Below are 50,684 nucleotides of genomic sequence, written 5' to 3'. Positions count from 1 at the left end.
AGCATGGCGCTTCAACCGGCGGTTTGATCTGAAAGCACTTGTGCCGTGCTTGCTGCAAGCCGTTGTTCAAACTAAACCGTGCTCGGAGGCAGCTTTGCGTGATGCGCCAATATTCGTTGCTGAGGGTTCGTGCTAATCAGGCCGGGCGAAATAAAAGTGCAAGCGCAGAGGAAGTCGTTTGTGGGGGCGGAGTGGTGGCGGTATCCGTTGCCGGTATTTCCGCAATCAGTCTGTAAAGAATGTCTGTTGCTAGCGGCCCAGCGCGCAGCGCCATTCACTCCGAAGGGGTGACGTTAATGCAGCCTCTTCCCGTACGGCATTGGTTGGAGCCAGCAGAAGAAAATAGGCGGTTTCTTCTGTTAGATGGTGCACAGTGTGAGTCGCTAGATGAATTGCTCAAGCAACTTCATGGGATAGCTGATAGCGAAATTCAACTTTTCGATGGCTTATTGGCAGATGGATCTGGGAATGCATCGGTTTGGCTGCATCAATTGCAGGCTGGCGTTGATGTTGCGAATCTACTGGTCTGGCTTGGCGGTAAGGTAAAGAGTTTTGGTGCGTTAACGTTTATTGATACGGCACTGTCTGAGGGGGAGTTATCTCAGCGCTTGATGCGGCGTTTAGATGCGCGGTTTCCGAACGGTAAAGAGTTCCTTGCGCGGTTTTATGATGGCCGTGTATTGCCGTGGCTGGTTAATGTTATGACGCAAGAGCAGCGGAATGCCTTTCTTGGAATTGGTTGCGAATGGTGGTTTGTAACGCATGCGCACGTGTGGGATGTGTTGATACTTACTGCCCCGCAAGAGGATTTATACGACCCGCCGCTGCAACTCGACGACACGCAGCGAAGGCAGCTATTGGCTGATACTTATCCATATACATTGATTGATCACTTTCGACTGGTGGACGAAGACCTGCTTGATCGCGTGCCGCGTAATGATCAATACCGTTTCATACGGGGATGTATGCGGGTGGGTGAAAACTATGGGATTCATGATGGAAAGCGTGTGGTCATGATTTGCACGTGGGCACTACTGCTTGGAGAAGGGTTTCATCAGACGCCAGATTGGGTGTTGCGTTTGGAAGATTTTTTGGAAGGAAGACGAACTGCGCGCGATATTGGGAATGAAGTTTGGCCTGTCGTAGAAAGCTGGGATTGAATGCGAATTTGAGCGTTTTTTCGTGAGGTGTGTATGGATAAGAATACGAGTATGTGGCTAATTGCGGTGGCGCTGTTGGTGGGCGCTGGTTTGTTTGGCTGTACCAGCAATTCCGCCAAGGCAAAGAAGAAAGTGAATTATCTTTCATTGTTTGCGTTTAATTACACAGATCGTTCAATTTTGGACATTACAGTTGATGGGATGTGGCTTGGGGGGGCAAGTGCTTATACCAATGGGGGGAGTGCAATGGGACCGAAGCCGCCGCGAAACATGAATAAGCAACATACAATAAAGGTGCATTGGCGGCCTTCATCTCGCTATGATCTTAAAACAAATCGATATGTGAGGGGGGAAGTGCAGCCATCGCATGATGCGGTTGTTCCGATCAAGTTTCCGTACCCTGATAATCCAAGCGAATTGGTATTGCACTTTTACCCGGATGGGCATGTAGAGGCAGAAATGGTTGATTTGAGCGCTAATGTGTTTGATTTTAGGCGCTTCCCCGTTCCTGCTGAGCACAATTACAATAAATGAAATGGGGGCGGGTGAAATGGATTCCACTGAAATCCAAGGGCAGGTTGATCTGTTGCCGGGCGCGCAAGACCCTATTGCGGGTGCAGACTCGGCTGCAAGAACCGCGCGCTTAGCACGCGGTAGGCGTGCGCTAAGTGATGCAGAGCGACAGCAGCGACAAGAAGCGCAGGCGTGTAGCGTGGTAAATCAAGATGAAGCCGGTGCGGGGTGTACGCAGGTGCTGCACTTTGCTGTGTTTTTTGATGGGACGGGTAATAGCCGCGACGCAGAGATGAAAAAATCCCCCGATCAGCGGGCTTTGTCAAATATTGCGAGATTGCAGTTTTCGCATGCCGATGAAAAAAGCAATATAAGGAAAGCCTACATTCCAGGCGTTGGCACGTCTTTCCCTGATGTAGGGGATAACGGCGGTATGTTGGGGCTTGCAATTGGGAAAGGGGGGCGCGACCGTATTAAATATACCTTAGATGAGCTTGATAAGCTGATTGATAAGCAATCTGTCAAAAAAATACTTTTAATCAATGTGTCTATATTCGGGTTTTCGCGCGGTGCAGCGCAGGCGCGTGCGTTTGCACGTGATTTGGCGGCGCGCTGTAAGGCGGCTTCGGATGGCACTTGGCACTATCGTGACATCCCGCTACGCATCATTTTTTCAGGCATTTTCGATACTGTATGTTCGGTGTGGAGCAATTTGGCGGCAGCTACATTCAATGCCCATGACGGCCATAGCGATTGGGCGCACGATATGCGGCTTCCGCCGATGGTAGAGCAGAGCGTGCATATGACGGCGGCGCATGAATTGCGTAAACAATTTCCGCTTGACTCCACGCGCGATGGCGGGCGATACCCTGCAAATACCGTGGAAATCTGGTACCCAGGTGTGCACTCGGATGTAGGCGGCGGCTATGACCCCAACCACCAAGGGCGCAAAAACAGCATCGCGCGCTTCGCGCTAAACGAAATGTATGATATGGCTGCCGCTGCTGGAGTCTTGTTGCAGCCTATTGATGCACTTGATCCTGAAGTTAAAGATGAGTTTGATAAAACCGACGATAATCTTCAGGCTGCGTACAATGGATATTTGCAAAGCGTGCGCCGCAAGCAGGGACGACTTGAGTTAGTACAAGCCGCCCATATGGAGCTTTTGCATCGTTGGCTGAAAGTGCGTGTTGAAAAAGGTGACGATCTGCAGTCTATTCAAAACCTTCGTAGCCGAGAGGCTGCATTAGAGGCGGAGCTGAAGACACTTTACAGTAAACGGCGCGGTCTGAAAGACCCTTATCAAAGCCACACTTATGGATCTGCAACAACAGAGGAAGTTGAAGAGTGGAATGCCGTTGATGGCGCAATTCGCAGCCGAAGGAATGCGTTGTCTGAAGTTTCTACGCAGCGCAAGGGCTTGCAGCGTGAGACTAGTGCACTTAAACGAAAAATGGCTGCTTTGCGGCAGAAGCAAGTGCGAGGCGGGCGGTTGGCAATGTATGAGCAAGTGATGTTGGATGCTTGGAATAACCCTGAGCCGCTGCCGGAGACGGTTGCTCAATTTTTTGATGGCTATGGGCATGATTCGATATCGCATTGGTTCAGCGGAAACTTGGCGAAGTGGCGAACGATTTATTTTGGAGATATCAAGTACAAACCGGATGGTGGCGATGACATGCTGGAAGAGGATGTAAATCAGCAAGTTGCTGCAATCGCTGTCTAGGAGCGTCATCAACCCTGAATGAACGCATCACTCCCTCACGATGCTTACAATGGAGCCTGCCTTTCGATTGTGAGTGTTGCCATGAAATCTCGTGCCGCCGTTGCGTTTGCTGCAGGCCAACCGCTTCAGATCGTTGAAATCGACGTGGCGCCGCCGAAGGCGGGCGAAGTGTTGATCAAGGTCAGCCATACCGGCGTGTGCCATACCGATGCGTTTACGCTGAGTGGTGATGACCCGGAAGGCTTGTTCCCCGTTGTGCTTGGGCATGAAGGTGCGGGCGTGGTGGTTGAGGTAGGGGAAGGGGTTACCAGTGTGAAGCCGGGTGATCACGTGATCCCGCTGTACACCGCCGAGTGCGGTGAGTGCTTGTTCTGCAAGTCGGGCAAAACCAATCTGTGTACGTCGGTGCGCGCTACCCAAGGCAAAGGTGTGATGCCCGATGGCACCACGCGCTTTAGCTACAACGGCCAGCCGCTGTATCACTACATGGGCTGTTCGACCTTTTCCGAATACACCGTGGTTGCAGAAGTGTCATTGGCGAAAATTAACCCCGAAGCCAACCATGAGCAGGTGTGTTTGCTGGGCTGCGGTGTAACCACGGGCTTGGGTGCGGTGAAAAATACGGCCAAAGTGCAGGAAGGCGATACGGTGGCCGTGTTTGGTCTTGGCGGTATTGGGCTGGCAGTGATTCAGGGGGCGCGTAAAGCCAAGGCTGGGCGCATTATTGCGATCGACCGCAATGTGTCGAAGTTTGAAAAAGCTAAAGCAATGGGGGCCACCGATTGCGTGAACCCGAATGATTATGAGCAACCCATCCAGCAGGTCATCATCGAAATGACCGGCTGGGGTGTGGACCATAGTTTCGAGTGCATTGGTAACGTCAACGTGATGCGCGCGGCGCTGGAATGTGCGCACCGTGGCTGGGGGCAAAGCGTGATTATTGGCGTGGCCGGTGCGGGGCAGGAAATTTCCACGCGTCCGTTCCAGCTCGTTACTGGGCGTAAGTGGATGGGTACGGCGTTTGGTGGCGTCAAAGGGCGCAGCCAGCTGCCGGGGATGGTGGAAGAGGCGATGCGCGGCGAGATCGAGCTTGCGCCGTTTGTGACGCATACGCTGCCGTTAGAGCAGATCAACGATGCGTTTGAACTGATGCACGATGGGCACTCCATCCGCACTGTGGTGCATTACTAATGCAGCGGCTTGAACACCGCGCCTGCTTTGGTGGTTGGCAGGATGTGTATCAGCACACCTCGCAAACACTTGGCTGTGAGATGCGTTTTGCTGTTTACCTTCCGCCGCAGGCACTGCAAGGGCCGGTGCCGGTGCTGTATTGGCTCTCCGGGTTGACGTGCACAGAACAAAACTTCATCACTAAGGCCGGGGCGCAACGCTATGCAGCCGAGCACGGGGTTGCGATTGTTGTCCCTGACACTAGCCCGCGCGGCGAGGCGGTGCCCGATGCTGAGGGTTATGACTTAGGCCAAGGCGCTGGGTTTTATTTGAACGCGACGCGCTTGCCGTGGGCGCGCCATTACCGCATGTTTGATTACATTGCGCATGAGCTTCCGGCGCTGATAGAAGCGCACTTTTCGGTGACGCAATCGCGTGCGATCAGCGGGCATTCGATGGGTGGGCACGGCGCGCTGGTATTGGCACTGCGCAACCCCGGGCGCTATCGCAGCGTGTCAGCGTTTTCGCCCATCGTGGCACCTAGTCAGGTGCCGTGGGGTGAAAAGGCGTTTGCCGCTTATTTGGGTGAAGATCGCGAGGTGTGGAAGTTGTATGACGCTTGCGAACTGGTGGGGCAGGCCAAAGAGCGATTACCAATACTGATCGACCAAGGCATGGATGATGAGTTTTTGACCGCACAGCTGCGGCCTGAACTTTTTCAAGCAGCGTGTGATGCGGCAAGGCAGCCGCTATACCTGCGTATGCAGCCTGGCTACGACCACAGCTATTACTTCATCGCCAGCTTCATTGGCGAGCATATTGCGCATCATGCGCAGGCATTGCTAGCTGGCGTTGGGGATAGGTAGAAATCGGTATAAGCAAAGCGGTTGTCGCGGAGAATCTGCTCGCCTTGTGTGAGTGAAAGCGCGTGATTAAACATCGGGCCATTGGTAATACAGGTGTGGAATTCGCCGTTTTCACCGCAAGGATCCACGCTTGCGGGAAGTGCGTCCAAAAGAGCGGTATCAAATTGGCGGCCAGAAAAGCTTGGGGTCAGCTGCGTGCTATCCACGCAGCAAAGCCGCGTCTCAACGCCGCTGCTCACCATTTCACGCGCTAGCTGCGTGGTGTCTTGCCCGAAAATGGGGAATACAGCCTGCCAACCCAAGCGTTCGCACAGCGCTTCGCGCCAGCGTTTGACGTCTTCCAGCAAAAGATCGCCATAGGCAATATGGGAAAGATTGGGCCAGCGTGCTTTAGCGCGCTGCAGGGCCTCTGCAAATGCAGCTTCATAACCCGCGTTATCAGTTTTTTGCGGGATATAGGATTCAATAACCGGCAGCCCCACTGCTTCGGCTTGCGCGTGCAAAACGTCGCGGCGAATGCCTTGCATCGAGATGCGGTCAAAGCCTTCTGTGAGTGTAGTGAATAAGCCTACGACTACAAAAACACCCTGCTGGCGAAGGGTGTGTAGCGTCCACGCGGCGTCTTTTCCGCCGCTCCAAGACAGTAGTATCGGTTGCATCAAAATACTTATGCGGCGCTGACGTCGCGCAGCTGCCAGTGGTTGCCTGCAAGCAGGGCAAGACGGTGGCGCAGCACAGCGGATGACAGGCGGGTAATAACGGTGAGGTCGATATGCAGGTCTTCCTGCATGCCGCTGACGCTGGCGGAAGTGTCGCTGGCGCTAAGCGCTGGGTCCACCGTGCCGGGTTCTTCCTGCTTTTCTAACCAACGCGCAAACAGGGCGTCACTGCGCAGTGCGTGCTGTAATTCTTCGGCGATGCCCTCGGCACCCTGCGAACGAAAGCTCAGGCTGGCGTCTTCGCCGCGTGCATTACTTGGGTTAGGAAGGCGGATCAGGTAGCGAGTAGCCATGCAAACTCCATATGAGGCCTGCTCTTAGGCTACCCGGTTACGGGCGTTTCGTCATGCCCTAGCTGAAATTATGCGGGCTTGCGGCAAACGAAAGTACGAGTGCGCCTTTGCCCACGTTGACCATGCCCGAAAGACCCATAAAGCCTTCATAGACTTCGATGTGGCGATCTGCGCAAACACTGCGGAGCTGGGTGTATCCGGGAAGGTCTTGTAGCTCGCTCAGCGGGCCGCCGTAGGCGATATTGAGCGCAGGGGTCAGCAGGCCAGCAGCGATACGTTTTTCGGTGAATTCAAACAGTTTTTGGCAGGCGGGCAAAAATCCACGCGCTTTGCCAACGGGGCCGGTTTCACCACGATTGCAGTGCAAGATTGGCTTGATATCTAAGGCGCTACCCAGCGCGGCGCTCAAGAAACTGACACTTTTATCGCCGCGTTTTTTAATGCGGTTGCGTAGGTAATGCAGGTCGGGCGGCACCATGTAACTGTGCGTGTTGCTGACCAAGCTATCGAGGTGGGCGCGAATCTTGGGTGGCGTTTCATCGGCGGCGCGCAGGCGCACGGCTTCGATAACGGGAATACCTACCCCGGTAAATACGTTTTGGCTGTCGATCACACGCAGCATAAACGGCGTGTTGTTGCCGGATTCGGCGCGCACGGTCTTATATTCATTGAGGATGGTGTAGCTGGCCTGCACCGCGTTGTCGTGAATACCGCTACGCGAGCTGGCGGTGGTAATACAGAAGACGTAATCGTAGTCGTGCACCAGCTTGCTTAAAAATAAATCATGCACCTGTTGCACGGTATAGGGCGTGGTCTCGGCTTCAAACGCACGTGCGCCAGTTTCCCCAGTGAGGAAGTTCATGGTGGCGTCTTCATTGCGCACGTCAGCGAGCACGGCCTGGCCGATCTGTACCGTAACCGGCAAGATGGTGATGTTTTCCTTCTCGATAAAGGAATTGGGCAGATCACAGGCTGAATCTGTGATGATTCCAATGCGCATCGTTCAACCTCCAATTACAGGCTAATGCACTGTAGCGCAGATTGTATGCGGGTACGTATGTAATCCTTTGCTTACGCAGAGTAGGTCACAAAATCGGGTTTTATTTCCCTGCCGTGGGGTAAGCGCGCGGTAACCCACCGTCGGTGGCCGATAGTTCGGGGGCAAGGTAGCGGTCACGCAGTTCGGTTTGGCGGCTTTGCATTGGAATGGCGCGGCCCCCCATCCATACCTTGCGTGCGGTATAGGCTACGTCGAGCGGGTCGCCATTCCACAGCACAAGGTCGGCGCGTTGGCCCACGGCAATTTGGTTGCCGATGGTGTCCTTCACTTCAAACGTGGTGGCAGGAACGGTGGTGAGCCCTGCGAGCGCGGCCTCCCAGGGTAGGCCGTTGGCAACGGCGTTGCCTGCCAATTGGCGAATTTTACGTGCGTTGTGCGAGGCGTCACCACTTTGGAAGAATGAGACTTTGACCCCGGCGGCGTTAAGGCGGGCGGCGTTTTCCATGGTGGCGGCCAAACTGTCGAAGTCGGCAGGTAGGTTGGCCAGCACGTCCACAAACACCGGTACGTTGGCGGCGGCAATCTGTGGTGCAACTTTCCACGCTTCGGCGCCTCCAATAATTGCGATGCGCACATCGCGCGCTTTCGCCCATTGCAGCAAGCGTTGGATATCGGATGCGCGTTGAATGCGTGCCATCACCCGGCCACCGCCACCGAAGTAGCGCGCAAGCGTGCTGCGTCCAGCGGGGGTGAGTAGTGCGAACTGCGAATCGGCAGCGATACGGCCACGGGTTTCGTCAATCAGCTGATCCAGCAGCATCCACTGCGCCGCACGTGAGCTGCCGCTTAGGTTGGCACCTTGCCCTCCCAGCGTAATGAAGAGCGCGCGTGGGCCCACGGCATCGAGGCTGCCGTCGAACCGAACGGCGCCGCCTTGGCCCGCAATGAACGAACCACCGGGGCGGCTGTCGGCGGAGAGGGCTGTCCAGCCGATGCCTTCTGTACGCGCCACCGGCACCAGAATGGAGCTGGGGTTATAGGCTTGGGTGACATCGAATTCGGGGCGCACGCGCATATCGGCGGCGTTGGCGCCTAGCGCCAGTGCGCTATCGACGGTGGACTCTTCGCCCGACACTTCTTCAACGCCAATGTCGGTGATGCCGCCGAAGAGGATCGGTGTTAGGGGCTGTTCGTTCGCATCGACAACGCTGGCCGCATCAGCGGAAAGACCGTGGCCAATCGCGGCGATGCGCCCGTTTTTGATCAAGACATCGGTGTTGCGCAGGGTGCCTTGGGTGCTCGCGGTATGCACGGTAGCGTTGCGAATCAATACGTCCTGCGCCGAGACAATACCGGTAGCAGCAAGGAGTGCAATGACAAGAGCAAGGCGCTTCATTTCACACCTCCTTGCAGCGTCTGGCCCAGCATAAAATCAGACCTCGGCTGGCGCGCTGGGTCACGGCGGTCGTAGAGGCGCGCGCCGTCGATGTACACCTGCTCGGCCTGCGCGTAGCTGCTGAACGGGTTGCCGTTCCACACCACGACATCGGCCATTTTTCCGGGTTGTAGCGTGCCGGTTTGATCACCAATGCCCATGGCCTTGGCCGGGTTGGCGGTGAGCCATTGAATGGCGTGTTCGGGCGCGATGCGCCAGCCCGCGCGTTCGGCGGCGGCCATGGCCTTGGCGGCCTCCTGATTCAAACGCTGGATGCCTTCTTCGGAATCGGAGTGGACGATGGCGCAGCTTCCCGGTGCACGATCCACCAGCGCGATATTCTCTTGAATGCCGTCAAAACTTTCCATTTTGAACCCCCACCAGTCGGCCCAAAGTGCCGCACAAACACCGTCTTTGGCCAAGCGGTTACTGAGCTTGTAGGCTTCAACGCCGTGATGGAAGGCGGCAATTTTGAAGCCGTATTCTTTGGCTAGATCAAGCATGGTGGCCATTTCATCGGCGCGGTAGCAGTGGATATGCACGCGGATATCGCCGTTGATCGCCGCCGCCAAGGTGTCGAGTTTGAGATCGCGCTTGGCCTCTGCATCCTTGCCGCCTGCTTTGCGCTTTTTCATGTAGTCGGCGGCATCGGCAAAGGCGGCGCGGTAACCAGCGACATTGCCCATGCGCGTGGATGGCCCGCCTTTTTGACCATAGACCCGTTTGGGGTTTTCCCCGCAGGCCATTTTCAGCCCCCAAGGCGCGCCGGGGAACTTCATGGCTTGATACGTGGTGGCGGGAATGTTTTTCAGGGTGACGCCGCGGCCGCCGATGAGGTTGGCGCTGCCCGGTAAGATTTGCAGTGAAGTCACGCCGCCCGCGAGCGCAGCCTGAAAACCGGGGTCTTGTGGCCATACCGAATGTTCGGCCCAGACGTTGGCCGTCACCGGCGCGGTAGCCTCGTTGCCGTCGCTATGCGCGCGCACGCTGGGGCTGGGGTAAACGCCCAAGTGTGAGTGAATGTCGATGATGCCGGGGGTGATCCACTTGCCCGTGGCATCCACACGCACAGCATCTGCAGTGGTTTCTAGCCCAGTACCCACCGCAACGATACGGCCATCGCGCAACAGCACGTCGGCGTTGTCTAGACGCGTACCGGTGCCTGTCAGTACCGTGGCATTGGTAAGCAAAACGGCTGGCGCGGCGACCCGTTGGTACGTGCTGGGGTAAGGGTCTGCTGCAAAGTTATAGGCTGTTGCAGGCGCAGCCGCCTTTTGTGGCGCACTGGCGCAGCCGACAAGCAGGGCGGCCGCAGCCGCCAATAATGTTGGTTTGAACATAAAACCCCAAGGTCCCCGCGAAGCGATATGCGCACCCTAACGAGATTGGCGCAGAACTTCTACATGCCCTTGGTCATGGGGGCTTTGGGGTTGTGTGGGGCGGCTTAGTAGCGCGCCACCGATGAATCAATATCGGCCCAAGCGTTGGTGCCACCGGCGATATTGAACACCTTGCTGAAACCGAGTGCGCGGAAGTGCTCGGCGGCTTGCTGACTGCGCCCACCGGCTTGGCAGAGGAAGGCCAGCGCGGTGTCTTTCGGCAGCGCTTCAAGTTCTTCCACGCCGTCATCGAAGTTGCGGCTGGGCACGGGGATCTGTGCCAGTGCACGCTCTTCAGCCGGGCGCACATCAACAATCGTGAGCTTGCCTTCGTTGACCTGCGTCTGCGCCTGCGCCGGGGTCAGCGTGCCGACTTTCGGCGGTGCATTGGGGTTATCAATGATCAAACCTTTACCGCGTGCGTCGTCGGCCCAGTCGATGGTCATGCCGCGGCCACGCTGGGCGCTGACCAGATCGAACTGGGCGCGGATGCCCGCAGATTCGCTGATGATGGCGTTGTCATCTTTCGGGGCCAACTGCAGGCGGGCATTGAAACCGCGATCAATTTCAATTTGCAGCGCGTAGTCGTCGCCGGCGTTGGCAAGCGCGGATTTCAGCATGTCCGCGGCGGCCGGGGTGATGGTGATACTCGGCGGGGTGCGGTCGGGTGCAGGCAATCCCAATGCGGTGTGCAGCTCGCCGCTGCCGGCCATTTGCGAAATGATATCGGCACCACCCACCAGCTCGCCACCGATATACAACTGCGGAATGGTCGGCCAGTCGCCATAAATTTTGATGCCTTCACGAATTTCCGGGTCGGCCAGCACGTTGACGTGCCCATAGGTGGCACCCGTGGTGTCTAGAGCGGCCACAGCCTTACCCGAGAAGCCGCACTGCGGTGCGTCCGGCGTACCTTTCAGGAATAGCACGACGTGGTTGGCGGAGAGGACGGATTCAATGCGAGCGCGCAGGGCGGGGTCAAGCGACATGGCGGAGCTTCCAAAAACAAATGAAGAGAACCGCCATTCTACGCTGTTGACTCTGGCAGGAGGCTGACCGGAGTCAAGCCACTGCGCTACGTGGCTTGGCTTCGGCACGGCGGGCGAGAACCCGGTCGATACGGACGAAGACTTCCCGTAGCATTTCGGCTTCGGGCAGCAGCGTAACCCGAAAGTGGTCGCGGTAGGGCACGTTGAAGCTGGTGCCGGGGACGATCAACACGTCTTCCTGCTCCAGCATTTCCAGCGCGAATGCGTGGTCGTCGAAGTCTCGCGCAGCCGCACCGACCACGCGCGGGAAGCCGTACAGCGCACCGACGGGCGGTGCCAAGGATAAGTGTTCGCTGCTGGCACAGCTTTCGATCAGGGCGCGACGGGTTTCATACAAGCGCCCGCCGGGGGCAGTGAGTGTGCTAATGGTGTCGGTGCCGTGCAGTGCTTGTTCAATGGCAAATTGCCCGGGCACATTGGCGCACAGGCGGAGCGCGCCGAGTAGATCAAGCGCGTGGTGGTAGTCGCCGCAGGCTAGTGGGTCACCACTCAATACCGCCCAGCCCACGCGCCAGCCGCAGGCGCGGTGTACTTTCGAAAGCCCGCCGAAGCTCATGCAAGGCAGATCGCCTGCCAAGGGAGCCACCGGCTGGAACTTAGCGTCGTCATACAAAATGCCATCGTAAATTTCATCCACCAATAGCAGTAGGCGATAACGCTGCGCAATTTCGACAATGCGCTCTAGCAGTGCGCGCGGGTAGTTGGCGCCAGTGGGGTTGTTTGGGTTGATCAGCACGATCGCACGGGTACGCGAGGACACCAGCGATTCGATCTGCTCGGGATCAGGCAGGAAGCCGTTGTCACGGTCGCATTTGTAATACACCGGGCGGCCGTCGTTCAAAATAGTGGCCGCCGACCACAGTGGATAGTCTGGAGACGGTACCAGCACTTCCTCACCGGGGTTTAGCAGGGCGCGCAGGGAAATATCAATCAGTTCACTGACCCCGTTGCCCACAAATACACGCTCTGGTGCCGCGTTGGGCGTGCCGCGTTGCTTGTGAAATGCCGCAATTGCCTCGCGTGCTTCGGGCAAACCCTGCTGATGAGTGTATGGGTCGGTGTTGGCAATGCGCCCAGCGATGGCGTCTTGCAGGTGCTCGGGTGCACGAAACCCGAACGCACCGGGGTTGCCGATATTCAGCTTAATGAGCTTGCGCCCTTGCCCCTCCAACTCACGCGCTCGCCGTGCCAACTCCCCGCGAATTTCATAGCGAACCTCGGTGAGGCGGGAGCGGGTGGCGATTTTATTGCGGGGGTTGTAGGAAGGCATTGGAGCAGAATGATTGATAGCAGGGTGTTTAAGACTAGCGGAAAAACACTGGGTTACGCAGCTAATTCTTCTGAATTTTGATCCGCCGTATTCTGCCGAACATCCTGCACGATCTTCCCACCTTGCATCACCAGCACGCGGTCGGCACTGGCAATGGTCTCGGGCCGGTGCGCCACGATCACCTTGGTCACCTCTAACTGCTTCACCGCCGCATTAACAAGGTGCTCATTAGCAACATCCAAGTGGCTGGTGGCTTCGTCAAGGAATAACAGCTTGGGGTTTCTGTACAGCGCCCGCGCCAAGATCACCCGCTGCTTTTGCCCGCCGGACAGGCTGCTGCCCATATCGCCAATCAGGCTGTGGTAGCCCATTGGCATTGTTGTAATTTCGTCGTGAATGGCCGCCATGCGCGCCGCCTGTTCCACCCGCGCTTGGTCTACTTGGGGATCGAAGAAGCTGATGTTGTCGGCAAGGCTGCCACCGAATAGCTGGTCATCTTGCATCACCGCCCCTACGATTTTGCGCAGATTGGCTGGGCCTGTTTTATGCAAATCGTGTCCGCCGATGCGGATGCTGCCTTCATTGGGTTTGAGCAGCCCCAGCAAGAGTTTGACCAAGGTGGTCTTGCCGCACCCCGACGCCCCCACAATAGCCACGGCGTCGCCTGCTTCAATCTGAAAACTCAGCCCCTTGAGCACCCAAGGCTCACCGTCGGCATAGCGAAAACCGAGGCTCTCCACTTCGATAGACGCCTCCTCCGGCGCGGGCAGCTCCGGCCGTAGCTCTGCGTCCTCTGGCGGCGTTAGCACAATGTCGGCCAAGCGTTCTCCGTGCAGGCGCAGCATGCGGAACTCGATGCCTTTGTCGATCAATGCCCCCATACGCTGGGCAAACTGGTCTTTGTAGGCCAAAAAAGCAATCAGCATGCCCACCGAAAACACGTTTTGCAGCGCCAGCAGCGCGCCGATCCAGATCACGGCGATGCGCTCAACCCCAAACACCAGTTGGCTGGCGCTATTAAAACCCAACCCCATCTGGGCGATGCGCACGTCTTGGTTGACGGTGTCCACCATCAGATTGTCGTAGGTGGAACGGCGCAACCCTTCTGCACCGGCCACCTTGACGCTCTGCATGCCGCGCAGCGATTCCAATAAGTGGGTTTGTTGTTTGGCCGCAGCAACCAATTGCTTTTCGGTGCCATCGCGTAAGGGCCGGTACGCCACAAGACGGATACCGGCGTACAGAGCCACCGCCAGTAGCGTGACCAGCGCCAGCTTCCAGCTATAGACCAGCATCAGGCCAAACGTCACCACCGCCATCAAGCCATCAATCAGAGCTTCGACAAAGCTCGTGGTCAAGGTGCGCTGAATCGCCTGCACCGAGGCCATGCGTGAGGTGATATCGCCCAAATGGCGTTTCTCGAAAAACTCCAGCGGTAGCCGCAGCGCATGGGCAAACACATTGCCCATCCATTGCAGACCCAACCGGGACGACAGATACACCACCGACCAGCCGCGCAGCAGGCCGATACCGATCTGCAACAGCAGCGCCAACCCGAAGCCCAGCCCCAGCACTGTCAATAAGTTCTTGTCGGCGGAGATCAAGACCTGATCCACCACCCATTGCATGAAGAATGGGGCCAACACCACGAACACTTGCAAGGCCAGTGACAGCAGCAGAAGCTGTGCCAGCGTCCGCCACAGACCGGTGATGCGCCCGGTCAATTGGCGCACTGAAATGGTAGGTGCGGCTTTACGCGGCTTGAATGCGTGACTGGGCGTTAGCTCTAACGCCACACCGGTGAAGTGGTCAGAAACTTCAGACAACGAGAGCCTGCGCTCACCGATCGCAGGGTCAAGAAGCGTGACTTTGGATTTACCGACCTTGGTCAGCACCACGAAGTGGTTGAAGTCCCAATGCAGGATGCAAGGCAATTGGAGTTTGCCCAAATCCTCCATATCCAACCGCAGCGGGCGGGTCTGGAAGCCCAGCGATTGGGCAATATGGATGAGTTGGTTGAGCTTGGCCCCTTTAAGTGACAGCGGAAAACGCTGACGCAGTTCGGCCAGCGACAACCGCAGACCGTGCGCGCCTGCCACCATCGCGAGTGAGGCGAGACCGCATTCGGCGGATTCGGATTGGGTCAGCACGCTCATAAAGCAAGACCTAAATTGTTTCTCGAGTAATCAATATTATGGGTCAATAGAAATCGTATCGCTTTGTATCCCATTGATTAATCTGTTGAAATACTTTATGCCAAACACTCCCTTTGGTAAAAACAGGTGGCAGGTGTCTTGACTTCTTTCTATTACACAGCCGTCTGCAGGAATGCCAGACACCTCTTCCTGTGGAAATGCTTGAATCAAACAGGGCCATATATTCATGCAACCACCCGCAGAGACAAGCGAATCTTGTCGTGCACCATCTAGCTCAAGCCACGAAGTGCCAGGCTCGCCTCTTTCAGGGGTATCCGGAAAAAGCAGCATCAAATCGTAGTCGACCGAACCGAAAAATCTCCCTTTAGAGTCGCTCAACGCATAACCTTGCGAAGGATATTTTTCTACATCTTGACCATCGAAATGAAAACCGTAAGTGCGCGCTCGCAGCAGCTTTGTAGTATCTACGGTAAGCGGATCGATTCCAGTCATAGCCTTAAAGCGTGCAGCCATCATTCCCCCATGCACGGCACCGACTGGATTTTTAGCGATATGCCCAAATCCAGCGATCACCATGATTTTAGCCTCTTTGTCCGCCTTGAAAATACAAGCAATATTTTCAGCCTGTCTTTGCTCGCGCGCCTCTAGGCCATCATCAGAATCCGATGCATCCTCATAAGCTACCAGCTTAAATTTAAGGCGCAATGCCTCTCGAATTATTTCCCCAAAAATGGGTTCATTTAAATAAAAACCTGTCCCGCCAGTAGCATAGCCACGAGTGGGTAAGCGAGGGTCGTTAAGTAAGGAATTTGCACAGTTTTTTTCTTTATCCACGGGATATGTAGTGAGCCCCTCAAGCGCCAGGTAGCTATACCCTTCCTCGCGCAAAGGACGGAGTAGCGTATAAATAGCGGCGCGAGTCCGTGCAACTGCGTGAGCTTCATTTATGAAAACGGCACGTCTATCTTTTGCCAGCATGCGCACTACTTTGGCAGCCGGCACTGCATGTGAGTACCCATGCCCCAATGGATCTTTATTCAATTCAGGTAACGGATAAAAGCGATTAGCCGCTCCATAATCACCAGCAAAGCTTGCTACGGTGGCAAAATTTTCTCGAAAAGAACGGCTCGCTTCCTCTGGCCTGAAGCCATGACTGAAAGAATCTTTGACCTGCAAATAGGATTGCATATTAATTGGAAATACCTGGAGTTTTGGCATTAGGCACGATTCAGTTACGCATTCCTCCTCCATATCTTTCATGCCACCGAAACTAGCACAAGGAATCAAACAAATTCCCGCGACAAGCCAGAGTAGTAAGCTCCTGCAGTAGTTAATAGCCATCTGCACTCTCCTGTCTCTGCTTTTCTGGCACGAAAAGCGGGTAGAGCGTGCAAAACCCCTTATATGCTTGCAAGACTCGACACTCATCCATTTTATTTTGCTCTTGGATGGGCATTAATTTTTCGTTCCCATAGTCTTCAATTAGCGCCACCCCTTTTAGTTCAATCCTCATTTTTCACCCGCAAGAAGGTTTACTATTTTTTCCGTAATTGAGAAGCCGGTTTGCATTTCAATAAAGCTCCATTGCCCTGAAGGGTTTGCTTCGAGAAAGTAGAGTAGGCCATCCCTGCCTCTTACAAGATCCATCGAAGAATATCTCAAGCCAAGCTCTGAATTTATTTTAACGAGACGGCTTGATTCCGAATCATTTAACTTTACTCTATAATAACTAAGGCCAGCCTCTCTCCAGAGTCTACTATCAAGTGCAGTAGCCTCGTGTTTAGGGGAATCAATTGCCGCAGCAAAAACATTATCTCCAACTACCACCGCTCGAAGTTCATGATCTTTTTCCAAATAACCTTGTAGCATTACTGGAGCAGAAAGGCGTTCATTAGAATATTTGCGAGCACTCTCCTCTCTGAAATACTCGGTCTTAAGAGCATGTGGCCCCACCTCATGCGGACTGCCTTGCGATATGCACTTAATTATATGCCTCCCCCCAGAACGCGAAAACTCTGCAATATCTATGCCTTTTGTAGAGACAATTTGTTTTGGGACATACATTCCGCAGCTTGCTGCCACCTTACACTGAATAAGTCTATTTCGAGAAGCTCGACAATCGAGTAATGGATTAACCCACTCACTATGGCGCAGCAACCACCAGATATATTCATAGGCATATACGGACTCGTGATAAACAAGGTTCTCAGAGGTTCTAGAGTTGGTGCGTTCTCCTCCTGAATATGCAGCCCCCCGATTCCATACTGCTCGTACACCAGCCAAATTATATCGACTCATACGTAAATCTAAAATCTCTTCGCGAACGCGCACTCCGTCACACTCTGTGATTAGATTAAAATCATAGTTTCTATTTTTGACAGTTGGGTCAATATGTAAAAATGGAATTCTTCGGTGCTGCAAAACATGCCGAATTAAGTGAAAATTCAAGTCGGAATTTTCAGATAAAAGAACAATAATCGGCTTTTTCACCAAGTGCCTCGCTCAATGTCGTAATCACAATTTGAGGGCTGACTTGCTAGCCCTGTACCCATCCTTCTCGATAACGGATTAGGGCAAGCGTACCTAAATTCACAATCTTGACACTTCCCCCTTTTGTCCTTACTAAACCTCCAGTACTCAATTAATCTTTTATCTACTACTACTTCCTCAATTGTTAAAAACTCATCAAATCCACCTATGCAATATCCGAGATCAGAAACATCAGGAAAAATATTCCACTCGGAATCAAAGTGAATACACCCGTAGGATTCGCTATAATTTTTCAACAGATGATAATAATCTGGCCTGCAAATAAACATAGATGGATCAATTTTTGAACTGCAAGGCCAAACTAGCCTGTCACTATCTTCCGTAATTCCAGCTGAAGCATATTTCGAATTTTTAATGTCGGCAATCAGTACTCTGTCCCTATACTTTTTCTTTACCTTGCTGCATCTGGTCGATCTCGTCGCTTTGTTGCCATCACACCAGAATTCACATAAAGAGAACTGAAACTCATTAAGTATACGCTCAGCTATTCCCTCGATTTCAGCAACCATATTAGATTCATCGCAAATCAAAAATGCAAAACTTCCTAAGCTAAGTTTTGAAATTGCATCGTGAATTATGTGCTCCGCCTTATTCAAATCATCGAAGGTTGTTTTGGGTCCAATATGGAATGAAATTGTTCTTAGTGGCGGAAATCTTGGGTGAACATGATCGAAAGAGTAATTTTCATATGCATTACCTATGCATTCTTCTAGAAATTTTCGCTCAGTAAGTGCTCTACTTAGCTGCATTACCAAAATATTTTTTTTACTTAAACTTCTGTTTAGGCCAAGGCAATCATCAGCCAATAGGTTCCCCATCCCTGCGGAAATTCTTTGAATTCTCCCACCCGCAAAATCATATAACGCCGCTGCGTACTTTCCACTCACCAAGATCACTTGATTTCCCAATCGATATTTAGGAGTGAGCATATTTTTACCTTCCTGAAACCGCACCAACGTAATTAGATATTAAAAAAAGGGGGGGGTGTTATCCCTCCCCCTGTTTCTTCAATTATTTTTCCGCATCACACTTAGATGGGTCTCGATGCGATGAGCCACTGCAAGGGCCATCGCTAGTAACAACCATTGTTTCATGAACAGCAGCCATGCCACCGGCTACCACAATAACTTCATCAATTGAAAGCTCTTCCATTGCGTTTCTCCTAGTTACTGATAGACACGAAACCCCGCGCCGTAGGGCCGAGACACACCCGGCAATTCTTTGCCCCAGTGAAGATCAACCACCACCCACCTTCCCCTTGAGCGAATACAACGGTTCAAACACCCATTCGATTAACTTGCGCTTCTCGCCCAGCACATCGGCTTCTAGCAGCATTCCCGGTTTCAGTTGTTCGGGCTTGCCGTAGGCGGTAATGGCTTGTTGGGCGAGACGCACCGTCACTCGGTACAGCGGTTCGCTTTGCGCGGCGCTGCCTAGCAGGGTTTGCAGTTCGCCTTGGTTCAAGGTGCTGCGGCTGATGCGCGCTACCGTGCCTTGGTGATGGCCGAATTTTTGGTATGGGTAGGCTTGATAGCGCAACAGCACCTTGTCGCCGGGTTCAATGAAACCAATGGCGCGGCTAGGCACAAGGAGTTCTGCTTCCAGCGTTCCATTACCCGGTAGTAAGGTGAATAGCGGCTGGCCTGCCTGCACGGCTTGGCCGGGTTTGATGAGTTGTGTGGCGATAACGCCAGTAACAGGGGCGTTGACCGCCAGTGCGCCACGCGCACTGGTTTCTACTTGCTCTTGTTCTAAGGTGGCGAGGTCACGCTGGAAGTCGGCCTCATTGGCGAGGCGCTGGCCCGGCAGTTCCGCCTTGGCTTGTTGCAGTTGGGTCAGGCTGCGGCGGGCGCTGGTGGCTTGGCGCTGCATGGCCTGCACATCGCTGATGGCTTGCAGCCATGCGGCTTCTTGTTGGTTAACTTGCACCGCGCTGACGTATTTATCGGCCTGTAGCTGGCGCAGGCGCTGCAAGGTTTCTTCGGCAATATGCACCTGCTGCTGCCGGGTGCTGATTTCTTGTTCCAGTTGTTTCAGCTCGTGCTGAGCAGCGGCCAGCTGCCTAGATAAGCTGTTGGTTTGTACTTCCAGCAACTGCCCTTGCGCTTGATGGGTGTCTTGCAGGCTTTGCTCGCGGCGAGCGAGGCGCTGCGCCATGGCGGTAGCGGTGTCACCTTCGCTAAGCGTGGCGCGTGGCAGGCTGACCACTGCAAGCACTTGGTTGCTCTGCACCACAACACCCTCTGTGCTGTTTAGCTGTGTCACCACGCCCGTGGCAGGTGCTAACACCGTGGCCAAACCCTTCGCGGGCACTAACTGCCCCGCCACCGTGGAGCGGCGGGTGTAGTTTCCAAAAGACAAGAACAAGCCAATGGCAAGGGCAGCGCTAGCGGCAAATGCCGTCATGACCCAGAGCGACAGCGGCTGCGCCAGTGAAATGGCGCCTAACCAGCTGCCGCGCTTGGCTTCAAGTGCTTCCTTGCGAAAGAGTTTGGACACGACAAATTTTTGCCATTATGTGAATGGTTGCGGAATATAATTTAGAAAAATTGAGAAAATCAAACCTGTACGTGCTCAATATTGCTTACAAGTGACCCAAGTTGCTCATGCGAGCTATGTCTCATGCGACAATGCCAATATTGCTGAGCAAATTTGATTGTTGGCACGGGGGCGGGCACGCACAGGGGTGGAGAAGACATGGAGTCGATAGGTACGCGCATTCGTCGTGCGCGCATGCAAATGAAAATGACGCAAGCCGAGCTTGCGAAAGCTCTAGGTGTTGGGAGAGGGGCAGTTGGTAATTGGGAGGGAGCGGGCAATGTCACGCCTAGTGCTGTGCATCTCATTGAGATTGCAGCTGTTACCGGCGTCGATATTCATTGGCTTGCTACTGGGTGTGGGAATGAGGCAGAGCGTCAGTTTTTGAGCGCCTATCGTGCGGCGAGCAGCAGACAACGCCGCTTGGCGCTAGACCAACTTCAGTTTGATACGGAAGAGGCTACGGGATAGCTCTATGGGCTGGTGTTACAAGGAGCCTTTGGGCATTAAAATCCCCACGATGACACTTGATTTTTCTTCATGATTCACCTTTCTGCCATTGGCTGGCATTGGCCTTTGCATGCGTTGCCGCCTGCTTGGTCGGCGTTGATGGCCGCGTACCCCCAAGCACGCCCTGCACGCATTGTTGAGCAGCACCGCAGCGGATATCGGGTGTCTGAAATGATTGATATGGTTCACCCGGCGGAGTCGCTACCGGAATGGCAGCGTGCGGGAAGTTATCGCAAGGGGGAGGTAAACCCAGAGGCGCGGCCTGCGGTGGGCGACTGGGTGTTGGTAGAAGGCGAAGCGCCCAATGCGCTGCGTATCGTGGCGTTGCTGCCACGTTTTTCTGCAATCAAACGCGGTGCGGCTGGGGAGCATTACCGGCAGCAGGTCATTGCCGCCAATATCGACACGGTGTTTGTGGTGAGCGGCTTGGATGGCGATTTCAATCCGCGCCGTATTGAACGTTATCTGTTGCTGGTGGCAGGCAGCGGCGTGCAACCTGTGGTGGTGTTGACGAAGTCCGATAAAAACGCTGCCGAAGTGAATGAGGCATTGGTAGCACTGCACACGTTGGGTGTTCCCGTTATGGCGCTTAATGCCAAAGACACGCAGGCGGCCACTGCGCTGGAGCCGTGGCTTGGTGCGGGGCAAAGTGTTGTGTTGGTAGGGAGTTCTGGCGCGGGCAAATCAACGCTAACCAACACCCTACTGGGCGTGGAAAAAATGAAAACAGGTGCCGTGCGCGAGCACGACGCACGCGGCCGCCACACCACCACCCACCGTGCGCTGATTGCACTGCCGTCGGGCGCTTGCATTATCGATACGCCGGGAATGCGTGAGCTGAAACCCACGGGTGAAGAAGATGTGGCAGAAAGCTTTGCCGATATTGAAGCGCTGGCGCAGCAGTGCCGTTTTCGCGACTGCAAACATGTTAAAGAACCGGGCTGTGCGGTGCGTGCAGCCGTAGACGCGGGCGCAATTGATGCCGGGCGCGTGGAGAACTTTCTCAAGTTGAGTGATGAAGTAGCCGGGGCAGCGGATCGCCTTGCAACGCGGCTGGCGGAAAAGGCGCAATCGCGCGTACAGTCCAAGGCGCTGGGCAAGCGGCTTGGAGAGAAATATGGCAAGCGCTGATGTGAATGCTATTGCACACCATGCGGCGCTGGATGCGCGAATGGCGAAGGCTGCAAAACCGATCAAGCTATTGAGCTTGGTGAGCTGGCCAGCAAGCGAACAGCAGCGGTTTTTATCAGGCTGGGCCAAGGGAAACCCGACGCTACCTTGCTTTGAATACCCCAAGCATGATTTTTCTGATGCGCGCCGCGAATTGGTGGCAATTGCCGCCGCTGCAGATTCCGAGCATCCGCTGGGGCAGTATCTCATCGAATCCGCGCAGGGCTGGGTGCTGGCTGCCGAGCTGTTGGAAAACCTAGGTACACGGCAAGTCACGGACTTATCCATCGCACTGTTCGGAACCCCGGATCACGCGCTCCCCGGCGGCGCTACCACACGGGAAGCGGCCAATCATTTTTTGATGGTGGCCGACGAGTTGGATCACGAGCTGCTAGCTCCTTCTGAACAAGTTGAAATTTCGGCTACTGCACTGGCGCTGCAACTGCAGGCTGAGCTCGATGATTTTTTTGACGCGCGTGTCATCTCGGTGGAGTTAGACCCAAATCTCATCGCCAAGGCGGCGGCTGGGGCCACACGCATTCGGTTGCGCTCACGCGCGGCGTTTTCTGATTACGACATGCAGCAATTGCTGCAACACGAAGCGTTTGTGCATTCGTTGACAGCGCTCAATGGCCAGCAACAAAGCAACTTGCCGAGTCTTGCACTCTCATCACCGCGGATCACCGCCACTCAAGAAGGCTTGGCGGTGTTTGCTGAGCAAATCACTGGCAGTATTGATATTGAACGCATGAAGCGCGTGAGCCTGCGTATTGAAGCAGTGGCCATGGCGCTTGAAGGCGCTGATTTCATTCAAGTGTTTCGTTACTTTCTAATGTCCGGACAGAATGAAGTGGAAAGTTTTACGTCGGCGCAGCGTGTGTTTCGCGGCGTACCCACAACCGGTGGTCTGGCATTTACCAAAGACACCGTATATCTGCGCGGGCTGATTGGTGTGCATACGTTTTTCCGCTGGGCGCTCAAGCACGGCAAATTACGCCTGTGTCGGCTGCTGTTTGCAGGCAAAATGACATTAGCCGACGTGCAGCGCTTTGAGCCGCTGTTTGACTGCGGCGCATTGAAAGAACCGCGCTGGATGCCCGCATGGGTGGCGCGGGCCAATGGGCTGGCCGGAATGCTGGCGTTCTCGCTGTTTGCCAATAAAATTCGTTTGGAGCAAATTGTCTCGGCGGATAATGTCGTGGATTTTTAAGCCTCGCTGCTTTGCAGTAATGCCGCTGCGCGCTCTGCGCTGCCCATGGCCAGCGTCCAGCCCAACATGCCGTGGCCGATATTGAGCACGAGCCCTTCACCCGCAAGGCGAATTTCAGGGGTGGACTGCGGCGTCACCGGGCGCAGACCTGCCCAATGACTTTCAATATGTGCGTAGTCTGCGGCTTCAGGTAGAGACTCTTTTGCCATTGCGATGAGCTGCGCTAAACGATCAGGATCTGGCTTCGCATTCCAATGGTTCAAATCCGCCAGCCCTGCAATTCGAATTTTGTCACCTAAACGGCAGAACACCAGCTTACGCGCGGTATCGGTAATGCTGGCCGAAGGTGCATTGGCCCCTAGTGGCGCGGTGATGGAATAGCCTTTCACCGCCATCAATGGCGATGCAATGCCCAGTTTGCGTAATAAGGAATGGCTGTCGATACCCGCGCAAATGGCCAGTTTCCGCGTCTGCACGGTGTCGCCGTTGCTTGTGCTTAACTGCCACTGCTTGCCGCTGCGCTGTAGCGTTTGCAGGTTGAACCCAAAGCGCACCTGCACGCCATAGTGTTCACGCAAAAGTGCCAGTAATGCGCTTGAAAATAGCCACGGGTCGCCAGCCTCTTCCTCAGGTGAATACACCACGCCAGCAATGCCGCGTGCACCGGAAAGCGCCGGTTCAATAGTAATGGCCTCGCTTGCAGTAATGATCTTTTGGCGAATACCAAAAGGGCGCTTGGCGTTGATCGTGGCCTGCGCTTTTGGCAGTGCGGCGGCGTCGTAATACACGTGAAGCTTGCCCGCTACGCGATGGTGAAATTCAATAGGATGCTGCTTCAGCAGCGTGTCCATCGCAGCTTTGGATTCTAGGGCAAGTTTTAATGTTGCTAATGTATTGGTTTGAAAGCGCGCGTGGGTCGCGTTGCGTAAAAACCGAATGCCCCATAACCAATAGTGCGGGTCTAGCGAAGCGCGTGTGTGAAAAGCGCGGTCGCTTCCGCTGATCATAGAGGGCAGTTGTTTCCACAGCGCTGGGCTCGCCATGGCGTCGGTATAGGCGTAGCTCAGCTGCGCGCCGTTGGCATAAGACGTTTCCAATGCTGGGCCTTCGCCGCGCTCCAACAGCACGACACGCAAACCGCGCCGTGCCAGTGCCCAAGCCGTTGCAATGCCAACGACACCCGCGCCAATGATGGCGACATCAGCCACTTGTGTTTCAGGTGTGGAAGTTTGCATCAGTGCGGCCAGAAATTGATGAAGCCGGTAATGACCAGCGCGTTGGCGAAGTCAATGAAAAATGCGCCCACCAACGGAGCGACCAAGAAGGCGCGCGGTGCGGCACCGAACCGTTCCACCAAGGTGCGCATGACGGCCATTGCATTGGCGGTGGTGCCTAGCATGAAGCCAATAAAGCCGCCGCCCATGACGGCTGCATCGTAGTCGCGGCCCATGGCGCGGTACACCACGATGCAGAACACCGAAACCATCAGCGCTTGCAAGATCAGGCTCACCACAAGCGGTGTGGCAAGACCCGCCAGTTCCCATAGTTTTAGGTTCATCAGCGCAACCGCAAGGAATAGCGAGAGGCATACGTTGCCGATGAGCTCGGTAGTGGGTACCGAAAGTTTGATCAGCCCGGTTTTATCGTCGATGTTGCGCAGTAGTGCACCCACGAGCATGGCGCCCACATAGGCGGGCAGAGTAATGCCGGTGGAGGAAATCCATTGACTGACCCAAGCGCCGAGCCACATGGCCACCAAGATGACCACGATACTTTTAAGTGCGCTGTATTCACGTTCGGACTCAGTGGCGGCAGGCAGCGTGGGGCCATCCTCGGGGGCAATGTGGTCATTGGGGCGCGTGGATGTGAGCTTGAATCGCTGAATGAAAATGGTGGCAACGGGGCCACCCAATAGCCCGCCTACCACAATGCCCGCCATGGCTGAGGCCACCGCAATCGACTCCGCACCGGCAACACCTGCCTGTTCAAAGAGTGGTGCGAAGGCAAGACCGGTTGCCGGGCCGCCTGCCATCGTGGTGGAACCTGCCAGCACGCCGAAGAGTGGGTGCAGCCCAAAGCCCATGGCGATGGCAATACCCAGTAAGTTTTGCGCCACGGTAAACGCGCTAGCCAATAGTAGAAAAATGATGACCTGGCGCCCACTGATTTTGAGCAGCAGCAGGCTGGCGTTAAAGCCAATAGTGGTGAAAAACGCAATCATCAGCGGGCTTTGCAGGCTGGTGTCCAGCTTGAAAAGGGTGACGCCGCGGCTATGAGCAAACCAAGTGGCTAGCGCGAAAACGAGCCCGCCAATGACCGGAGGCGGCAGATTGTAGCGGCCCATCACGGGGATGATGCGGCATAAGCCATAGCCGATAAACAGGGCAATGCCAGCCAGTGCAAGGGTTTGAACAGCGTCTAGTTGAAGCATCAGGGACGTATTCCTATCTAAAAACGGGCAATGGGTGGGCTGAAATGCCGCGAAGCCGGTATCATCCTTTTTAACGCATTACGGACAGCACCCCATGTCGGATACTCCTGCCAATGATGATCTGAGGCAAGCCGCGCTCGATTACCACAGCCTCGAGCCCAAAGGCAAAATCAAAGTTACCGCAACCAAGCCCATGGTGACACAACGCGATCTCTCGCTGGCCTATTCACCGGGCGTCGCGTTTGCGTGTGAAGAAATTCAGGCCGACCCCGCCAAGGCCAGCGAATACACCGCCCGCGGCAATCTGGTAGCGGTCATCAGTAACGGCACCGCCGTGTTGGGGCTGGGGGATATTGGCCCCTTGGCCGGTAAGCCTGTGATGGAAGGCAAGGGCGTGTTGTTTCAGAAATTTGCCGGGATCGACGTATTCGATCTCGAAATCAATGAGCGCGACCCCGATAAGCTGGTGGACATCATCGCCAGCTTGGAACCGACGTTTGGTGGCATCAATTTAGAAGACATCAAGGCACCAGAGTGCTTCATCGTTGAGCGTAAGCTGCGCGAACGGATGAAAATCCCGGTGTTCCATGACGACCAGCACGGCACTGCAATTATCGTTGGCGCGGCTGTACTGAACGCGCTGGAAGTGGCTGGAAAAGACATCGCCAAGGTGAAGGTAGCCACAACCGGCGCAGGTGCGGCGGGAATTGCCTGCCTCGACATGTTGGTGGCGCTCGGCGTGAAGCCGGAAAATATTCTGGCATTCGATCGCGAAGGCGTTATTCACAGCGAGCGCGAACATCTCGACCCTGACAAAGCACGCTACGCACGCGTTACCAACAAACGGACGTTGGCAGAAATTGTGGACGGCGCCGATGTGTTCCTCGGCCTATCTGCAGGTGGTATTTTGAAGCCGGAAATGGTCGCCACGATGGCGCAGAACCCGGTCATTTTGGCGTTGGCAAACCCCTATCCGGAAATCCTGCCGGAAGATGCAAAGAAGGTCCGTCCTGACGCAATTATCGCCACCGGGCGCAGTGACTACCCGAATCAGGTCAATAACGCGGTCTGCTTCCCCTATATCTTCCGTGGCGCGCTCGACGTGGGTGCGACCCAGATCAACGAAGCAATGAAGCTGGCCTGCGTGCGGGCTATTGCAGGGTTAGCACGCAAAGAAGCATCGGATCTTGGTGCGGCCTACGGCGGAGAAGTGCCTACCTTTGGGCGTGAGTATTTGATCCCGCGCCCGTTTGACCCGCGTTTGCTCACCATGCTCGCACCGGCGGTAGCGCAGGCGGCGATGGATTCTGGCGTGGCCGAGCGTCCGCTGCTGGACGTGGGGGCCTATACCGAAAAGCTAGGCCAGTTCATCCATCGCACCAGCTTGATGATGAAACCGGTGTACGAGCGTGCGCGCGCCGATCGCAAGCGTGTGGTCTATGCTGAGGGTGAAGAGTTTGTGGTGCTGCAGGCGGTGCAGACCGTGGTGGATGAAGGCTTGGCATGGCCGGTGTTGATTGGTCGCCCGGAAGTCATCGAGAGCCGTATCGAAAAACTCGGCCTACGCATGCGCGCGGGTACCGATTTCGAGCTCACCAATATCAACGACGATCCTCGTTTCGATGATTATTGGCGGCAGTACCACACCATGACCGAACGCCGTGGCGTGACCCCGGATGCGGCCAAGAACCTGCTGCGTTCACGCCCAAGCCTAATTGCGGCGTTGATGGTGGAACGGGGCGAGGCCGATGCGATGATTTGCGGTTTAGTCGGTCGCTTTCATAAAAAACTTGGCTATCTGCGCAGTATTTTTGACTTCCAGCCGGGCGTTACGGGCACCGCCGCGATGACCGGCGTCATCAGCGATAGTGGCGTGTGGTTCTTCCTTGATACCCATGTGCAGTTAGAACCGTCTGCGGAACAAATCGCAGAGGCGACGATGCAAGCAGCGTATCGGTTGAAATTGTTTGGAGTGGAGCCGAAGGTGGCGCTGCTCTCGCATTCCAACTTCGGCAGCCATGCCAATGCCAGTGCTGAAAAGATGGCGAAGGCTGTGCAGATCTTGCATAAGCGTGCGCCCAACCTAGAAGTGGAAGGCGAAATGCAAGCCGACACGGCGTGGGATGACGCATTGCGCCGCCGCATCTTCCCGGATGCCACGCTCAGTGGGCGCGCTAATCTGTTTGTGATGCCAAACTTAGACGCTGCCAACATTGCTTACAACCTTGTGCGCGTCGTCACTGGCGGCGTGGCGATTGGCCCAATCCTGATGGGGCTGGATCAACCGGCGCATATCCTTACCCCGGCTTCGTCGGCGCGCCGAATCACCAATATGACGGCGATCGCGGCGGTGGAAGCGCAGATTCGCGGTGAGCGGCGCGGGAAAAATGGTTAACAAACACGTTTTATTGTGTGGTTGAAGTATGTGAAGTAGATGCCTGCACAATCGCTGCAAGATCGGTAATACTTACTGGTATGCAGCGAATAATTAGCAGGTATCTGCTCCTTCTGTGCTTGCTCCCCTTGTCTGTATTGGCGGGGGAGCGGCTAGAGACCGTTATTCGTGATCTGCATACCCGGGGTACAGTATCGCCGGACGTGACGGTTAAACGCTTGCAGGCCGCTGATGATCGGCCCGGGCCGAAAGCGCCACTGGCGCAGCGGCAGCGTTATTACGCGGTGTTGGGCGAGTTTACCGGGATTGACCGCAATCCCAAGTTGGCTGCCTTGGCGCAGGATGCACAGCGCAAACTGGAGGCAATGGCGGTCCGTGAGGGGTGCGGCGGCTGCCTTTCAGATGCGCGAATGATTCAGGCACAACTGCTTTTGTCGCAGCTAAAGGCCGATGAGGCAGCCTCGATATTGGCGGAGGTGGATGTAAGAAATGCCAGCCTAGAGCAGCAACTGCGCCTGCATACGTTGCGGGGGTGGATGTTGCGGCAGCAAGGGCAATTTGCCCAGTGTGTGGTGGAGCTGGTTCCGGCAGAGGATATCGCGGCGCAGCTGGGATATACCGTTGATCAGGCAGCTACACTCAATTTACTGTCAACCTGCAATACATACCTAGGGGATTTTGCTCGCGCGGAAAGCAATGGCAATAAAGCGTTTGCACTTGCCGAAACAACAGGCTCCCGTCGCTTGATGGCGGCAACACAACTGGGGCTTGGCTATCTGTATGCGGAAATGGGGCAGCAAGACCGAATGCTGAAGGCGTATCAGCAGGGCTTGGAAAGCGCCGGTGAGGATCCAAATGCCGATACCACGCGCGTGGTGTTGCTGTCGAATCTGGCCGATTATTGGCTGCGGCAGAAAGACTACCAGCAGGCACTGGATTATGCGCAGCGTGCGGAAGTCTTGGCTAAAAAGCTCAATGACACACTGACACTTGCGTTTGCGCAAACCAATGCCGGTGTCGCCAAGGCGCATCTTGGTGATATGGATGGCGGCATTGCAGAGGTGCGTAGTGTCATTGACGTGGTTGCGAAAGACGGCACTATCGCCGACCGCATGGCGATATCTCAGGAGCTCGCCGATTTATTGGAGTATGCCGGCCGCTATCGTGAGGCGTTGACGGAGCTGCGCGGTGTCATGCAGATGCGCAATGAGTTTTCGCGACAAGAACGCAACAAAACCGTCTTGGAATTGCAAGAACGCTATGCCGCCGATAAGCGGCAGCGAGAGATCGAGCGTCTTGGTGATGTCAACCGGTTAAAGGAAATGCAGCAGTGGCTGTGGGCTGCACTGGTGGTTGTATTGGTATTAGCAGCCTTGCTTTTGATGCAGTGGCTCAAGCGCGCACGCACGACCAATAAGCGTTTGCAAGGTGACGTGGCGGTACTGGCGGAGCAGTCGGCCCGCGATCCCTTAACGGGGGCCTTTAACCGACGCCAAGGGCATCATCTGTTGGCACGTCACGTCGGTCAAACGGATGGCGCACCCGCACTTGGGCTAATGATGTTGGATATCGACTTCTTCAAACTAGTCAATGATGACCACGGCCACGCCGCCGGAGATCGGGTGTTGGTGGAGGTGGTCAAACGCCTGCAAACATTGCTGCGCAATCAAGATGCGGTGGTGCGCTGGGGCGGTGAAGAATTTTTGTTGTTGTTGCCAGGGATGCAATTGAGCAAGATGCCCGAGCTTGCTGGTCGCGTGCTGCGGGTGATCAGTGAAGTGCCGGTGACGGTGAGTGACGCACCAGATGCCGCAAAAATTCCGGTAACAGCATCGATGGGCTGTGTAGTCTCACCGTTTGGGGAGATCACAAATCTTGAGGCACTTGTGCAATTGGCTGACCTAGCCTTGTACAAAGCCAAAGGTAGCGGGCGCAATCAGGCCGTTTGCGTCAGTGACGCGGTAAAAGGGCTGGATGAAGCCGCATTAGGCCAAGATTTGATGGCCGCTGCAGCAAACGGGGTGGTGCAACTGACTGTAGTTGTCGGCCCGGAACGAGAAAAGTAGTGCGGTCATCGCATATTCCGGGGTTAAAACCAGTTATTTTTGTTAATACCCGGGTATAAATAAAATTGAGCTGCGCTGCAGCATCACATTGCCCCCGCAAGTTGCTAGACTGCAGGGCGTCCCTGTTGATGGAGTGCGCAATGAATTGGCTCAATGAGATGCTGCAGAACGATCCCGACCCGCAAGAGTCGCAGGAATGGATCGAGTCGATGAAGGCGGTCATCGACCACGATGGCCCGCAGCGCGCTCACCAGCTACTAGAGGGCATGGTTGAATTAACGCGCCGTGCTGGTGCGCATATGCCATTTGCGCCGACCACCGGATATATCAATACGATTCCCGCCCATCTTGAACCGAAGATGCCGGGCGATGCTGGCCTTGAATGGCGCATTCGTTCGATCATCCGCTGGAACGCAATGGCGATGGTGGTGCGTTCCAACCGCAAGCCGGGTGCACTGGGGGGCCATATTGCCAGCTTCGCCAGCTCGGCCACGCTGTATGACGTGGGCTTCAACCACTTCTGGCGCGCCCCAGGTGATGATCATCCGGGGGATTTGCTATACCTACAAGGGCATTGCGCACCCGGGTTTTATTCGCGCGCCTTCTTGGAGGGGCGCATTAGTGAAGACCAACTAGAAAACTTCCGTATGGAAGTGAGCGGTCATGGTATTTCCAGCTACCCGCATCCTTGGTTGATGCCGGAATTCTGGCAGACCCCCACCGTGAGCATGGGCCTAGGCCCGCTGACCGCCATCTACCAAGCGCGCGCCATGAAGTATCTGGAGGCGCGCGGCCTAATGCCGAAGACCGGACGCAAAGTGTGGTGCTTCTTGGGTGACGGCGAAACCGACGAGCCCGAATCCTTGGGTGCAATTGGTGTCGCTGGGCGCGAAGGTTTGGACAATCTAATTTTTGTCATCAACTGCAACCTACAGCGTCTCGATGGCCCGGTGCGCGGCAACGGCAAGATCATTCAAGACCTCGAAGGCCAGTTCCGTGGTGCAGGTTGGAACGTGCTCAAAGTTATTTGGGGCAGCTACTGGGACCCGCTTCTGGCCAAAGACACGCAGGGTGTTCTGCGTAAGGTGATGATGGACACCTTGGACGGTGAATATCAGAACTGCAAAGCCTTTGGTGGCGCGTACACGCGCGAACATTTCTTCGGTAAAACTTCAGAAACGTTGGCGATGGTGTCGAACCTGTCTGACGATGATATCTGGCGCCTCAACCGTGGTGGTCACGACCCGCATAAGGTCTATGCCGCGTATGACGCTGCGGTGAAGACCGTGGGGCAGCCCACCGTGATTCTGGCCAAGACCGTGAAGGGCTATGGCATGGGGAGCGCGGGCGAAGCGCTGAACCCCACCCACCAAACCAAAAAGCTCGATAACGATGCGGTGCTGGCTTTCCGCGACCGCTTCCAGCTGCCGATCAGCGATGATCAGCTGAAAGATGGCGCAATTCCATTCTTCAAGCCAGACGAAAAATCGCCGGAAATGCAGTACATGCGTGAGCGTCGCGAATCGCTGGGCGGTTATTTGCCGAAGCGTCGTGTCAGCGCGAGTAAGGCGCTGGAAGTGCCGCCGTTGGCGACCTTCGAGCGCCTACTCAAGTCCACTGGTGAGCGCGAAATCAGCACCACCATGGCCTTCGTGCAGATGCTCAATATCTTGCTGCGCGACAAGCAAGTGGGGCCGCGCTGCGTACCGATCGTGGCTGACGAAGCGCGTACCTTCGGTATGGAAGGGCTCTTCCGTCAACTGGGTATCTATGCGCCGCAAGGGCAGAAGTACAAGCCGGTGGACGCCGATCAGCTGATGTTCTACCGCGAAGACGCGGCGGGGCAGGTGCTGCAGGAAGGCATCACCGAAGCCGGTGCGTTCGCCAGCTGGATGGCGCAGGCCACCAGCTATAGCGTGAACGATCTGCAGATGATGCCGTTCTATATCTACTATTCGATGTTCGGCTTCCAGCGCTTTGGCGACTTCGCGTGGCAGGCCGGTGATATGCGCGCACGCGGCTTCGTGCTGGGCGGTACCGCAGGCCGTACCACGCTGAACGGTGAAGGCCTGCAGCACGCCGATGGTCAGTCGCATGTGCAAAGCGGGCTGATTCCGAACGTGCGCAGCTACGACCCCACCTTCGCTTACGAAGTGGTCACGCTGATCCAGCACGGCATGCAGCGCATGCTGGCCGAGCAGCACGATGAGTACTACTACATCACCCTGATGAACGAAAACTATACCCACCCGGAAATGCCGGAAGGCAGTGCCGATGGGATCATCAAGGGGATGTATCTGCTGCAGGATGCGGGTAAGGGCAAGAAGGGTGATCTGCGCGTGCAGTTGATGGGCAGTGGCACCATCTTGCGTGAAGTGATCGCGGCGGCGGAGTTGCTGGATAAGGACTTTGGTATCAAGTCGGATATCTGGTCGTGCACCAGCTTCACCGAGCTTGCGCGCGATGGCTTGGACGCCGAGCGTTGGAACCGCTTCCATCCGGAAGCCAGTGCGACGCGTAAGCCGTGGGTGGCGCAGCAGTTGGAAGGCCGCCAAGGGCCGGTGATTGCTGCAACCGATTACGTGCGCGCTTATGCCGACCAGATTCGTGAGTATGTCCCGGCGCGTTACAGCGTGTTAGGCACCGATGGTTATGGCCGCAGTGATACGCGTGAAAACCTGCGTCACCACTTCGAAGTGGATCGCTTCCACGTGGCCCACGCCGCCGTGGCTGCGCTGGCCGCCGATGGCAAGCTCACCGGCAAAGATGTAGCGCGTGCCATCAAACTATACAAGCTGGATGCGGAAAAGCCGAACCCGCTGCTGGCCTAACAAGCCGCATGCCGGACACAACAAAGGCGGCCAGTGGCCGCCTTTGTTGTGTGTGCGATGTTTATTTCTTCAGCGAATCACGAATCTCGCGCAGCAATAAAACATCTTCCGTGGGCTCAGCGGGTGGCGCCGGGGCTTCTTCGGGTTTCTTGTGGAGTTTATTGATGCCTTTGACCACCATGAAAATGGCGAAGGCAACAATCAAAAATTGGATGATGGCGTTGATGAATTCGCCATAGGCCAATACAACGGCAGGAACTTCTTTGCCAGCGGCATCTACACTGGCAGCTTTGAGGGTGATGGCCAGTTTAGAGAAGTCCACACCGCCAATCAGCAGGCCAATCGGCGGCATGATGACTTTATCCACCATGGCGCTGACGATTTTTCCAAATGCACCACCAATGACCACGCCCACGGCGAGATCGATGACATTGCCACGCATGGCAAAGGCTTTGAATTCGGTCATTACACCCATACAGATCTCCGCTGATTGTTGATTGAACTAAGCGCAAACTTTACAGGGCAGGCGTGATTTGTCCACGCAGCGCCAGAGCGTCGCCAATTTGTGCGTGAAAGTGATCGCCAAGCCGCAGTGCGGCCACACCTGCGGGGGTACCCATGAAAATGAGGTCGCCAGCACGCAGTGCGTAGAGCTTGGAAAGCTCATGCAGAATATCGGGAACATCCCAGATCAGTTGGTCGAGCGTAGAGGCTTGGCGGCGCTCACCGTTCACCTCTAATGAGATGCTAAGTGTGCTGAGATCACCCAGATCGGCGGCGGGTAGCAGCGTGCTAATGGGGGCTGAAAAGTCGAAGCCCTTGCCGGTATCCCAAGGCAGGCCTTTGGCTTTGGCTGCCGCCTGCAAATCGCGCCGGGTGAGGTCAAGGCCCACGCCATAGCCGAAGACCAAGTCACCCGCCTGTTCGCGCGGCAAAACGCCTGCTGGGGCGTCCGCTCCGAGGGCCACCACCAGCTCTACTTCGTGATGAAGATCCAATGTGCCGGGTGGGTAGGGGACGTGCCCGTCGGTCACGATGGCATCGGCCGGTTTCATAAAAAATGTCGGGTTGCCGCGCTCGGCTTTGGACGCTGGGGCAACGGCGCCCATTTCCTTGGCGTGGTCGGCAAAATTGCGGCCTACGCAATAGATGCGGCGCACTGGGAAATAGCCCAGCGTGTCGCCAGCGCGAGTGCAAACGGGAATACGTGGGGTTTGCGGCGCGGGGATAAGATCCATCAGCGCGCAACAGGGAATTGGGGTTTGCCCACTACGCGGTAGTCGCCTTGCAGTGGCGCTTCGCGCTTACGCACGCCAGCGCGGCCGCCGCGCTGCACCCAGAGCCGCCACAGCATGCCGCCGATCAGCATTGCAATACCAATAAACACGCCTGCGACCAGCAGCACCAGTAGCAAGGCCACGCCTAAAACACCTATCGCGATACGCAGCAGCGGGTGGCGGGGGCGGCGTGGTGCATTGAGCAGCACCGTGCGGAAGCGGGTGAAGTTGGCGTGGTGGAAAATCGACATCGAATTTTGATCCTGAACACAGATGCGTCGTGACACAATGCACGGAAGTATCGTTAGAACCGGCGAGGCAGGTGTGAGTAGTTCGTTAAATCAAGGCGATGCGGCGGCTGTTTTGTTGAAATTAGATGAGATGCCGCTGGATAGCCTGCATGAATGCGAGGCCGTCATTAACGGAGATGTGGAGTCGCTCATTCTTTATCGCGATAGCGAAGGCGGCGTGCGCGCTTGGCGTAACGTCTGCCCGCACGCGGGGCGGCGTTTGGACTACGCGCCGGGCAAGTTTATTCGCACCAAACAAGGGCAGTTGGTCTGCGCGGTACACGGCGCGACGTTCGCGCTTCCGCAAGGCGACTGTGTGGCGGGGCCATGCAAGGGCGATTGCCTATGCGCGGTCGCCGTGCGCAATGAGAACGATGCTGTTGTGCTGGCAGAGTAGGCTTGGTGCCCCGGCTTAGTACATTAGGTTGATGACCAAAACAATGATCGCGGTGTAGATCAGCGTGAGTGGCCCGCCGGTGCGCCACATGTCGCGGCTGGTGTAGCCGGCCGGGCCGGTAATCATCGACACCGATGGATTGGATGCGGTAATAAAATTATTCGACGCCGAAAGCGCTACGATCAACGCAAAAGCGGTTGGGTTGCCGTCCACCGCAAGGGCCAAGTTAATGGCCAATGGCACCAGTACGATGGTGGCCCCAACGTGGCTGATGACCATTGAAAATGCGGTGGTAAACAGCGCCAGTGCGATTTCAATGATCCACGGAGGCATGCCCTGTGGCAGCCGGTCGATGCTATGCCCCGCCACCCAAGCGGCGGCCCCGCTGGAGTCCATGGCCCAGCCCAAGGGAATCAAACAGGCCATGAGGAAGACGGTTTTCCAGCTAATCGCGGCGTAGGCTTCGTCCATCTTCAGTACGCCGGTGACCAGCATTCCTGCGACGCCGGTCATCAGTGCGATGGACGTGGGGATGCGCGAGGACAGCGCCAGTAGCATGCTGATCGCGAAGATCGTCATCGCAATTTTGAATTTATGCGGGCGCTGCTCGCCTTTGGGGTAGTCAGTCACCACCACGAAGTTGCGGCTTTTGGCGGCCTCGGCGAGGTCTGTCCAAATGCTGTGCAGCACCAGCATATCGCCCGCGCGAATGGGGATGTTGCGCACGTCCTCACGCAATACGTGCTTATCGCGATTGATCGCCAGCAGGCTCAAGCCGAACTGTTTGCGTAGCTGCAACTCCGTCTGCGGCTTGCCAATAAAGCCGGACGTGGGCGGCACCACCGCTTCAGAAATACCCGCGTGGCTGGGGTTGAACAGGTCGCCAAATGTGCGCAGCCGCGCCGAAAGATTGAGGAAGTTTTTTTGCGCGAATTCCGAAATTTTATCGTGCTCACCCATGACGCCGAGCACGCTACCCACCCAGATACGGGTGCCTGATGGGGGCGCTAGCCGCGATTCTGTGCCGGTCTGCAGCGCCAGTAAGAGCGGCATGTCGATCAGCATTTCAGCATCGCCCACGCTCATACCCACCAGCGGGCTATCGGCGGTGACGGTAAGTTCGTACAGCTCGCCCTCGATGCCATAGGTGCGTGCAAAGTAGCTTTGCGTGCGGGCCGGCGTGACTGCGTCCACGCCGTCTTCGCGCAGGAGCTTGTCGCCGAAGAAATGGAAATAGACGAGTGAGGCCACCAGCAGCGCAAGGCCAATGGGCAATGGCGCGAACATTTTGAGCGGGGTAAGCGTGGCTGCACCGGACGGCATACTGGCATTGGCCGATACCAGTAAGTCGTTGAGCAAAATCAGCGGCGAGTTGCCGACCATGCTGAGCGCGCCACCCATGATGATCGCCGCCGACATGGGCATCAGCAGGCGCGATAGGCTGATCCCTGTGCGCGCGGTGAGGCGGGAGGCCACAGGCAGATAAAGTGCGGTGGCCGAGGTGTTTTGAATGATCGCCGAGTTCAGCCCGGCCACGGCGGATACAAGCAGCAATAGTCTCGATTGCACGCCGTGCGCGCGGCGCAAAAGCCAGCTGGCGAGGCGGTTGAGCGCGCCGGTGCGGTCTAAGCCAGCGCCCAAAATCATGGTGGCGATGACGTTCATCACCGCGTCGGAAGAAAAGCCGCCGAATAAATCTTCTGGTGCCACCAAGCCGGTGAGCCCCAGCGCCACCAGCACCACCAGCGAGATCACGTCAGAGCGGATGCGCTCAAACAGGAACATGACCATGGTGAACGCCACCAGCCCCAGCACCAGCTGCATATCGGAGGTGAGGGTGAGGCTGGTGTCCATCAGGCCGAGAAACGATCCAGTGAGAGGGTTAGGTAAGTATCGGGGATGTATTCAACATGCCGCATTACGGCTTGTCATACAACAAGTCCCACACGCCGTGGCCGAGTTTCTGCCCACGCGTTTCAAAATGGGTTTGCGGGCGCCAATCGGGGCGCGGTACATGTCCACGTGGGCCTGCACGATTCACAATGCCGGGCGTAGCGTCGAGCACATCCCACATCTGTTCGGCGTAGTTCTCCCAGTCGGTGGCAAGGTGTAGCCGCCCACCGTGGGCGAGTTTGCGCACCAGTAATGCAGCAAACTCGGGGTTCACCAAACGCCGCTTCTGGTGGCGCTTTTTATGCCAAGGGTCGGGGAAGTAGATACGAATTTCGTCGAGCGAGGCGTCGGCAATTTCATTCTCCAATACCTCAACCGCATCGTGGTGATAGAGGCGCGCATTGCGGCTACCGTCTTGCGCCAGCGCATTGAGCAGGCGGCCTACGCCGGGGGCGTGTACTTCAATGCCGATATGGTCGCGTTCGGGGTCGATGCGCGCAGAAAAGCGCAGGGCATCGCCGTTACCAAAGCCGATTTCAACGATGCGTTTGGCGTCACGCCCGAATGCGGCGGCAAAGTCCCGTGGCGAGGCGCTGTAGTCCAAGCCATACAGTGGCCATTGCTCGTCGAAGGCGCGCTGCTGCGCATCGGTGAAGCGCCCTTGGCGCAGGACGAAGCTGCGCACTTTGCGCACGCCTTCGGTCACCGTAAAAGGTTTGGGCGGCGTCTTGGCACCAGCGCTGGAAAAAGGATCAGTCAAAACGTCAATCTCATCGATGTGGAAATCAAAGCACTCAGCGCCAATGGCGCTCCGTAGCCCCTATTGTGACCTGTTCACGCCGTTGTGACGCGCTGCAGCATGTCATAGACTGAAGTTTATGAAAATATAACAATCCATTCGCATGCGTATGCCACGCGAATTCGGAAACGGTAGGACGCTCGTTTTTCAATAACAATCCATTTGAGGACGCCCATGAACACCTTGTTACGTCGGACTTTGTTGTGTGCTGCGCTGGCACTTTCGGTAACCCCCGCTTTGGCGAAAGATGCGCCGCCTTCCCCGTTTTCCAAAACCATTTTCTTTGGCGATAGCCTGACCGATGGCGGTTTTTTCCGGCCACTGCTGCCGCCGTCTTCGTCGGCGGTGATTGGCCAATTCACCACCAACCCCGGTTATGTGTGGTCGCAGTATATGGCCGACTATTTCGGCAGCAATGCGGAAGTGGCATGGAAGGCCACAGGTGCAGCGCCGACGATGGCGAATGGCAATAATTGGTCGGTAGGTGGGGCGCGCGTCGATGTGAGTAGCGTAGGCGGTTTGGGTTATACGCCTTCACTCACCGCGCAGTACGCGGCCTATCTCGCTGCGGGTAATACCGTGGACCCGAACGCGCTGTATTCGGTATGGGGCGGCGCGAATGATTTGTTCTACGCCACCGGCGTGTTTCAAGCCACGCTGGGCGGTGGTGGCTCGCAAGCACAAGCACTCGCCGCTGCGCAGGCTGTGGTGGGAAGCGCCGCCACCGCGCAGGTGGGGCTGATTGGGGCAATGACCCATGCCGGTGCGCAATACATTCTTGTGCCAACGGTGCCGGATTTAGGTGCCACTCCTTCGTATATCACCCAAGGTGCTGCGGCGCAGGGCCTTGGTACGATGCTGACGGAAGGTTATAACAACGCGGTGTTCGGCGGTTTGGCGTCGGCGGGGCTGAAGGTGATTCCGCTGGATACCTTCCACTTCCTGCGCGAAGTCATCGCCAACCCGGCCGCGTTTGGTTTAACCAATGTCACCGGCCAGGCGTGTTTGCCGCAGCCTGCGCCAGCGGGTGATTCCTCGCTGTTCTGCAACCCGATGTCCACGGTGCCGGGTGGCGCGAATAACTATCTGTTCGCCGATGGCGTACACCCCACCACGGCCGCACATATTGCATTGGCTGATTTTGCTGTCTCGGTGATTGAAGGCCCGCGCCTTGTGACGATGCTGTCGCATTCGGCCACCACCATTGGGCGTTCGCGCGCGGCGATGGTGGATGGTGCGGTGGCGGGTATGTCGTTGCAGCAGGGGGATGGTGCGCACTGGTGGGCCGATGTGCGCGGCGACCAGCAGCGCTTCAACCGCAGCTTAGGTTTTGATGGGATGGGGGCTACCGGTTCGTTCGGGATCGGCTGGCGCAGCGGCAACAAGACCTTCGGCGCGTTTGCAGGTTATGGCCAGCAGAACATCGACTTTGGCTATCGTCGCGGTGAATTCCGTCAAACCGATACCAGTGTTGGCGGTTTCGCCAACTGGACGGGGGCGAACCTGTGGGCCAGCGGCCAAGCCAGTTGGACGAAGCTCAGCTACAAGGTTGATCGTCAGGTCAATCTTGGCAAAGCCACCCGCATCCACAGTGGCTCGCCCGACGGCGATAACTTCGGTGTCGGCGCGAGTGTGGGTTGGACCTTCCACCAAGGTGCGCTGGAGCACGGCCCGGTGCTGAGCGTGCTGTGGCAGAACATCAATGTTGATGCCTATTCGGAAAACAGCACCGAGTCCACCGCGCTGGCGTATCCGAAACAGGATATCGATTCGCTGTTCGGTAGCCTTGGCTGGCAGGCCAGTTACGCGATGAGCGAGCACCTGCGCCCGTATGTGCGGGTGACGTGGGGTCGCGAGTTCAAGGATGACACGAAACAAGCGTGGGCGCAGTCGCTGTCGATGCCGAGCACCCTGCCTTATGCAGTACCGGGTGTGGAATACGACCGCGATTACGGCAATTTGACCCTCGGCGTGCGCAGCAAGCTGGGTGGGCTTGAGGTCAATACCGGGATCACCGCAACCGCCGCGCAAAAGGGCGGCGATAACTACGGCGCGTTCCTCAGCGTGGGCGGTTCGTTCTAAGTGCGAAACGGTGGCAAGTGGGTGCAGGCATTGCCAGAGACCCGGCAAACCGCATAGACTTGCCACCTCACGCGGGTGTAGTTCAATGGTAGAACTGCAGCTTCCCAAGCTGCTAGCGTGGGTTCGATTCCCATCACCCGCTCCAGATACAAAGGCGATACCCCGCGGGGTGTCGCCTTTTCTGTTAGAACAGTAGGACGCTTGCCAGAGGTCACGATGAAACTCGCTATCCTCTCCCGTAACAGTAAGCTGTATTCCACGCGGCGCCTCATTGAAGCTGCCCGCGAGCGCCAGCACACGGTGCGCGTGCTCGACCCGCTGCGCTGCTATATGCGGATTAGCAGCGATGGTTTTGAAATGCGTTACAAAGGGAAACCGGTGTCGGGCTACGATGCTGTGGTGCCACGTATTGGCGCGTCGGTTACCCGCTACGGCTGCGCGGTGCTGCGCCAGTTTGAACTGATGGGCAGCTACAGCCCCAGCAGCGCCACCACCATTGCGCGCGCGCGTGACAAGCTGCGCACCCATCAAGTGCTGGCCGCAGCGGGTATTGGCTTACCTGATACCGTATTTGGCGATAGCCCCGACGATACTGGCGACTTGCTGGAATTGCTTGGCGCGCCGCCGCACGTCATCAAGCTCAATGAGGGCACCCAAGGCGCGGGAGTGATGCTGACGGAAAAGCTCTCTGCCTCGCGCGCCACCATCGAAACTCTGCGCGGGCTGTACGCCAACTTCATCGTGCAAGAATTCATTGCCGAGGCCAAGGGCGCGGATATGCGCTGCTTCGTGGTGGGAGATCGCGTGGTGGCGGCGATGCGTCGGCAAGCGGCGAAGGGTGAATTTCGTTCCAACTTGCACCGCGGCGGCGTGGCCAAGCCTGTTCGTGCCAGCAAGGCTGAAGTAGAAGTCGCAGTGCGCGCCGCGCAGGTAATGGGCTTAGGGGTGGCGGGCGTGGATTTGATCCGCAGTCAGCGCGGCCCGTTGGTGCTGGAGGTGAACTCATCACCGGGGCTGGAAGGTATCGAGAGCGCCACCGGGCTGGATGTGGCGGGGGCCGTCATCGAACATATTGTGACCGCAGCGGGTGCAAAACAACGCAAGCGCAACGTTGAATTGACGGATTATTAATCGCAGACCGGGCAACATACACTCATGCTTCGCTGTACTTCCCCCGCAGCAAGCATGCAGGGCAGTTTGCAATTTTTGGCCCGGGCGTCAGCGTCCGGGCTTTTTGTTTGCCTGAATTCAGCCATTGCCTTGTGCATGTGCAAGAATCGGACAACCGCAGTTCATTAGGGATAGATCGCATGCGCATTTTGGTCATCGAAGACAATACCGATATTGCCGCCAATCTTGGCGATTATTTGGAAGATTGCGGGCACACCGTTGATTTCGCAGCCGACGGCATTACCGGGCTGCACCTTGCGGTGGTGCACGATTTCGATGCCATCGTGCTAGACCTTAATCTGCCGGGGATGGACGGGTTGGAAGTGTGCCGCAAGCTGCGCGCCGATGCGCGCAAGCAAACGCCGGTACTGATGCTGACTGCGCGCGATACGTTAGAGAACAAGCTGGCGGGGTTTGATTCCGGTGCCGATGATTATTTGATCAAGCCTTTTGCGCTTCAAGAAGTAAACGTGCGCTTGAACGCGCTGGCGCGGCGTGGGCGCGGCCTGCCCGCACGCGTGCTAAACGTGGGGCCGCTGGAGTTCAACTTAGATACGTTGGAAGTCCACCGCGAGGGCAAGCTCATCCAACTCAACCCCACCGCGCTGAAAATTTTGCAGGCCTTGATGGAAGCCTCGCCCGCCGTGGTCACGCGGCAAGACCTTGAAAACAAGGTGTGGGGGGAAGAGCTTCCCGACTCCGATTCGCTGCGCGTGCATATTCACGGCCTACGCGCCTCGGTAGATAAGCCGTTTGGGAAGGCCATGATTCAAACCCGTCACGGCATTGGTTACCGGATCTCTGTGCCTGATGCCGATAGCTGATGCTCCAAGGCGGCCGCGCGGCAGGCGGCGGCTACGCACGCGTATCGTGGTGTCGTTCGCGCTGCTGGGCTTTGGCCTTACAGCGCTGTTTGCGGCGGCCATGCTGCACTTGCGCAATCGGTTGGAGAACCAGCTGATTGAAAATACGCTGCAGCGCGAAGTGGTCAGCCTTGTTCAGCAGGTTGAAACAGACCCGAGCAAACAACCGTATTTTTTGATGTTCGACGCGCGCACGTTTAGTGACGAGAACGCGTACAAAATCAACCCGCTATACCGCGACTTGAAGCCGGGGCTGCACGAGGTGCGCGAAGCCGACGCGCAGGGCCACATGCTGGTGTACAAGGTGGCGGTACGGCGCGGGCAAAGTCTGGAAGGTAAGCCGTTTACTAGCTTGGTGCGCTACAACGTCACCGACGCGGCAGAAACATCCGATGTGTTGCGGCGCTGGCTGCTGGGTGCGGTGTTGGCGTTCACCCTGTTTGCGCTGCTGCTGGGGGCGTGGTCGGCTTCTAAAGTGATGGCGCCGGTATCGGATTTGGCGCATCGCCTGCGTCGCTCGGGAACCAATTCAGACCCAGAAGCGCTCGCGCCTTCTTTTGCTGACGATGAAGTGGGCGAGCTGGCCAAGGCGCTTGATGATTACGCCGCGCGCCTTACCGACGTGGTGCAACGCGACCGCGAGTTCAATGCCGACGTAAGCCACGAGCTGCGCACGCCGTTAGCTGTTATTCGCGGTGCGGCTGAGCTGCTGCTGGCCAAGCCCGATTTAGATGAACGCACGCGCACGCGCCTGCTGCGTATTCAGCGCGCTGAGCAACAGAGTACCGACCTCATCAGTGCTTTGCTGCTGCTGTCGCGCAATGAGCGCGCAGTGGGGCAGTGCAATGTGGCAAAGGTGGCGCAGCAGCAGCTCGAAAGCCATCGCGCACAATTAGGTGGCAAGCCGGTGGAGCTGCGTTTGGAAGGCCAGCCGACCGTCATGCTTGATGTGCCCGATTCGGCGCTGGCCGTGGCCCTGGGCAATTTGATTGGCAATGCGGTGAAATACACACCTAGCGGCGATGTCATCGTGCGCGTGCATCCCAATGCCGTGGAAGTAATCGACTCCGGGCCGGGGCTGAGCGCGGAGGATGCGGCCAAGCTATTTAGCCGTGGCTATCGCGGCACCCATGCCGGGCATTCGCAGGGCGGCGGCATCGGCCTATCCATCGTGCGGCGGCTGTGCACGCTGTACGGTTGGGACGTGCAGGTGCGTCCTGGTGAAGAGAAAGGCGTGGTGGCAACGCTGACCTTCCACTGAGCATTGCGACAAAGCGGGCGTCATAGGCTGCATAATAGGAGGATTCGCTTTCTAGGATGCCCGCATGAATACCCCCACCGCAGCACCGTTGGCTTACCGCGTTACCGCTTCCGACCACGCCCGCAGCGCCGAACAGCGCGACGCGATTCTTTCTGGCGAACTGGGCTTTGGAAAATTCTTCACCGACCATATGGTGGCCATCCAGTGGAGTAAGGAAAACGGCTGGCACGACGCACAGGTGCACGCCTACGGCCCGCTGGCACTAGACCCTTCCGCGTCCGTGCTGCACTACGGGCAAGAAATTTTTGAGGGCATCAAGGCGTATCGCCACGCCGACGGTTCGATCTGGACCTTCCGCCCAGAAGCCAATGGCGCGCGCTTGCAGCGTTCCGCAGCACGCTTGGCGCTGCCGCAGCTACCGGTTGCAGAATTCACCGAATCGCTTCGCCAGTTGGTAGCGGTGGATCACGCTTGGGTGCCGTCTGCAGCGGAGAGCAGCCTGTATTTCCGTCCTTTCATCATTGCTACCGAAGCCTTCCTTGGCGTGCGTGCGGCGCAGGCGGCGGGCTATTACGTCATCGCAAGCCCAGCGGGCGCCTACTTCGCCAAAGGCGTGGCACCCGTGTCGATCTGGTTGTCCGAGGATTATGCGCGTGCGGCCAAGGGCGGCACCGGTGCCGCCAAATGCGGTGGTAACTACGCGGCCTCGCTGCTACCGCAGCAGGAAGCGTATGCGCAGGGCTGCTCGCAGGTGCTGTTCCTCGACCCGGTGGAAGGCAAGTATCTAGAAGAGCTGGGGGGTATGAACGTGTTCTTGGTGTACAAGGATGGCCGTATCGTTACCCCAGCATTGTCGGGCAGCATTTTGGAAGGCATTACCCGCGAAAGCATTCTGCAGCTGGCGCGTGACCGTGGCCATGTAGTGGAAGAGCGCAAAGTCAGCATTGATGAGTGGAAGCAGGGCGTGGCGTCGGGTGACATTACCGAAATCTTCGCCTGCGGTACGGCGGCCGTGGTGACGCCGATTGGCGAGCTGAAAGGCAAGGGCTTCTCGGTGGGCGATATCAATGCCCCCGCCGGTGAGGTCACGATGGCGCTGCGTAAAGAACTCACCGATATTCAATATGGCCGCGCACCAGACCGTCACGGTTGGTTGGTGAAGCTGCGCTAAGCAGTTAGTAGCGTGCGTGGTGGCTGCTATAGATGCAGCCACCAGCAGCCCAGGCGGCGGCGCAGGCCAAAAAACGCGCTGGCCGGAGTGATTCCGTTGGCCAGTGTTTGCTCTACACGCAGGCCGGTGATGCGCATGCTGGAGGGCGCGTCGCTTTCGTCTTCGCTAGTGCCGCTGGATTCTGCAATGCGGACCCGCACCAGTGGGCGTGACGCGGTTTGCTGTAGCTGGGCCATCACCCGATACGCGCTGCTGGTACTCATCCCGGCCCAATCATAGAGGGCTGCAATTTGGTTGGCATCGCGAGCCTGCACGGCTTTCTCAAGCGCATAGGCAAGGTCTTGCACACTGCTCGGGCAGACGTTGCGGCGGCTGTAGCGTGCGCCGGCCGCGGTGTTCGTGCTGGTGCTAGCGGGCGGTTCGCTTTTACGCGCACCCAGTTCTTCGCATTTGCGGTCGGTAAAAATTTGCGTGCCGTCGGGCGCAACGCAGTGCCGCACCTGTGCTTGCGCTGGCGTTAGCCAAGCAAAACAGATCAGGAGTAACAGGCGGGTAGATACGCGCGTCATCTTGGCAGAGTAACGCGCTCTATGGTCTTGGTGAAAGCGTTAGCTCAGCCGCTGCAAAATGCTGTTGATCGGTTTGGCTAGGTTGAGCGTATAGAAATGCAGTGAGGGTGCGCCGCCGTCGATGAGGCGCTGGCATAGGCTAGACACCACGTCGGAAGCAAATTCGCGCACAGCGTGGGCATCGTCACCAAAGGCGCGCATGCGCTGATCCACCCAGCGCGGAATCTGCGCGCCGCAGCTTTCCGAAAAACGGCGCAGCTGGCTGTAGTTGGAAATCGGCATGATGCCCGGCACGATGGGAATGTTGACGCCTTGCTTGCGTGCATCGTCCACAAAACGGAAATACGCATCGGCGTTGTAGAAGTATTGGGTAATCGCGCTATTGGCGCCTGCATCCACCTTGGTTTTGAAGTGACGCAGGTCGATCAGCGCGTCGTCGGCCTGCGGGTGCATTTCCGGGTAGGCCGCAACTTCCAAATGAAAATAGTCGCCGTGTTCGGCGCGAATAAAGGCCACAAGATCGCTGGCGTAGCGCAGGTCACCGCTGCGTGCCATGCCGGAGGGGAGGTCGCCGCGTAGGGCGACGATGCGGTCGCAGCCAAGGCCGCGATAGAGGTTGAGCAGGCCGCGAATTTCCTCACGCGTTCCACCCACGCAGGTGAGGTGGGGCACCCCCGCCACGCCGTGCTCATCGCGCAGACGCTGCACGGTTTCCGGTGTTTGGCTAAGCGTTGAACCGCCCGCGCCAAACGTTACCGACATAAACTGCGGCGCATGCGGCTTGAGTTTGCTAACGGTGCGGTCGAGCTGAGCGCGCTGTTCGTCGGTTTTGGGCGGATAAAATTCGAAGCTAATCGGCGTCATCACGAGGTGGGTGGTGCGGTGGAATGATTAATATATCTCTTTTTCGCGATGAAGAGATATAACTATTTTGAATTATTGGAGTGTGGAGTAGTGATCGTATTGACTGAATTTGCGCGGCCACGGCTTTTTCCTCGCGATGGTCGCAGCACGGCGATTCAAGACGTGAGCGCGGAGGCGTTTGAGCAGCACCTCAATGTGCAGCCGCCGCTGGCGGTGTTGAATGGTTATGCACCGTTCTGCAAGCTGCACGTGCACCGTAATTGGACGTCCACCAAGTGCTCTGTCATTCCTATCACTGAGGCCAACCGCCATCAGTTGCGCAGCGCCTACGAGGCGCGCACAAAAGAGGAGCTGCCGGTGTTGGTGCGCTGGTTTGAAGGTCTGCAGCCGCCGGTGGCGAACTACCTCATCCCCATTTTGTACAGCCGTGAGCAGTTGGCCAAGGAAGGTAGCCCAATTGAGGCCGATTGGGGTGTGGTGGGCTGCCTGTACACGATGACGCCGGAGGAAATCCCGATGGTGCCCATTACCATGCTGCGCAACGCGCTGGGGGTAGAGGAAGGTGGCTCGGGCGTGGCGCTGTCGCGTGAGGCTTACCGGCGCAGCGTGGCGTTCTGGGAGACACATGCGAACTGGCGCTGAATGGCGGCTGCGCTTCGCCTAGGCAACTGCCTGTAAAATAGACGGTTTTCCGCGGGCTTCCCCTGATGCAAGCACCCTCTTTGGCGCCTTTGCCAGCGCCGACCATGCCGCGCCTGTTGGCCGGTACGCTGGGCGTATCGGTTACGGCTGCGCCGCGTGCGTTGCATGAGGTGTTGGGGCAGTGGGTGGACTGGACGCGCGCGGTGAGTTTGTCGCGTGTGCTGGATGCACCTGCCAAGGTGGAAGCAGGGATCCCTGCGTGGCGTAAAGATGAGCTGCGCGAGGTCTGCGCGCGTGCGCGGCAACAGCTGTATGTCATGGCACTCGATGAGCCAACGTGGCAGGCACTGGTCGATGCGTGGGCGATACAGGTGGATACAGAAGCGGCCGTTGCGCCGCTGCTGCAACATTGGCAGGCCGTGCAGCGCAAGTTGCTGGCCACCACCGGGCAGTTGCGCGGGCAATTGCGCGATCTGTTGGCGCAGGGCGATGCGTATAGCGTGCGTTTAGCGGAGATGGATGCCGTGATGGAGGCCGTGCTCAGCCCGCGCGAGCTGAGTTTTTTTTCCAACGTCCCTGAGCTGCTGCGCAAGCGCTTTGCTGTGCTGCACGCAGAGGCGGCCGGTGCGGCTGTGCACTGGCTTGGGCTTCAAAGCGAGCTGCGCAGCCTAGTGCAGGCTGAGTTAGACGCACGTTTTTTACCGATTGATGGTTTGCTGGCTGCGCTGCAGTCGCGTTGATGGATACCGTGATGCGAAAGAATTTAGGCGTTCTTGTGTTTGCGCTGGGGCTGTTGGCCGTGGTTTGGGTGGCTGCGGTTCATGCCGTAAGCAACCCGATGGTGCTTGTGGTGTGCGCGCTGATTGCACTGGTGTATTGCATCGGGGGTAATGAACTGCGCCGCTATCGGCAGGCCACTGCGAGCCTGCAGGCGGCAGTAGATGGGCTGAAGGAAACACCTGAGCAGCTGGAGCCGTGGCTGCAATCGGTAGATGCGGGGCTGCGCACCGTTGTGCGCCTGCGTGTGGCGGGGGAGCGCATCGCGCTGCCTGCGCCCGCACTGTCGGCCTATCTGTCGGGCGTACTGGTGCTGCTGGGCATGCTGGGTACGTTGCTGGGGATGATGGTGACACTGCAAGGCACGGGATTGGCGCTGGAGAGTGCGAGCGACCTGCAGGCGATCCGCGATTCGCTGGCTGCGCCGGTAAAAGGCTTGGGCTATGCCTTCGGTACGTCGATTGCGGGCATTGCCACTTCGGCGGTGCTAGGCGTGCTGACGGCACTGTGTCGCCGCGAGCGCTTAGCGGCAGGGCGCGCGCTGGATGCGGCGATTGCAGGCCCGCTAAACGTCTTTACGCGTGGTTATCGTGATGACGATGCGTGGCGTTTGATGCGCGAGCAGAGCCAGCTGATGCCTGCCCTGGTGGAGCGTCTGCACACCTTGGCTGACTCACTTGAGCGCCGCGATGCAGCTGCGCATACCCAGCAAAAAACGCGGCAAGAGGCCTTCCTTGCGCGCAGTGAGGTTGCCTATACCCAACTTGCCGAGCGCGTACGCAGTGCGCTGGAAGAAAGCGTGGCACAAGGCGCGCAGGCGGCGAGCCGCGCATTGCAGCCGGTGGCGGAGGCCACGATGGCGGAAATTGCAGCGAGTGCGCGGCGATTGCACGATGGCGTGCAGCAGACAGCCCAGCAAAACCTGCAGGCGCAGGTTGAGCACCTGCAAAGAACAACAGTAGATATGGGTGAACGCTGGCAGCAGGCCTTGGAGGCGCAGCAGCACAATAATGCAAACGCGATGGCGTCACTGCACACGCTATTCGCGCAGATTGGGATGGATGTTTCTGAGCGGGGAGACCGCCTGTTGGCAAACGCGTCAGCCCAGCAGCAGGCGGCGCACCAAGCGCTGCTGACAGCACAGCAAGAAGCGCAGCAGCGGGCAATGGATGAGATGCGCCAGCAGGCAGCGGCGTTGCTGGAACAACTGGCAAGCGCTCAACAAACGGCGCATAGCACGGTAATCGCGCACGACGCCCAGCGCATGCAGGCATGGCAGGCCGCGCTGGCCGAACAGCGCCGTGCCTTACAAGAAAGTGCGGATGCTATCGCCCAGCAGGGGCGGCAGCACGCCAATGACACGATTGTTGAAATTAGCAAGCTGATGCAAACCGCGTCGGCTGCGCCGCAGGCAGCCGCCAGTGTGATTGGTGAAATGCGCCAAGCGCTTTCCGAAAGCATGCTGCGCGACACTGCAATGCTAGAAGAACGCAATCAGTTGCTCGCCACCTTGGGCACCTTGCTGCAAACGGTCAACCACGCCTCGCTTGAGCAAAAGCAGGCAGTGGACGCGCTGGTTGAAACATCGGCGGCTTTAGTGGAACAAGTGGGCACGCGTTTGGATGCGCGTATCGAAGCCGATGCAAACAAGCTCGATGCTGCGGCCACACGCGCGGCGGCGGGTGCAGTAGAAGTGGCCAGCGTGGCGGATGCATTTGCTGCGGCGGTCGATATTTTCGCTGCCAGCAATGCACAGATTGCCGAGCGCTTAGAACGCGTTGAGAGCACGCTGGAGAAAACACTGACACGTAGCGACGAGCAGCTAGCCTATTACGTGGCGCAGGCGCGCGAGGTGGTGGATTTAAGCCTGCTGGCGCAGCGTCAGATTGTGGATGATTTGCGCAAGCTCGATGGCCAGCGCAGCGCCGCCGCGAGTGCGATATGAGCTTCGAGCTCGATAGCGACGACGGGCTAGAGCAGGGCGCGCCGATCTGGGCTGCATTCGGCGACCTGATGGCCGTGCTGCTGGGTGTCTTTGTGCTGATTTTGGTGGGCGTGATCGGCGTGCAGCTGCATTTGGAAACGCGGCTACGCAGCGAAATTCAGCAGCGTGAATTGGCCGATCAGCGCCGTCGTGCGCTGGAGCAAGCACTGGCGGCGCCGCTAGCCGAAGGGCGAATCACCTTGGTGGATGGGCGAATTGGCATTCGCGGTAGCGTGTTGTTTGCGCACAACTCGGATGCACTGCAACCGGAGGGCGTAGCGGTGCTACACAGTCTGGCCGGGCCGTTGACCGATTATTTGCGCGCGCGCGATGAAATTTTGATGGTGAGTGGCTTCACCGACGATCAGCCGGTGCATAGCGATAACCGCCGCTTTGCCGATAACTGGGAGCTGTCGGCGCAGCGCTCGCTTACCGTCACGCGCGCGCTGATTGCCGCAGGTGTTCCTGCAAATGCGGTATTTTCTGCCGCGTTTGGCGCGCAGCAGCCGGTGGCCAGTAATACCGATGAGGCAGGGCGTGCGCGCAATCGTCGTGTTGAAATTGCGCCGATGCCGCGCCCCAAAGCCACGCATGACTGAGCTACACACTTTGCAGATGCGGCTGCTTGCGCTGCGCGAACGCGGTGCTGCCGGAGCGGCGTTGTATCGCATTGAAGCGCTGTTGCAGCGCATGCACGGCTGCGATAACGCATTGCGTGCCGCGCTGGAGCCGCGTTTGTGCGCTTTGCTTGAACAGGCAGAGCGCGCACCGCAACGGACGCAGCAGTTGCTTGCGCAGGTGCAAACAAGCCCGCTTGCAGAGGTGCTGCAAGTATTTTCGGAGGCGCAGGTGCATGCAGCCGCTCCCATGCTGGATGACGCGCGCCGCGTGTGGCGTGCAGTGCGCGCGCGCAGTCAATTGCGGGAATCACTGGCGCAGCCTCAGGAGCACGCTGGGCCACTGAATTCCGGGCGCTTGGTATTGCGCATGATCGACACGATGCAAGCAGCATCGCCGGAATATTTGGAATGCTTGCTGACGTATATCGACGTATTAGCGGCGCTAGAACCATTGACGGCAACGGCGCAGCAAGCCGAAGGCAGCACCACGTCCAAACGCACACGTAAACGCCGTGCGTGACGTGTATCAAGGCAGCCATTGCTAAGATGCGGCCTAATGGCTCCATCATTAGGCGTAAGGTGGATCAGATGGACGATACAACACTCACTCTCGGGCAGATTTCGCGTACCGAAGCAGGGTTTGAAGGGCATTTAGGCCGGGTATTTGCGCATACGCAAGACGCCGTTTGGGCGATGCTCACGGTGCCTGCATCCATGGCGCAGTGGCTTGCGCCGGGAACGATTGAATTGCGCCAAGGCGGCGCGGTGCGGATTGATTTTGCCGATAGCGGAATTGTGATCGACAGCACGGTGACCGCATTTGAAGCGGGCAGTCTTCTGGAGTATTCGTGGAGTAGTGGCGATCAGCCGCAACGCCCACTGCGCTGGTCATTGCAGGCGGTGGATGGCGGTACGCTGTTGCAGCTTGTGGTGCAGGTGCCTGCGGGTGAAGACCCGGCCAAAGCCTGCGCTGGGTTTGAGGGGCATTTAGAAATGCTGGCGGCGGCGCTGGAAGGCGTGTCGATCAAGTTTCCGTTCGACGTGTTCGTGCAGTCGCGTAAGGCGTACAGCGAGCAGGTCGCGGCGCTGGGCTAAGGCCCGCAATGAAAACGGGCGCCCTGCGGCGCCCGTCGTTGTCCCCGCTGCGGGTGATCAGTAGCGGTAATGATCCGGTTTGTACGGCCCTTCCACCGGCACGCCAAGGTAGTCGGCCTGTGTTTGTGAGAGCTGGGTCAGCTTCACCCCGATCTTGGCTAAGTGCAGCCGCGCCACTTCTTCATCTAACTTCTTCGGCAGGATATAGACCTTAGCCTCGTAGTGGTCTTTATTCGCCCACAGGTCGATCTGTGCCAGCGTCTGGTTGGCAAACGAATTGCTCATCACGAAGCTGGGGTGGCCGGTGGCGCAGCCGAGGTTCACTAGGCGGCCTTCGGCCAGCAAGAAAATGCTGTTGCCGTTTGCCAGCGTGTATTTGTCCACCTGCGGCTTGATGTTGGTGTGGGTGATGCCCGGCAGCGCCTTGAGCGCATCGACCTGAATTTCATTGTCGAAATGACCGATGTTGCAGACGATGGCTTGGTCCTTCATC

At 57.1% G+C, this 50,684-nt stretch carries 45 protein-coding genes, 1 tRNA gene and 2 pseudogenes; 25 read left to right on the top strand and 23 right to left on the bottom strand.

What is annotated here, in order from left to right; all coding sequences use genetic code 11:
* From KUL77_RS02365 to fghA, 6 genes and pseudogenes are all read left to right on the top strand, one after another.
* Positions 1-136: pseudogene (locus tag KUL77_RS02365) on the top strand (IS1595 family transposase); the annotation flags it as partial.
* Between the two features lie 160 nt (positions 137-296).
* Positions 297-1,160: a DUF4123 domain-containing protein gene (locus KUL77_RS02360; RefSeq protein WP_297143102.1), complete on the top strand. Its 864-nt coding sequence runs from the start codon at positions 297-299 to the stop codon at positions 1,158-1,160.
* Between the two features lie 33 nt (positions 1,161-1,193).
* Positions 1,194-1,694: a DUF3304 domain-containing protein gene (locus tag KUL77_RS02355; RefSeq protein ID WP_297143099.1), complete on the top strand. Its 501-nt coding sequence runs from the start codon at positions 1,194-1,196 to the stop codon at positions 1,692-1,694.
* A 16-nt stretch (positions 1,695-1,710) separates the two neighbouring features.
* Complete coding sequence (locus KUL77_RS02350; protein WP_297143096.1) at positions 1,711-3,399, top strand: DUF2235 domain-containing protein; 1,689 nt, start codon at positions 1,711-1,713, stop codon at positions 3,397-3,399.
* A gap of 81 nt (positions 3,400-3,480) precedes the next feature.
* Positions 3,481-4,590, top strand: coding sequence for an S-(hydroxymethyl)glutathione dehydrogenase/class III alcohol dehydrogenase (locus KUL77_RS02345; RefSeq protein ID WP_297143093.1), 1,110 nt, complete (start codon positions 3,481-3,483; stop codon positions 4,588-4,590).
* Entirely contained in the window at positions 4,590-5,435 is an 846-nt protein-coding gene (gene fghA / locus KUL77_RS02340; RefSeq protein ID WP_297143090.1) for an S-formylglutathione hydrolase, read from the top strand. The genes KUL77_RS02345 and fghA overlap by 1 nt, the downstream gene beginning before the upstream one ends.
* Here fghA and KUL77_RS02335 read toward each other — a convergent pair.
* From KUL77_RS02335 to KUL77_RS02275, 13 genes are all read right to left on the bottom strand, one after another.
* Positions 5,396-6,094, bottom strand: coding sequence for an adenine nucleotide alpha hydrolase (locus KUL77_RS02335; RefSeq protein ID WP_297143088.1), 699 nt, complete (start codon positions 6,092-6,094; stop codon positions 5,396-5,398). The genes fghA and KUL77_RS02335 overlap by 40 nt on opposite strands.
* An 8-nt stretch (positions 6,095-6,102) precedes the next feature.
* Positions 6,103-6,447: a hypothetical protein gene (locus KUL77_RS02330; RefSeq protein ID WP_297143086.1), complete on the bottom strand. Its 345-nt coding sequence runs from the start codon at positions 6,445-6,447 to the stop codon at positions 6,103-6,105.
* Positions 6,448-6,505: 58 nt separating this feature from the next.
* Positions 6,506-7,447: a DegV family protein gene (locus KUL77_RS02325; RefSeq protein WP_297143083.1), complete on the bottom strand. Its 942-nt coding sequence runs from the start codon at positions 7,445-7,447 to the stop codon at positions 6,506-6,508.
* A gap of 100 nt (positions 7,448-7,547) precedes the next feature.
* Positions 7,548-8,843, bottom strand: coding sequence for an amidohydrolase family protein (locus KUL77_RS02320; protein WP_297143081.1), 1,296 nt, complete (start codon positions 8,841-8,843; stop codon positions 7,548-7,550).
* On the bottom strand, positions 8,840-10,222 hold the full coding sequence (locus KUL77_RS02315) for an amidohydrolase (RefSeq protein WP_297143079.1): 1,383 nt from the start codon (positions 10,220-10,222) through the stop codon (positions 8,840-8,842). The genes KUL77_RS02320 and KUL77_RS02315 overlap by 4 nt, the downstream gene beginning before the upstream one ends.
* Before the next feature lie 104 nt (positions 10,223-10,326).
* Positions 10,327-11,250, bottom strand: coding sequence for a Grx4 family monothiol glutaredoxin (grxD, locus tag KUL77_RS02310; RefSeq protein ID WP_297143077.1), 924 nt, complete (start codon positions 11,248-11,250; stop codon positions 10,327-10,329).
* A gap of 73 nt (positions 11,251-11,323) precedes the next feature.
* Entirely contained in the window at positions 11,324-12,580 is a 1,257-nt protein-coding gene (locus KUL77_RS02305; RefSeq protein ID WP_297143074.1) for an aminotransferase class I/II-fold pyridoxal phosphate-dependent enzyme, read from the bottom strand.
* Positions 12,581-12,633: 53 nt separating this feature from the next.
* On the bottom strand, positions 12,634-14,736 hold the full coding sequence (locus tag KUL77_RS02300; RefSeq protein WP_297143071.1) for a peptidase domain-containing ABC transporter: 2,103 nt from the start codon (positions 14,734-14,736) through the stop codon (positions 12,634-12,636).
* A 36-nt stretch (positions 14,737-14,772) separates the two neighbouring features.
* The gene (locus KUL77_RS02295) at positions 14,773-16,077 is read right to left on the bottom strand and encodes a hypothetical protein (protein WP_297143069.1); all 1,305 of its coding nucleotides are present in this window, start codon (positions 16,075-16,077) and stop codon (positions 14,773-14,775) included.
* A 168-nt stretch (positions 16,078-16,245) separates the two neighbouring features.
* Positions 16,246-17,226 carry a hypothetical protein gene (locus KUL77_RS02290; protein ID WP_297143066.1) on the bottom strand — a complete coding sequence of 327 codons (981 nt, stop codon included), beginning with the start codon at positions 17,224-17,226 and terminating at the stop codon, positions 16,246-16,248.
* Entirely contained in the window at positions 17,223-18,173 is a 951-nt protein-coding gene (locus tag KUL77_RS02285) for a hypothetical protein (RefSeq protein ID WP_297143063.1), read from the bottom strand. The genes KUL77_RS02290 and KUL77_RS02285 overlap by 4 nt, the downstream gene beginning before the upstream one ends.
* Positions 18,174-18,297: 124 nt before the next feature.
* Positions 18,298-18,438: a hypothetical protein gene (locus tag KUL77_RS02280; RefSeq protein ID WP_297143059.1), complete on the bottom strand. Its 141-nt coding sequence runs from the start codon at positions 18,436-18,438 to the stop codon at positions 18,298-18,300.
* Between the two features lie 84 nt (positions 18,439-18,522).
* Positions 18,523-19,785, bottom strand: coding sequence for an HlyD family efflux transporter periplasmic adaptor subunit (locus tag KUL77_RS02275; RefSeq protein WP_297143056.1), 1,263 nt, complete (start codon positions 19,783-19,785; stop codon positions 18,523-18,525).
* A 198-nt stretch (positions 19,786-19,983) separates the two neighbouring features.
* Here KUL77_RS02275 and KUL77_RS02270 point away from each other — a divergent pair, with 198 nt between their 5' ends.
* From KUL77_RS02270 to KUL77_RS02260, 3 genes and pseudogenes are all read left to right on the top strand, one after another.
* Positions 19,984-20,295: a helix-turn-helix transcriptional regulator gene (locus tag KUL77_RS02270; protein ID WP_297143053.1), complete on the top strand. Its 312-nt coding sequence runs from the start codon at positions 19,984-19,986 to the stop codon at positions 20,293-20,295.
* A 123-nt stretch (positions 20,296-20,418) separates the two neighbouring features.
* A pseudogene (rsgA, locus tag KUL77_RS02265) lies at positions 20,419-21,465 on the top strand (ribosome small subunit-dependent GTPase A); the annotation flags it as partial.
* On the top strand, positions 21,452-22,714 hold the full coding sequence (locus KUL77_RS02260; protein WP_297143049.1) for a flavohemoglobin expression-modulating QEGLA motif protein: 1,263 nt from the start codon (positions 21,452-21,454) through the stop codon (positions 22,712-22,714). The pseudogene rsgA and the gene KUL77_RS02260, both read left to right, overlap by 14 nt.
* Here the strand turns inward: KUL77_RS02260 and KUL77_RS02255 are convergent.
* Both KUL77_RS02255 and gltS read right to left on the bottom strand, forming a co-directional pair.
* Complete coding sequence (locus tag KUL77_RS02255) at positions 22,711-23,949, bottom strand: FAD-dependent oxidoreductase (RefSeq protein ID WP_297143047.1); 1,239 nt, start codon at positions 23,947-23,949, stop codon at positions 22,711-22,713. The two genes, KUL77_RS02260 and KUL77_RS02255, sit on opposite strands and share 4 nt — an antisense overlap.
* Complete coding sequence (gene gltS / locus KUL77_RS02250; RefSeq protein WP_297143044.1) at positions 23,949-25,145, bottom strand: sodium/glutamate symporter; 1,197 nt, start codon at positions 25,143-25,145, stop codon at positions 23,949-23,951. Before gltS ends, KUL77_RS02255 begins: the two co-directional genes overlap by 1 nt.
* 94 nt (positions 25,146-25,239) lie before the next feature.
* Between gltS and KUL77_RS02245 the strand changes: the two genes are divergently transcribed.
* The 3 genes from KUL77_RS02245 to aceE all read left to right on the top strand — a co-directional run bounded on the left by KUL77_RS02245 (position 25,240) and on the right by aceE (position 32,437).
* Positions 25,240-27,540 carry an NADP-dependent malic enzyme gene (locus KUL77_RS02245; protein ID WP_297143041.1) on the top strand — a complete coding sequence of 767 codons (2,301 nt, stop codon included), beginning with the start codon at positions 25,240-25,242 and terminating at the stop codon, positions 27,538-27,540.
* A 119-nt stretch (positions 27,541-27,659) separates the two neighbouring features.
* Positions 27,660-29,606, top strand: a complete 1,947-nt coding sequence (locus KUL77_RS02240) for a diguanylate cyclase (RefSeq protein ID WP_297143040.1) — start codon at positions 27,660-27,662, stop codon at positions 29,604-29,606.
* Positions 29,607-29,746: 140 nt separating this feature from the next.
* Entirely contained in the window at positions 29,747-32,437 is a 2,691-nt protein-coding gene (gene aceE, locus KUL77_RS02235; protein ID WP_297143037.1) for a pyruvate dehydrogenase (acetyl-transferring), homodimeric type, read from the top strand.
* Between the two features lie 61 nt (positions 32,438-32,498).
* Here aceE and mscL read toward each other — a convergent pair whose 3' ends face one another.
* The 3 genes from mscL to KUL77_RS02220 are packed head-to-tail and all read right to left on the bottom strand — an operon-like array spanning position 32,499 to position 33,965.
* Positions 32,499-32,912, bottom strand: coding sequence for a large-conductance mechanosensitive channel protein MscL (gene mscL, locus KUL77_RS02230; RefSeq protein WP_297143034.1), 414 nt, complete (start codon positions 32,910-32,912; stop codon positions 32,499-32,501).
* A 40-nt stretch (positions 32,913-32,952) separates the two neighbouring features.
* Entirely contained in the window at positions 32,953-33,675 is a 723-nt protein-coding gene (locus KUL77_RS02225) for a fumarylacetoacetate hydrolase family protein (protein ID WP_297143032.1), read from the bottom strand.
* The gene (locus KUL77_RS02220) at positions 33,675-33,965 is read right to left on the bottom strand and encodes a hypothetical protein (protein ID WP_297143029.1); all 291 of its coding nucleotides are present in this window, start codon (positions 33,963-33,965) and stop codon (positions 33,675-33,677) included. The genes KUL77_RS02225 and KUL77_RS02220 overlap by 1 nt, the downstream gene beginning before the upstream one ends.
* Before the next feature lie 130 nt (positions 33,966-34,095).
* Between KUL77_RS02220 and KUL77_RS02215 the strand changes: the two genes are divergently transcribed.
* On the top strand, positions 34,096-34,401 hold the full coding sequence (locus KUL77_RS02215; RefSeq protein WP_297143105.1) for a Rieske 2Fe-2S domain-containing protein: 306 nt from the start codon (positions 34,096-34,098) through the stop codon (positions 34,399-34,401).
* A gap of 15 nt (positions 34,402-34,416) precedes the next feature.
* Here the strand turns inward: KUL77_RS02215 and KUL77_RS02210 are convergent, their stop codons facing one another.
* Both KUL77_RS02210 and trmB read right to left on the bottom strand, forming a co-directional pair.
* Positions 34,417-36,255 carry an SLC13 family permease gene (locus KUL77_RS02210; protein ID WP_297143027.1) on the bottom strand — a complete coding sequence of 613 codons (1,839 nt, stop codon included), beginning with the start codon at positions 36,253-36,255 and terminating at the stop codon, positions 34,417-34,419.
* 64 nt (positions 36,256-36,319) lie between these two features.
* Positions 36,320-37,054, bottom strand: coding sequence for a tRNA (guanosine(46)-N7)-methyltransferase TrmB (gene trmB / locus KUL77_RS02205; RefSeq protein WP_297143024.1), 735 nt, complete (start codon positions 37,052-37,054; stop codon positions 36,320-36,322).
* Between the two features lie 213 nt (positions 37,055-37,267).
* On the opposite strand from trmB, the gene KUL77_RS02200 reads away from it, so the two are divergent.
* From KUL77_RS02200 to KUL77_RS02175, 6 genes are all read left to right on the top strand, one after another.
* Positions 37,268-39,175, top strand: a complete 1,908-nt coding sequence (locus tag KUL77_RS02200) for an autotransporter domain-containing protein (RefSeq protein WP_297143021.1) — start codon at positions 37,268-37,270, stop codon at positions 39,173-39,175.
* A 71-nt stretch (positions 39,176-39,246) separates the two neighbouring features.
* Positions 39,247-39,320: transfer RNA gene (locus KUL77_RS02195), tRNA-Gly, on the top strand.
* 71 nt (positions 39,321-39,391) lie between these two features.
* Positions 39,392-40,306, top strand: a complete 915-nt coding sequence (rimK, locus tag KUL77_RS02190) for a 30S ribosomal protein S6--L-glutamate ligase (RefSeq protein WP_297143018.1) — start codon at positions 39,392-39,394, stop codon at positions 40,304-40,306.
* Positions 40,307-40,485: 179 nt separating this feature from the next.
* Positions 40,486-41,169, top strand: coding sequence for a response regulator transcription factor (locus KUL77_RS02185; protein ID WP_297143016.1), 684 nt, complete (start codon positions 40,486-40,488; stop codon positions 41,167-41,169).
* The gene (locus KUL77_RS02180; protein ID WP_297143014.1) at positions 41,156-42,469 is read left to right on the top strand and encodes a HAMP domain-containing sensor histidine kinase; all 1,314 of its coding nucleotides are present in this window, start codon (positions 41,156-41,158) and stop codon (positions 42,467-42,469) included. Before KUL77_RS02185 ends, KUL77_RS02180 begins: the two co-directional genes overlap by 14 nt.
* Before the next feature lie 64 nt (positions 42,470-42,533).
* On the top strand, positions 42,534-43,640 hold the full coding sequence (locus KUL77_RS02175; RefSeq protein WP_297143011.1) for a branched-chain amino acid aminotransferase: 1,107 nt from the start codon (positions 42,534-42,536) through the stop codon (positions 43,638-43,640).
* A gap of 26 nt (positions 43,641-43,666) precedes the next feature.
* On the opposite strand, the gene KUL77_RS02170 is transcribed toward KUL77_RS02175, so the two are convergent.
* Together KUL77_RS02170 and metF are read right to left on the bottom strand one after the other, a co-directional pair.
* On the bottom strand, positions 43,667-44,209 hold the full coding sequence (locus KUL77_RS02170; RefSeq protein ID WP_297143009.1) for a hypothetical protein: 543 nt from the start codon (positions 44,207-44,209) through the stop codon (positions 43,667-43,669).
* 39 nt (positions 44,210-44,248) lie between these two features.
* Positions 44,249-45,073, bottom strand: a complete 825-nt coding sequence (metF, locus tag KUL77_RS02165) for a methylenetetrahydrofolate reductase [NAD(P)H] (RefSeq protein WP_297143007.1) — start codon at positions 45,071-45,073, stop codon at positions 44,249-44,251.
* A gap of 48 nt (positions 45,074-45,121) precedes the next feature.
* On the opposite strand from metF, the gene KUL77_RS02160 reads away from it, so the two are divergent.
* The 6 genes from KUL77_RS02160 to KUL77_RS02135 all read left to right on the top strand — a co-directional run bounded on the left by KUL77_RS02160 (position 45,122) and on the right by KUL77_RS02135 (position 50,191).
* A complete protein-coding gene (locus KUL77_RS02160) occupies positions 45,122-45,715 on the top strand; it encodes a DUF3228 family protein (RefSeq protein ID WP_297143003.1) in 594 nt (197 codons plus the stop codon).
* Positions 45,716-45,780: 65 nt separating this feature from the next.
* Complete coding sequence (locus KUL77_RS02155; RefSeq protein ID WP_297143002.1) at positions 45,781-46,455, top strand: DUF3348 family protein; 675 nt, start codon at positions 45,781-45,783, stop codon at positions 46,453-46,455.
* Positions 46,456-46,466: 11 nt separating this feature from the next.
* On the top strand, positions 46,467-48,437 hold the full coding sequence (locus KUL77_RS02150; protein ID WP_297143000.1) for a hypothetical protein: 1,971 nt from the start codon (positions 46,467-46,469) through the stop codon (positions 48,435-48,437).
* The gene (locus KUL77_RS02145) at positions 48,434-49,075 is read left to right on the top strand and encodes an OmpA family protein (protein ID WP_297142998.1); all 642 of its coding nucleotides are present in this window, start codon (positions 48,434-48,436) and stop codon (positions 49,073-49,075) included. The genes KUL77_RS02150 and KUL77_RS02145 overlap by 4 nt, the downstream gene beginning before the upstream one ends.
* The gene (locus KUL77_RS02140; protein WP_297142995.1) at positions 49,068-49,616 is read left to right on the top strand and encodes a DUF2894 domain-containing protein; all 549 of its coding nucleotides are present in this window, start codon (positions 49,068-49,070) and stop codon (positions 49,614-49,616) included. The genes KUL77_RS02145 and KUL77_RS02140 overlap by 8 nt, the downstream gene beginning before the upstream one ends.
* Before the next feature lie 68 nt (positions 49,617-49,684).
* A complete protein-coding gene (locus KUL77_RS02135; protein WP_297142992.1) occupies positions 49,685-50,191 on the top strand; it encodes an SRPBCC family protein in 507 nt (168 codons plus the stop codon).
* Between the two features lie 57 nt (positions 50,192-50,248).
* Here the strand turns inward: KUL77_RS02135 and KUL77_RS02130 are convergent.
* Positions 50,249-50,684 (bottom strand): adenosylhomocysteinase (locus tag KUL77_RS02130; RefSeq protein WP_297142988.1); only part of this gene is annotated, 436 nt, incomplete at its 5' end.

Origin of the sequence: Thermomonas sp., from assembly GCF_019104945.1 — a bacterium.
GTDB lineage: Bacteria > Pseudomonadota > Gammaproteobacteria > Xanthomonadales > Xanthomonadaceae > Thermomonas.
This window is presented reverse-complemented; position numbering and strand designations above follow the sequence as displayed.

What these genes read in the sequence shown, in the direction of transcription:
- KUL77_RS02360 (WP_297143102.1), top strand. Translation starts at nt 297, where the DNA reads ATGCAGCCTCTTCCCGTACGGCATTGGTTGGAGCCAGCAGAAGAAAAT.
- KUL77_RS02355 (WP_297143099.1), top strand. Translation starts at nt 1,194, where the DNA reads ATGGATAAGAATACGAGTATGTGGCTAATTGCGGTGGCGCTGTTGGTG.
- KUL77_RS02350 (WP_297143096.1), top strand. Translation starts at nt 1,711, where the DNA reads ATGGATTCCACTGAAATCCAAGGGCAGGTTGATCTGTTGCCGGGCGCG.
- KUL77_RS02345 (WP_297143093.1), top strand. Translation starts at nt 3,481, where the DNA reads ATGAAATCTCGTGCCGCCGTTGCGTTTGCTGCAGGCCAACCGCTTCAG.
- fghA (WP_297143090.1), top strand. Translation starts at nt 4,590, where the DNA reads ATGCAGCGGCTTGAACACCGCGCCTGCTTTGGTGGTTGGCAGGATGTG.
- KUL77_RS02335 (WP_297143088.1), bottom strand. Translation starts at nt 6,094, where the DNA reads ATGCAACCGATACTACTGTCTTGGAGCGGCGGAAAAGACGCCGCGTGG.
- KUL77_RS02330 (WP_297143086.1), bottom strand. Translation starts at nt 6,447, where the DNA reads ATGGCTACTCGCTACCTGATCCGCCTTCCTAACCCAAGTAATGCACGC.
- KUL77_RS02325 (WP_297143083.1), bottom strand. Translation starts at nt 7,447, where the DNA reads ATGCGCATTGGAATCATCACAGATTCAGCCTGTGATCTGCCCAATTCC.
- KUL77_RS02320 (WP_297143081.1), bottom strand. Translation starts at nt 8,843, where the DNA reads ATGAAGCGCCTTGCTCTTGTCATTGCACTCCTTGCTGCTACCGGTATT.
- KUL77_RS02315 (WP_297143079.1), bottom strand. Translation starts at nt 10,222, where the DNA reads ATGTTCAAACCAACATTATTGGCGGCTGCGGCCGCCCTGCTTGTCGGC.
- grxD (WP_297143077.1), bottom strand. Translation starts at nt 11,250, where the DNA reads ATGTCGCTTGACCCCGCCCTGCGCGCTCGCATTGAATCCGTCCTCTCC.
- KUL77_RS02305 (WP_297143074.1), bottom strand. Translation starts at nt 12,580, where the DNA reads ATGCCTTCCTACAACCCCCGCAATAAAATCGCCACCCGCTCCCGCCTC.
- KUL77_RS02300 (WP_297143071.1), bottom strand. Translation starts at nt 14,736, where the DNA reads ATGAGCGTGCTGACCCAATCCGAATCCGCCGAATGCGGTCTCGCCTCA.
- KUL77_RS02295 (WP_297143069.1), bottom strand. Translation starts at nt 16,077, where the DNA reads ATGGCTATTAACTACTGCAGGAGCTTACTACTCTGGCTTGTCGCGGGA.
- KUL77_RS02280 (WP_297143059.1), bottom strand. Translation starts at nt 18,438, where the DNA reads ATGGAAGAGCTTTCAATTGATGAAGTTATTGTGGTAGCCGGTGGCATG.
- KUL77_RS02270 (WP_297143053.1), top strand. Translation starts at nt 19,984, where the DNA reads ATGGAGTCGATAGGTACGCGCATTCGTCGTGCGCGCATGCAAATGAAA.
- KUL77_RS02260 (WP_297143049.1), top strand. Translation starts at nt 21,452, where the DNA reads ATGGCAAGCGCTGATGTGAATGCTATTGCACACCATGCGGCGCTGGAT.
- KUL77_RS02255 (WP_297143047.1), bottom strand. Translation starts at nt 23,949, where the DNA reads ATGCAAACTTCCACACCTGAAACACAAGTGGCTGATGTCGCCATCATT.
- gltS (WP_297143044.1), bottom strand. Translation starts at nt 25,145, where the DNA reads ATGCTTCAACTAGACGCTGTTCAAACCCTTGCACTGGCTGGCATTGCC.
- KUL77_RS02245 (WP_297143041.1), top strand. Translation starts at nt 25,240, where the DNA reads ATGTCGGATACTCCTGCCAATGATGATCTGAGGCAAGCCGCGCTCGAT.
- aceE (WP_297143037.1), top strand. Translation starts at nt 29,747, where the DNA reads ATGAATTGGCTCAATGAGATGCTGCAGAACGATCCCGACCCGCAAGAG.
- mscL (WP_297143034.1), bottom strand. Translation starts at nt 32,912, where the DNA reads ATGGGTGTAATGACCGAATTCAAAGCCTTTGCCATGCGTGGCAATGTC.
- KUL77_RS02225 (WP_297143032.1), bottom strand. Translation starts at nt 33,675, where the DNA reads ATGGATCTTATCCCCGCGCCGCAAACCCCACGTATTCCCGTTTGCACT.
- KUL77_RS02220 (WP_297143029.1), bottom strand. Translation starts at nt 33,965, where the DNA reads ATGTCGATTTTCCACCACGCCAACTTCACCCGCTTCCGCACGGTGCTG.
- KUL77_RS02215 (WP_297143105.1), top strand. Translation starts at nt 34,096, where the DNA reads ATGCCGCTGGATAGCCTGCATGAATGCGAGGCCGTCATTAACGGAGAT.
- KUL77_RS02210 (WP_297143027.1), bottom strand. Translation starts at nt 36,255, where the DNA reads ATGGACACCAGCCTCACCCTCACCTCCGATATGCAGCTGGTGCTGGGG.
- KUL77_RS02200 (WP_297143021.1), top strand. Translation starts at nt 37,268, where the DNA reads ATGAACACCTTGTTACGTCGGACTTTGTTGTGTGCTGCGCTGGCACTT.
- rimK (WP_297143018.1), top strand. Translation starts at nt 39,392, where the DNA reads ATGAAACTCGCTATCCTCTCCCGTAACAGTAAGCTGTATTCCACGCGG.
- KUL77_RS02185 (WP_297143016.1), top strand. Translation starts at nt 40,486, where the DNA reads ATGCGCATTTTGGTCATCGAAGACAATACCGATATTGCCGCCAATCTT.
- KUL77_RS02180 (WP_297143014.1), top strand. Translation starts at nt 41,156, where the DNA reads ATGCCGATAGCTGATGCTCCAAGGCGGCCGCGCGGCAGGCGGCGGCTA.
- KUL77_RS02175 (WP_297143011.1), top strand. Translation starts at nt 42,534, where the DNA reads ATGAATACCCCCACCGCAGCACCGTTGGCTTACCGCGTTACCGCTTCC.
- KUL77_RS02170 (WP_297143009.1), bottom strand. Translation starts at nt 44,209, where the DNA reads ATGACGCGCGTATCTACCCGCCTGTTACTCCTGATCTGTTTTGCTTGG.
- metF (WP_297143007.1), bottom strand. Translation starts at nt 45,073, where the DNA reads ATGACGCCGATTAGCTTCGAATTTTATCCGCCCAAAACCGACGAACAG.
- KUL77_RS02160 (WP_297143003.1), top strand. Translation starts at nt 45,122, where the DNA reads ATGAAGAGATATAACTATTTTGAATTATTGGAGTGTGGAGTAGTGATC.
- KUL77_RS02155 (WP_297143002.1), top strand. Translation starts at nt 45,781, where the DNA reads ATGCAAGCACCCTCTTTGGCGCCTTTGCCAGCGCCGACCATGCCGCGC.
- KUL77_RS02150 (WP_297143000.1), top strand. Translation starts at nt 46,467, where the DNA reads ATGCGAAAGAATTTAGGCGTTCTTGTGTTTGCGCTGGGGCTGTTGGCC.
- KUL77_RS02145 (WP_297142998.1), top strand. Translation starts at nt 48,434, where the DNA reads ATGAGCTTCGAGCTCGATAGCGACGACGGGCTAGAGCAGGGCGCGCCG.
- KUL77_RS02140 (WP_297142995.1), top strand. Translation starts at nt 49,068, where the DNA reads ATGACTGAGCTACACACTTTGCAGATGCGGCTGCTTGCGCTGCGCGAA.
- KUL77_RS02135 (WP_297142992.1), top strand. Translation starts at nt 49,685, where the DNA reads ATGGACGATACAACACTCACTCTCGGGCAGATTTCGCGTACCGAAGCA.